The organism is Neobacillus sp. MER 74, assembly GCF_023714155.1.
This window is the reverse complement of record NZ_JAMAUV010000011.1, coordinates 115,344-170,143: the sequence shown is the minus strand read 5'-3', so window position 1 is coordinate 170,143 and position 54,800 is coordinate 115,344. Positions and strand designations below refer to the sequence as shown.

The following is a 54,800-nucleotide window of genomic DNA, read 5'->3' as shown; positions in this document are numbered from 1 at the left end:
TCGCCCTTGTTAAAGGAACCTCAAACCATTGGTGTGTTTGTCAAGAGCGATTGCGGGTACCTCCACTACAAAAAAGAGAGAAGAAAAAAACTTCAGGTCACTTTTTCATAGAAGTTTTGACACTACCTGGATTATTATTTAACGATTGCCCCGGTTAGCACAATAAGGAAATATAAAATTTCAATTTAAAGGAACTTGAGATGATGTAATAAGTGAGTTTTTCTATCCCACTCGATTATGCATTGTTCTACACCTAAAACTGCTGTTTCTGGTTTCGAGATTTGATTATGAATCCATTCCTTAATTGAAGGCAATACCTCATTATGAAATTCCATATTCGCATTTTGGGGATAGAAGTCTTGGGATATTGGATAAAAATTAAAACTTATTTTCTTATCTCTATTACAGGAAACTGAAGCTACAACAGTACCGTTGAGTTGCGGCGTGCGTGGACAACGACTATCAAATTCAAACTTTCTATTTAGACCAAAAAAAACATCAATATCTTCTTCTCTGGAAAAGTAAAACTTAATTTGCCTTCTATTTGTGGCGTAAGTTTCTAATTTGTTGAGATTCCGAAAAAAACCAATCTTCAATTCCACACCCCCATAAATTGTCACAACAATAAATATTCCACCTCATTTTATTTATTCCCAACTTAAGATTCCTATTGAAGTAATGCCTCCTTATATATAGTATCAACTTAAAAAATGTTGAAGGAATGCACCCTTTATCGTTGTTTACATGTATTCATAGTTACGGGATTTAAGGACTTGAATTAAACCCTCTTTGGGTAACATTAGATCCTGTGATTAAGCAGTCTCTTCATCAGGCAACTAGTCAATCTTTCATCCCTACCGCGCTTTCGCTTACTAACCTTGAAGTTTAGTCTGGAAGGAGTGCACTTCCACACTAAACTTCAAGGTCGTATCTTTCCCCTGCTGGACATATCTATTTCCATATCTTTGAATACGATGAATACTATAAAAAATACCTCTATATAATGTGTTAGCAAAGATAGAAATTCAGTCATTTTAGTATCATTACTTACGTTGATTACGGTAGAAATTCATACTATATATAACAGCCACTTTACTTGAAGAAGAAAGGGGCATTACCGTTGTTTAAGTAATGCACCCGGTAGTACAACAAGCAAAGCAAAACAAATCCATATATTCTCCAAAATAAAACATCTTACCGAAGTTGGTTTCTTGGGGTATTTTTATTTTAATCCTTCCTTTTCCAATAACTCTTTAAGAATTTCCATTTCAGAAATACTTAAAGCCCGTTTGAAAATAACAACCCAATCATCATTGGTATCAAATTCTGGATACTTCTTAGGGTTCTCATTTTTATCACGAACAAATTTAGTCATTTTACTTAGAGCTCTCTCTATTTTCTCATCCAAAATATACTGACGATTTTCTTTTTCAATTCTTTTAAATTCCTTGTCAAAATCATCATTATCATCGTCCATCATCATTTGAAATAGTTCAGGTGATAATCCAAGGGTAGCTGCTATCCCTTCGCCCTCTGCACCCAAAACAAACCCTTCTAGTGTCATTGCGTTCTTTCTTTTCATAGTTCTAATTCTCCTGTTCATTAAGAAGCTTTACCTGTTATTTTATCACTCTCTTGTTGAACTAACGTTAGCTCAAGAAGAAAAAAGGTGATCTTTATCTTGAAGAATATCACCCGTTTGTTGAATACAAGAAAAACATATTAGAGGAACAGTTCCATTTCACTATCCTTCATAGTAAAGCCCATTTTTTTGTATAGCTGTTTCCCATCCTTAGAAGCGTGCAACCAAATCCTTTTAACGCCACTTTTCTTACCTTCATCTATGCAATATTCAAGCGATCTTCTCGCCAACCCATTACCACGAAACTCAGGGACAGTATACATATTAAGGATATAGGCTTCAATTCCTTGAAGATTTTCTAAATATGGCGGTCTTTTAAATAGTACCATTCCACTAATGCTTACTGTTTCCCCATTAACTTTTGCCATATAGGATATAAACTCATTGTCTGGAAGTGCCTTTTGCAAATACTCTCTTGTTGAAGTTTCTAAAAGGTTTACCTTATGAGGATTTTTAACCTCGCCCAATTCTTTAAAGAGTTCCAACCGTAAACTAACTATTTTATCGATATCTTCAATTGAAGCCTTAATAAAATTAAACTTATTACTCATTAATCAACACACAACCTTTGTTTACAATTTTTATTTCAAAAATATATTCCTCGTGACAAGTCGAATTTCCTTGTTTCACTAACTTGAGCTTATATACAGTATCAGCAATAAATCCTTGGAATGGTGCACCTATTATCTTTGTTTCTATGTATCTATAGATAAGCGTTTAAGGACTTGACTTGGAGCCTCCGTGGGTACGATTTGTCTTGAAAGGCTGAAGCAGTTGTTTCATCAGGCAGCCAAGCCTAACATACCCACCCCTCCAAATAAAGTCCTATGTTTGTTAACGTTGAAAACTATAAATACTTACTGAAGATAGTAAGTAATCAAAGTTAGAAAATGGCTATTTTTGTTTCGTTATTTACGATGAATACGGTCAAAAATCATACTGTATATAACTGCTACCGTTACTTCAAAAAGAAAAAAGCGACCCCTCGTTATTAAAGAATCGCTACCCGTTGTTGATAAAAACCATCTAATTTAGGTTGAGTTATTGAAATTATAGTATAGTTCTTGAACTGGTAATCTCTCATTTTTTGTTTACAAAGTAATCCTCGGCTAATATTTTTATTACTTCGTAACCCCAAGTAGAAAATGTTTTATATTTACCCCATTCTTCTTTGGTAATAGGTCGTAATTCTTCATAATAGTACACCCGCCAAATGCTTCTTGAGAACGAAAATAATCAGCTTCAATTCCGTCTAATTCCAATGGACGATAACCTAATATCATCCCATTTATTCCTGTTTCGTGAATTGTTTTAATACTGACCGAACCTTGTGCTACGGTTTTACATCCAATCAAATCTTCCAACAGGAGGATTTTCCCCAACCCATTCCATTAACCCTGCCAAAAACGATGACCTACTCCCAATCTCTCCTTTAGGCATCAATTCTATCACTCTTCCACAGGCGTACTTCCCAGACGATAAAGGTATCGCCCAGAACTGTCCAGGGAGGAAAAAGCGATCCTTCGTTATTGAAGAATCGCAACCCCTTGCTTAAGAAGCTTATTTTTTCATTACCACCAAGTATATACCCAATCCAGCAACTGCAATTAGTAAAAATAAAGCAAATGTCGGCATTCCAAATTCCATACCCCAACTCAATTGCCCATTTTTAGAGACTACATAAGCAGCAGAAGCTTTTATAGAATCGGAAAGTTGAAATATTGAATACACAATTATTCCCGTCATAATTGCCTGTGCTATTAGAAAATACCCTAATAAATTTCTCATATTCTTTTCCTCCTGTTGAATAGTAACTATTTCAACACATAGAGGAATTATTCCTTCTTACACTAAACTGCCCCTTTAGCCATCCATGAAGCGCAAAAATCGGCTCTTCACCACAACAAAGAATGAAAATGGTCTAGAACCGTCAATACTTATTCTATTTTTACTTTGAATTCATTGTAACATAAGATAGATTTTAATAGGTTACTAGACATAGAAAAATGAACAGGGTTTTATGACGTGAATGGTAATAAAAAATGTCCTTTTCCTCATGCAAAAATGCGTGTTCCGAAAAGGACGAGTTTTGTAACATATATCTAGCCTGTAAAATATTAACATGTAATCATTTTGATTAAAGGGCGCTTTTTAATTTTGTTCCGCAAACGGGCCAGTTTAGTGCAATAAGAACTGGGCCGTTGTTGCATAAGACACAAAATATGCAGTATAGAAGCGAGATTAACAGAGTTATTTATGAATGATGACCCTGGTACCAATTGGAACTCTAGATGATAATTCTAAAACATCATGATTAAACATTCTAATACAACCGTGAGAAACGCTTTTACCTATTGATGATGGATTGTTTGTACCATGTATTCCATAATGAGGTCTTGATAATCCCATCCATAAAACCCCAAAAACATGTCTGGGAGGATTTGGCTGCTTATTTATTATGGTGTAAGTACCAAACGGTGTAGCAGTTAATATTTTGCCAGTAGCTATCGGATAGGATTTTATCAGTCTGTTTCCGTCATACAATCTTAATCGGTGTTTTGATGTTGACACGTCAATCCATCTCGCCACGAAGATCAACTCCATTTTTTTAAATAATGTATGTAGTAACTCAAGACTTTGTTAATTAACAGGAATTGATTGAACAGTATTGTATGAGTTTTTGAACAAAACAAATAAGTATCCTGAATGACAAGACTTCTAGGCTGCAGAACAATTTATTTTAGATCTTTCATTTTTAGTTTTGCGCCACTGTTTTTCTAAATGGAAAGCGCCGTAAAACCGTGGAACGTAATAAAAGCCTGAATGAAGGAAGTATCATACAGGCTAATTATTACTTAATAAATTCACTTTTTGATCTAAGAATTAGGTTGTCAAAAATAAATAACAACTATGGCATGAGAATCTTCCTTACCAAGAATGGAGGCCGTTTCGCTTTTTAAAATCAGTTCAAGCTACGAATTTGGCTGGGTCTTAAATTTTTGAGAGCCCCATCACAAATCGATTTTCAAGTATGAAATTTGAGTTATTTAAAAATCAATTGAGCAATTTCCGTTCCACTTTCAACTTCATCTGACTTTAACGGAATCATTTCAGAGATTTTTTCTTCAAAATTCGGGAAAACAAGGACTGAAATAATTTCTTTTCCCTTCTCCTCAATATAGGAAAGATCAAAAGTACCAATGTGGTCATTAACACTAACTATATCTCCAGCATTAATTTTGATATTAAATCCTTCACCTTTTAATTCAACTGTTTCAAGTCCTAAATGTAATAGCATTTCAAGGCCATCTTCCGTTACCATTCCAATTGCATGTTTAGTAGGAAACACTTGTGTAACCTTCCCATTTACAGGAGAAAAAACTTCGCCGTTAGTTGGAATAAAGGCTAGCCCTTCGCCCATCATTTTCTGGGAAAAAACGGGATCTGGAACACTTCCTAATGGAATAACCTCGCCCTTTAAAGGGCTATGGATGAATATATTTTTTTCTTTTTTACTCTTCTTAAAAAACATCATTTCACACCTCAATGTCTATCTTTTACTATTTATATAATCTAAATATCCAAATGCCAATGCTTCTACCACAATAAAAAAGGAAGAGGCAGATCGTACCCACCAATTTTTCGGAATAGGATTCATCGTACTGGAAGCATATAAATTAAAATCAGCATGTCCTGACAACCAATTACTTTTAAAATTGGTAAGGGAAATCATTTTTGCACCCTTAACTGCAGGAATATCAAGTAACCCTTGTAAGTTTGGATTTTCACCGGATAGCGAAAACAAAATAATTAAATCTTTAGAAGTTAACTTTTCAATTATAAGCCTATATTCATTTGCGTGGGCCATTGCAGGAATAATTTGAACGGGTTTGCCAATAAGTAGGAATAATCGTTGCAGTTCTGCAGCTTGATTTTTCTGGGCTATTCCTGTTGAAATGACATAAATATTTTCACTAGTATCAATTGCTTTATAAATAGGTTCAAAGTCCACACTATTTAAATAGTCTAACGTTTTATTGACATCATAAAGAACTTGTTCAAACAATTCATTTGGTTTAAGTTCCTCATTTGGGCTGGCATTTTCCCATTTTACAAAGTTTTTAAATTCACTATATCCACTAAAACCTAATTTTTGAGCAAATCTTAATACAGATGATTTGGATGCTAAACTATTTTTAGCTAACTGATTAATACCCATGTTCCCAATTTTATCTTTATTAGCAAGAACGTACTTAGCAATAGTAAAATCAGTATCACTCAAATACTCATAATTTTTATTAATTAACTCTTCAAGATTCACAAGGAGATCCTCCTAACTTAATTAAAACAGGCAACAGGGTATGAAAACACCTCATACCCGCTACTAGTTTAGCAAACCCTTTTTCCTTAAGAAAGTTCCGGCCAAAAATCCTTGTTTGCCTCGATAAGGTCATCTAAAATTGCTTTTGCAACACTCGCACTTGGTACTGTCTTTGACAATGTTAGCGCCTGCCAAAGTTTTTGATATGATTTTTCTAAATAAGCTTGAACGACTAACTTTTCTACTGATACTTGTTGTTCAATCAATCCCTTTTGGAATTGAGGAATCGTCCCAATAGATAGTGGTTCCACACCTGCTTTACTTACTAAACATGGAATCTCAACCATTGCAGTTGGTTCAACGTTTGCAATCGCCCCATTATTAGGAACAATTAATAGCATTCTTTCATATGTGTTGTATGCAAGCGCTCCTGCCAATCGAACGATGAATTCCGCGTGTTCCCCGGCTTCAATACTTGTTCCTTCAGCGGTGCCAGCTTCGGCAATTCGTATACATTCGGCAAAAACATTCTTTTCACGATGATCCATCACTTCGTTTGCCCGTGTATGTTCTGGGTTTGAATGTTGTACTACATAGTCAGGGAATAAATAATATTTTAAATACGTATTTGGTAGTGTATCCGGGTCAACAGCGTATACGTCCTTAGCTTTAGTAAATGTATCCATCCAGCTGGATTCCGCTAGCAGTGGATTATTAATCCCATCATTTTTAGCCCCATAACCCCATTGTTTTACATGTTCTTTCAATCTTGGCATTAAGTCATTGCCTTCTTTATCATAAAGCTCAGTCCACCAACCAAAATGGTTTAGTCCATAATACCGTTCAATAATATCATTCTCAGATTCCAACCCTAAAATGTCAGCCATTGATTTTTTAATGGCAACTGGCATATCACAAATATTAATGATTTTCGAGTTAGGACGTAAGATACGTGTTGCCTCTGCAACAATCGAAGCTGGGTTAGAGTAGTTTAACATCCAGGCATTCGGTGAATACTTTTCCATATAATCAATTAATTCAATTACTCCTGGAATTGAACGCATACCATAGGCCATGCCGCCAGGTCCACATGTTTCTTGACCAACGGCCCCATATTTTAATGGAATTTTTTCATCTAGTTCACGCATTTTTAGACCACCGACACGAATATGTGCCATTACGAAATCAACATCTGTAAAAGCTTCCTCGGGATCTGTTGTTGCTATGAATTCAATTTTAGGAGCACGTTCCTTAATGATAATTTCACATGCTTTCGCAACGATATCTTGACGTTCTTTATTATTATCGTAAAATTTTAATTTCCGTAATGGAAATTTATCTTGATTTTCAATTAACATCATTACAATTCCAGCTGTATAAGTACTTCCCCCACCAGCAATTACTACAGAATTTTTTTTCATTTTTAGTCCCTCTTTCCTTATTGTTGTTATGTCTTAGTGTATAAATATTTCTTTAAGGTTAGTATACTGCGATTTTTCCTTCATCGTAATAGTTTGGAAAGATGATGGGAAAGGTTTCACTCATTGGGAGATTTCTTTAACCTTCTTACATCCTATTTTACTATCGAACACTTTTAATCTTTTCTTCTATTTTATCTCGAACTTGACCAACTGAGAGTCCAACTATTACTTGGATCGCTTGTTTATTCCGAACTAAGCCATGTGCTCCATGTTTTCTAAAAACTTGTTCACTTTCTAGTTTTTCAGGATCTTTTACTGTAACACGTAATCTCGTGCCTTTTGGGAACCAGCTGCCTCCAAATAAAGGATTTTTAACTCAATATAACGTGGGGATTTTTGATCGTGAATTGACTCTAACGCCCCCTTTAATATTTCCATCGCTTTTTCGTTTTGACCATCCGCAATCAAAGCCTCTGCCAGAGAGGAAATGGTAATATAGTAAGAAGCTGAGTTTTTCTCTTTGTGATGAAGCGCTTGAAAGTAATAGTCTAGTGATTCTTCGATTTTCCCTTGTCGATAATGCAAAAAACCAAGATTATGTAAAGAAAGCTCTTTTGTTTCTTTATCCGGCAGGATGTCCGTATCATTTAAAATTTGCTCCAGTATTTCTTTGCCTTTTTCAAATTCACCGATATGGATGAAATTCACGGCTAGAATCATTTTGACATAAACAATCCGCAAAAAGTTGTTGGTATTTTGAAAAACACGCAGGGCCTTGTAAGCATAATGAATTGATAAAGAATAGTGGCATAAATGTCCGTGCAAGGCCGCTCGAAAATAATAGTATTCTGTAATCTTGGTTTCATATTGCTCTGCCTGCTCTTCGACACGGGAAAGATAGAGGAAAGCTTGTGGAAATTGTTCCACTTTTCCATAATAAATGCCCTGAAGTAGATTCCAGACATACTCTTCAAAGGGAGAAAATTTTGACACATAGCGATGAATGCCTGCCGATGACTTTTCAAAGGCTGCAAAATCATTCAATAGGAGAAAGTAACGCAGCCTATACAACTCATATAAATAAATCATGTCTGTACATTGGATATATTCTTTTTCTTGCAGTAATTCTTTATATAGAATGGTTGCTTTCTCTTGGTGGTGCCTTTCCATCGTCTCGTAAAATAAATCCAGCTTCTGCCTCAATTTCTGGCTTTTTTTGCTCTCATCTTCTAGTGAAATCTGCAACCGGTCACATAACATTTGCAGGGTTTTCGGATTGGCGTCTTTGGCATTGTTTTCAATTTTACTTAAGTGCGTCACCGAGCAAATGCCTTGGCAAAGCTGTTCCTGCGTCTTATTCTGCTTCCTGCGATGATAATAAATCACTTTTCCAATTGACATAAAACGAACCCACTCTCCTATCATCGAAGTCTTGCTCTCTATTATTATATTTATCCTTGGGCTAATTGAAATAGGCTAAGGGATGCGAAAATACCATTGGAGTCGTTGGGTTATGGTTTATGCAAAAAAAGAGAAAGGAATTTACAAATTTACTAGTTTTTTATTTTTTTACTATGAGACGATGCGAGGTGGTGATGGGCTGGTATTCGGGGGCTTCCGAAAAAAAGGGGACCGTTCTCTTCAGAACCGTCCCCTTGGCATCTAGCTTCTCCGTTTCTCATGCATATATTTCATCCATTTCTTCAATTTATAACTGCAAACGATATACCCTGTAAGCGAGACCGCCGCGACTCCTGCGGACAGCTGCCAGATGAGGTCGTATGAGGTATAGAGTCCGGCGGCTATGCCTGTCATCCCGAAGAGGGTTAACTGGAATAATTGCTTTTTCGTGTTTTCATAGATGGTGAATTGGAATTGCCTGCGCTGTTCGACTTCCTTTAACTGCTCCAATTTTTGCGGGGCATTCAGGAATTCGGTTACGGAGTGAAAGATTTTGAAGATTGGCTGTGATTGGAGCCATTGCCAGACGAACAGCCATTTATTATTGCCTTGTTTGTTTAACCAATCCATAAACACGGGTTTCCCTAACTCTAAGATTTCTGCCTCTGGCGCTAAGTTGCGGATAATTCCTTCAATCGTAACAACCGACCTGCCTAAAAAGACAAATCTGGTGGGAATTTGAATGGGGAGCGCTTGAATCATATCATTAATTTCCATCTTAAAAGCAAGAAGATCCATTTCTTTTAATTGAGCTGGCTGGAAGGTGATGAATTCCGCCAATATCCGTTCAATCGTTCTGGATTCAGCTTCTGGAAGCAGCACGCCTAAATGAAATAAGCAATCCACAGCTTTCGGATAATTTTTAGCGAGAAAGCTTTCAATTAATCCTTGAAAGTAACCAGCATCCTTTTTGGAAAGTTCTCCAACCATTCCAAAGTCTAGTAAAATGATTTTCCCTTCCTTTGAGACAAGAACATTTCCGGGATGGGGGTCGGCATGGAAGGGGCCGGGCTCCATCCATTGTGGCAGGAATACTTTCATCAGCCGTTGCGCCAGTTCCTGACGACTTACGGGTAATTGGTCGATGGCCTCGTTATTGGTCAGCCGTAATCCTTCGACCCACTCCATGACCAGCACATTTGTGGTACTCAATTCGGCATACACTGACGGAATATGGACTATATCCATCTCCTTGAATCGCTCTTTAAAGCTCAGGATGGTGTTCAGTTCCAGGGAATAATCCAGTTCTCGTTTAATCACTTGCGTTACTTCTTTAAAAAGAACTTTAAAATTCATAAAACCCTTTGGAAGAGGGACTAGGTGGTTCACAAACCACATGACAATACTTAATATACGAAAGTCAGTGTCAACAATGGAATCAATATACGGGCGTTTCACTTTAATGGCGACTTCCGTTCCATCGTGGAGCATGCCCTTATACACTTCTCCAATTGATGCCGAAGCAATCGCTGTTTCTTCTATTGATTGAAAATGTTGCTGATACAAGTGTCCCCATTCTTTTTCTAATATTTCCTGAATCTCGCTCCAATCCGAAGGGGGGACTTTATCTGTCATGTCTTCGATTTGACTGATAAAGGCAGGTGGCAGCAAATCGGCACGCGTGCTGAGGATTTGTCCCAGTTTGATGAGCAAGCCTTCTAAATCAAATAGAGTCTGGCGAAACCGTTCTCCGATGGTCCCCCAGAGTTTTTCCCACTCCGCTTTCGGTTTACGGCGAATCTTATACCAATAAATTTGCAGGAAGATGCTAAAGGTCAGAGAAAGGACCTTCGACATCCGCACTAGTTTATTTTTCGTCTTCATCCGAATCCCCACAATCCCTTTAAAGTTTCACCGTTTATAACGATATTGATAGATGGTAAGTTTCAGTACTAGTGTGGTCACTCATAATAGTGTGATGTAAATTTCTTCTATTTTATTTTAACATTTTGTCATCACCGTAGAATATTCTTGTGACTAAAATTTGGAGGAGAATTTATGAATAATAGATTCTAATTGTTAACCAATAAGAGTTAATTGTGCCCGTCCAAGTTAAAAAAGGTGGTAGACGGTAACGAATAGCTGATAATTGTGCCTGTTCAAGTCATAAAAGGTAGTAGACGGTAACGAATAGCCGATAATTATGCCCGCCCAAGTCATAAAAGGTGGTAAACGGTAACGAATAGGGCCGCGCCGGACCGCACCGCACCGCACCTCACTAAATAAATGATATCTGCCAATCTAAATCATTTGCAAAAGTTGCCGCTCCAATGAATAACTACAGAAAACGCTTGCAAAAAAATGGAGAGCGCTTTATAATGAGCTCATAACTACCATATTAGTATATTAATATGTCTGTAATACCTGAAAAGGAGGTACATCTTATAATTCTCATTTGATATACTATGTGCAGTATAGAAAAGAGAAGAGGATAACGAATGGTAAACAACACCGTAAATGCAAAAGAATTTGCGTATGAAGAAATAAAAGCAGAAATATTAAGATTAAAATTAATTCCTGGTACAAAAATCTCTGAAAAGACGATGTCGGACCGATTGAATGTCAGTCGGACGCCGATCAGAGAAGCCTTTTTAAAATTAGCCCAGGAAGAATTGTTAACCATCATCCCGCAAAGCGGTACCTTCGTCTCGCTAATTAATTTGGAGCTTGCCGAAGAGGCACGATTTGTTCGCGAGGTCATTGAGACAAATATTGTCGGATTATGCTGTGAACACGTTTCGGAAGAATCTGCTTTTAATTTAGAAGTCAACTTGAAAATGCAAGAGCATCTTGTAAGTAATCATATAGAGAAACAACAAATCGAAAAATTCACCAATTTGGATGAGAATTTCCATAAGGAGCTATTTATCGCTTGTGGAAAAGAACGCACCTGGCGAATGATTCAAAACATGGCCGGTCATCTCAATCGGTTTAGAATGTTACGAATCATTGATACAAAAAATTTGGACTGGGATTTATTACTGGCGCATCACAAAGAAATTTATCAAGCCATTTCAGAAAAAAATAAAGAAAAAGCAGAAGCGCTTATGAAGGAACATTTGCGACTGATGTTATCGGAGAAAGACATTTTACTTCAAGCATTTCCAGAATATTTTTATACACAAGAATAGAGAGCATATTTATTTTTTGAGAAGCGGGAAAGCGCTCACAAGGGAGAGAACAACATGCAAATGACATTTCGTTGGTACGGAGAGGGCAATGACTCCATTACGTTAAAACAAATCCGCCAGATTCCAGGAATCAAAGGGGTCGTTTGGGCGCTGCATGATGTGCCCGTCGGAGAGGTTTGGCCGGTTGAAAGAATTGAAGAAGTAGTAAAGCAAGCAAAAGAGTACGAATTAAATACCGAAGTGGTTGAGAGTGTTAATATTCATGAAGATATTAAACTTGGTTTGCCTACAAGAGACCACTATATTCAGACGTATAAACAAACCCTGAAAAATTTAAGCCAATTCGGCGTGAAGGTCGTATGCTATAACTTTATGCCAGTCTTTGATTGGTTCCGGACCGACTTATTTAAAGAGATGGAAGATGGAAGCACCGCCTTATTCTTCGATGCCCAAAAAGTTCTCGCATTAACACCAGAACAAGTCGTAAAGAATATGGAAGAAAACCAAAAAGACTTCACCCTTCCAGGTTGGGAGCCTGAAAGATTAACAGATTTACAGCGTCTCTTTGATTTATATAAGGATATTACTGAAGTGGATTTATTAGAAAACTTAACTTACTTCTTGAAGGAAGTATGTCCGGTGGCAGAAGAATGTGGAATTAAGATGGCCATTCATCCGGATGATCCGCCATTCTCTATCTTTGGTTTACCGCGGATTGTCAAAAACAAAGAGGATATTGGGCGGCTGTTACGTGCAGTGGATAGTCCAGCCAATGGGTTAACTTTCTGCTCTGGTTCATTAGGCGGAAATCTTGCGAATGATTTGGTGGATATTGTCAACTCCTTCGCCGATCGGATCGCTTTTGCCCATATTCGCAATGTAAAACATTTTGAGGATGGCAGTTTTATTGAATCCGCTCACCGCGTTGAAGATGGTTCCTTACCGATTACAGGCATCATAAATGCCCTCCATGAAAATGGATTTGATGGGTATATTCGCCCCGACCATGGCAGACATATTTGGGATGAAGTATGCAGACCAGGATATGGCTTATATGATCGTGCGTTAGGCGCCATGTATTTACAAGGTGCTTGGGATACAAATGTATTATTGAAAAATGGGGCAGCTCCTAAGAAAACAATGCAAACGGTTTAAGCTTCGTAGTCTATCAAGAAGTAAGGAAGGAAATATGACCGAAATTTTTCCTTTTCTTATATTGCTAATGAAAGCGTTTTACCTGGTTCTGTTTTATAAATCTCATAATTATAGGGAGGCGTTATCATGCCTAGAAAGAATAAGGAAATTTCGCTAAAAACCAGTATTGGCTTTGGTTTAACCGATATGATGGGTGGAGGAGCCTTTACCATTATTGGGGCTTGGCTGCTATTCTTCTTCACCACGTTTGCTGGCTTGTCACCGGTTCAAGCGGCATCCATTATCGCGATCGCCCGGATCGTGGATGCCGTCGTCAGTTTGTTCATGGGAAGCTTTTCGGATAACTTTTTTAAATTTAAATTGGGTAGAAAATATGGAAGGCGCAGATTTTTCTTACTGTTGGGCTCCCCGTTAATGCTTGTATACGTATTACTTTGGGTAACAGGCATGAACTATTTTTATTACCTTCTGACGTTTTTAGCTTTTGAAATCATCGCAGCTATGATCTTAATCCCCTGGGAAACACTGCCTTCAGAAATGACAACAGATTTTAATAAGAGAACAAAATTATCAACAGCAAGAATGTTTATATCAGGTACAGGTACATTTTTGGCCACCTTCATCCCAGGACAACTATTTGGAGTATTAGGACAAGATAATCCGATGGCATTCTTGGTTAACGGTGCCCTATTTGCTGTCATCTTTGCTGTTTGTATCTATATTTCTTTCCGCTCCACATGGGAAAGAGAGGTTTTTCCAGAAGAGATGGCGCAATTTGCGACACAAAAGAAAGAGAAGAAGAGCTTTGCTGAAAATGTAAAAGTTGTTTCCAAAACGATTGTTGATTTTGCTTCTACGTTTAAAGTAAAAAGTTTCCGCAAACATTTACTGATCTATATTTGCTCGATGACCGCTAAAGATGCCTTTAACGCTGTGTTTGTTTTCTACTGTGTTTATGCATTGCATAGTACGTCAGAAGTTGCGGCCAATTTACTTTCCTTTAGTATTATCGGACTTCCTGGCGCGATTATTTATGGATTTTTAATGATCAAGATTGGTCCAGCTAATTTAGCAAAAATTTCTTATTCAACAATGATCCTTTGTGTATTTGGATATGGGGCAGTCTATTACTTCCATCCAAGCAACTTAATTATTACGTTAGGAATTATTTCCTTTGTCTATCAAATTGGAAGAAGTATGTTAGAGTTTGTACCTTGGAACGTATTCCCATTTATTCCTGATGTAGACGAAATGATTACGAAACAACGCCGCGAAGGGATCTTTGCTTCTGTTATGACCTTCTTTAGAAAGTCTTCTGTCGCACTTGCGACTTTCTTAGTTGGGGCCATCTTGGAGGCTGGAGGTTTTGTTCAAAAAGCAACAACCCAACCAGAAGGTGCGGTTCATACGATCTTAGGTATCATGCTAATTGGGGTGGTTGGACTACTTCTTGTTGCATTAATTACAGCTTTCACATTTAAATTAAATAAAGAAACACATGGTATTCTTGTAGATGAAATCAACCGCTTGAAAAACAACGGCAGCAAAGACAAGGTTACTCCAAAAACAAAAGAAGTGGTCGAAGCACTTACAGGTTATAAATATGAAAAGCTATGGGGCGGCCGCACACCAGCTGACTATCCTCGTACAAGCGAATTAAGAAGAGGGGCGAATCAAATGAAAGCATTTATGGACAAAGATTTCTTGCTTCAATCAGAAACAGCAAAAGTGCTCTATCATGACTTTGCTGCTAAAATGCCAATCTATGATTATCATTGTCACTTAGATCCAAGCGAAATCTATGAAAATAAAAGATATAAAAATATCACCGAATTATGGCTGGGCGGCGACCATTATAAATGGCGGGCGATGAGAGCCAATGGAGTGGAAGAATATTACATTACGGGTGAAGCGGAGGATTACGAAAAATTTTTCAAATGGGCTGAAACCGTTGAAAAATTGATGGGAAACCCGCTCTATCATTGGGCTCATTTGGAGTTGAAACAATATTTTAATGTCGATACCGTCTTAAAAGGGTCGACGGCCAAAGAAATTTGGGAAACCTGTAATGAGAAGATCCAGAGCCCAAATTTCTCAGCAAGAAGTTTAATCGAGCAATCAAATGTGGCGTTAATCGGGACAACCGACGATCCAATTGATGATTTGCGGAATCATAAATTACTACAAGCGGATAGGGATTTCTCAACCACGGTTTTGCCGGCATTTCGACCGGACGTTGTCATGGCGATTCAACAGACGCAGCCATGGGCGGATTATGTGGGCAAGCTAGGAAAATTGACTGGGATTGAGATTACTGATTTCACCCAGCTAATCAATGCGTTAGAAAGTCGAATGGATTATTTTGCGGAAATGGGCTGTAAATTATCCGATCACAGTATCGAGACCGTTGTCTATGAAACAGCAACGGAACAAGAACTCGATGCCATTGTGCAAAAGGCTTTGAATAACGAGCCGATCTCATTGAAGGAAAATAATCAATTTCTAACGCAGTTACTTGTAAGTCTTGGTATGGCTTATCACAAGCGCGGCTGGGTCATGCAATACCATATTGGAGCATTGAGAAGTGCCAACACTCGTCTGTTCCGTGCGATAGGGCCGAATGTCGGTGTCGACTCTTTCCGGGATGAGCCCATTGCTGTTCCTCTCTCGCGATTGTTGGATGAGCTTGATCAAGATCAGCAGCTTCCAAAAACGATTCTCTATGGCTTGAATCCGAAAGATAATGAAGTGCTGGCCGCGATGGCTGGTAATTTCCAAGAAGGCGGAATCCCATCTAAAGTACAGTTTGGTTCAGCCTGGTGGTTTAACGATCATATGGATGGCATGGTTGCTCAAATGAAAATCCTTGGGAATCTTGGTTTACTATCCCGATTTATCGGCATGTTGACCGATTCGCGCAGCTTTTTATCATACAGCCGCCATGAATACTTTAGAAGAATCCTTTGTAATATCGTCGGTAATTGGGTTGAAAATGGAGAATACCCCAATGATTTAGAATGGTTAGGGCAATTTGTCCAGGATATCTCCTATAACAACGCACTGGAATATTTTAATTTTCAACTTAAGTCTGTAAAAGTGCCGTTGGCGTAATGAAGTTTGAAGGAGGAACCGCATTGCTATTACTAGAAAAAGACCAGCTAAAAACCAATAAGGATCAATTTGAAAAGATCGGGATTAAGACTCCCTCCTTTAATTTTGAAGAAGTTTGGGAAGAAACGAAAAAGGAACCGATCTGGTTACATTTCGGCGGCGGAAATCTTTTTAGAGCGTTCCATTCTGTGTTACAGCAGCATTTGATTGAGCAGAATGAAACCAATAAAGGGATCATTGTAGCTTCCACCTCCGATGATGCCTTGATTCAAAAAATCTATCAACCTTATGATAATTTAAGCCTCGATGTTGTCATGAAAGCGGATGGCTCATTAGATATGGAAGTAATCGCAAGTGTGGCTGAAAGTATTGCAACCTATAACGGCCCATCTTCTTGGGAGCGTTTAAAAGAAGTGGCAAGTCATCCATCCCTGCAATTCATTTCCCTTTCGATCACCGAAAAAGGGTATGACTTAAAGGATATGAATGGGGAGATTCGAGCGTCGGTACGTGAAGAAATCGAGCAGGGACAGGATCAGCCGAGTCAACATACGATGATTTTGCTGGCATCGCTTTTACATGAGAGATACAATTGTGGAAAAGCTCCGTTAGCACTCGTAAGTACAGATAATTTCTCCCATAATGGAGATAAGCTGAAAGAGGCTATTATGACGGTTGCTTCGATATGGAAGGAAAATGGTGTGGTTGAGCAGGGATTTATCGATTATTTGAATGATGAATCGAACATCACCTTCCCTTGGAGTATGATCGATAAGATTACCCCGCTTCCTTCTGTAACCGTACAAGAAAAGTTAAAAGACATCGGATTTGGCAGTGCCGAACTCATTCCAAAAAGAAAAAATGGGTCGCTCGTGGCTCCATTTGTGAATACCGAGGAATCTGAATACCTCGTAATTGAGGACCGTTTTCCAAACGGAAGACCGGCGTTAGAAAAAGCAGGCGTCTACTTTACCGACCAGGTAGTGGTCGACCTTGTCGAACGAATGAAAGTGTGTACCTGTTTAAATCCCCTTCATACCGCCTTAGCAATCTTTGGCTGCTTACTTGAGTATACCTCGATTGCGGATGAAATGAAGGATGCTGATTTAAAAGCATTAGTAGAAAAAATCGGCTATGATGAAGGGATGAAAGTTGTCACTGACCCTGGAATTATTGATCCAATGGAATTTATAAAAGAAGTCATTGAAGTCCGTTTTCCAAATCCTAATATTCCCGACACACCACAACGAATTGCGTCCGATACATCACAGAAGCTGGGAATTCGCTTTGGGGAAACGATTAAATTATATCTAGAAAGAGAAGACCTCGATGTCAATGATTTATCATTTATCCCATTAACGATTGCTGCTTGGTGCCGTTATCTGTTGGGCATAAATGATGCGGGGAAAGAAATGAACATTAGTCCGGATCCGCTTTTAGAAGATTTACAGTTACACCTTCAAAAGGTGGAATTTGGTAACGCTGATTCAGTCGGTAGTCATTTACGGCCCATTCTCTCCAACCAAAGAATCTTTGGTATAGATTTGTATGAAGTTGGCTTGGGGGAAAAAGTGGAAGAATTCTTCAAGCAGCTAATCAAAGGACCGGGCGCAGTTAGAACGACATTGCATCATCAAATCCATGTATAACTGAAACAAGTGACTCAGAGACTTGGACAACAAGTTTTTGAGTCACTTTTTTTTAAAATCCAATTCAGTTCAACTTGGTGTTCATGATAGTAGTATAATAATCAATGAGGTGCTAATCGTATGAAAGAAATAACTATAGGATCACTGCTAGAGACCATCGGTGAATTATTTTCAGATGAAATATCCATTGCGGTTTCGAATACAAAAGAATATATCTACTATCGGCCAAGTAAACGAATTGATTTAAAAATAAGCCCTGGAGACCCTGTAAAGGAAGGGACGATTGCCTATAATGCATTGGTGACGGGTCAAAAGGTCTCTGAGTTTATTAACCGGGATGTTTTTGGTATTCCTTATCATGGAATGGCGGTCCCATTTTTACATAATGGACAGCTTGAGGGGTGTGTAACAGCGATTTATCCTGCTTTAACAGATGGGAAATCAGTCGTTACCGTGAAAACATTGGATGGCTGGATTCCCATTCCTTTTTCAAAGGTCGTTTATTTAGAATCCAAAGATAAGAAGACGAGTGTTTATTCAGAAGTGGTGTCAGGCACTCATAAATACTCCCTGCAAGAATTTGAATATCTGCTTCCGAAGGATTCCTTTATTAGATGCCATCGCTCATTTATTGTGAATGTTAATCATATTAAAGAGATTCATCCTGATACTCATTCGACCTTTTTACTCTCTATGGATAATGGTGAGCGGGTACCCGTTAGCCAGTCCTACTCTAGTTATTTTCGAAAACTTCTAGGTTTCTAGATATTTCTGCCTTAGAGCCTAAATTTGCTGTTTTATCAGAATATTTCGTATCATACTCCATAATTTCTCATCTTGATGATGTAAATAGGTAAAATGAGGATAATACTTATTTACGAAGCGAGGGATTTGTTTATGGAGAAACATGTGGAGCGAATAAGAGATTCTCGTCTAAGAGATCGAGTGGTTACTGCTGAAGAGGCAGCTGCCTGGATTGAAAACGGAATGACGTTGGGGTTGAGTGGGTTTACACGTGCAGGTGATGTGAAAGCGGTACCAGTGGCGTTGGTCAACCGAGTAAAGGATGATGAATGGTTTAAAGTCAATGTCTATACAGGAGCCTCCTTAGGGTCCGATGTTGATAAATTATTTGCTGAAGCGGGGATATTAGGAAAAAGATTGCCTTTCCAAGCCGATGCCACTATGAGAAGAGGAATCAATCAGGGTGACTTTTTATTTGTTGATCAGCATTTGTCCCACACAGCAGAGTTGATTCGGTCCGATGTACTGAATATAGATGTCGCTATTTTGGAAGCGGTTGCAATAACAGAGGAGGGAATGGTGATTCCAACCACTTCGATTGGAAATTCCTTATCGTTCGCCTTAAATGCCAAATCTATTATTATTGAGATCAATATGGCTCAATCTCCACAGCTAGAAGGATTGCACGATTTATATGAACCTGGAAAACAAGGATCAAGGCTTCCTATACCGCTCGTTAAACCTGATGATCGAATTGGAATGATTGGCATTCCGATTGATGTTGAAAAAGTAAAGGGGATTGTGTTTACAGACCAGCTTGATTCGCCATCGACAATTGTTCCACCAGATGAAGATACAGAGATCATGGCACAGCATTTAATAGATTTTCTTCGAAAAGAGGTAAAGACAGGCCGATTAACGGAACGTCTAGCGCCAATACAATCGGGTATTGGTTCGGTGGCTAATGCTGTCCTGCATGGAATGTTAGATTCAGAGTTTGAAGATTTGGTAGTCTATTCGGAGGTGTTACAGGATGCGGTGTTTGATCTCATGGATGCTGGAAAAGTACGCTTTGCTTCTTGTTGCTCCATCACGCTTTCTGAAGCAAAACACCAGCAGGTATTTTCCAATTTTGAACAGTATCGTAATAAATTAATGATGCGCCCGCAGGAAATTTCGAATCATCCCGAAATCATTCGCCGCCTGGGATTAATCTCCATAAATACGGCTTTAGAATTGGATATCTACGGAAATATCAATTCCACTCATGTTTCGGGTGCAAGAATGATGAACGGTATAGGTGGTTCTGGAGATTTTGCAAGAAATGCCCGTCTAGCTATCTTTGTCACTAAATCCATTGCAAAAGCCGGTAATATTTCAAGCATTGTGCCTTTTGTCTCTCATGTAGACCATACTGAACACGATGTTGATGTGATCGTCACTGAACAAGGATATGCTGACCTAAGAGGATTGGCACCAAGGGAAAGGGTGGAGAAGATTATTGAGAATTGTGCGCATCCAATGTATCGCGATCAGCTACGAGCCTATTACCAGGAAGCACTAACAAGAGGCGGGCAAACTCCTCATGTTTTAGAAAAAGCTTTTTCTTGGCATACGAATTATGCCAAAAATGGAACGATGCTTGAAGCGGTATTAGAAACGTTATAGATTTACATTTGCTACGATTATGGTAACTCTGAAAAAAGCTGAATGGAGAAAATCTCCATTCAGCATTTATTTACTTAATTTCTAGTTCTGACTTTAATTCCTTTTGAACCCGTTGGATTTCTTCTTCTGAAACCAATCCATAATAAATGTTATCGATTCTTGTTCCTTCTTCTTCTATCTCCATTTGCTCAATGGATGATCCAACATGTTTATAACCTTTTTGAATAGCTACCATTTGATCAAACGTCAGGTTTGTTTTTACATTTTTGCCAAGGACGGCAAATATACCGGAAAACTTAGTTAAGCTGGATAAACTTGCTCCTTCTTTAATTACCCCTTCAATAATTTGACGCTGTCTGATTTGCCGGCCAAAGTCGCCTCGAGGGTCTTGTTTTCTCATTCTTGTATAGCTTAACGCTTTTTTACCGTTTAGCGTCAATTCTCCTTCAGGAAAATGGTATCCATCTTGGGTGAAATCTAAGTCATTATTGACCGTTATACCGCCAACGGCATCGACCATCCCCGTGAAGCCTTTCATATTAACCTCTATATAATAGTCAATTGGTATATCCAGAAAGTTTTCGACGGTATCCAGCGCCATGGGGATCCCTCCAAAGGCGTAGGCGTGGTTAATTTTATCCTCCGTCCCTTTTCCAATAATTTCAGTTCGAGTATCGCGTGGAATGCTTAGCATTTTTACGGAATTATTGTTGGGATTAACGGTTAATACAATCATGGTGTCAGAGCGGCCTGAGTCTCCTTCTCGCTCGTCCACACCAAGCATTAAAACCGAAAAAGGATCTTTTTCCTTAAGCGAAACGGGTTCCTCACGTTTTTCAGATTTTTCACGTTCCATCGGCTGATGCATCGCAGCAACAGCATTTTTGAAAGATTTATAGACAGTGGATCCATAGATTCCGCCGCCAATTAACAGTAGTAGAAGGATTGTGCCGGTCACCTTTACCCATTTTCTAAGTTTTCGTTTCCTTTTTTTCAATCGCATTCATAAACCTCCAAACTATCACAATCAGTTGTTCATATCATACGATAAAAGTGTTCGAAAGTCGTCGGTTTTCCGTTGCTATTGTCAAAATGTGTCGGAACTCCTAGGAATTAGGGGTGGGAAAATGGGGATAATAATGAATTAAGTCGCAGTATTCTGGTTGATTATGACTATCCCCAAAGTATCAGCCGTGAAACCTTCCCCCATCTCATACGTATGTATTCATAAATAAACGAACGAGGGTGACCGCATTACATGGAAACACGAGAAGATTTGTTAAACGAACTAAAGGTCATTGAGAAGTGGGAAAATGATCAGAGTGATCTGTGGATTTGGGATCGACTAGGCAGACTTCCATTTAAGATTCTTGATAAAATAACTCCTCAATTCATCCATAACAAAGTTGGTAATTTGCTAGAAGAAATCGGCTCCTATATTCAGAATGGTGGCAGCTATTTAATGAAAGAACATAATCTCTTTGAAAAAATTGAAAAAGAAACGGGCCGGCCCATCACGCAGGTATCGGATATTGAGGATATCCCGTTAGTTACTATGGATAAGTTGAGTCAGGAGCTGACCGGGCAACGGAAGAAGTTTGCGGCCATCCAAGGAGCAAGCACAGGAATTGGCGGGATTTTTACTCTTGCACTCGATGTTCCGGCGTTAATGGGTATCTCCTTAAAAACACTGCAGGAAATCGCCATCCTCCATGGGTATGATCCCAATGAGAAAAGCGAACGTATTTTTATGATCAAATGTCTGCAGTTTTCATCGGCAGATATTGTTGGTAAACGAGCGATTCTGAATGAGCTTTCCAGCTATTATCAGCAAGGGAGCGGGTCCAGTGAAATGATGTCGCAGCTGCAAGGCTGGCGTGAAGTGGTATATACATACAGGGACCAGTTTGGATGGAAAAAGTTGTTTCAGATGGTGCCTATCGCTGGGATGATTTTTGGGGCATTTACCAATCGCTCGATGATTAACGACCTTGCGGAGACGGGAATTATGCTTTACCGGAAAAGAAGGATTCTTGAGAGGTTGGAACAAAAATAGGTATAAAAAAGGGGACAGCATATTTTTGCTGTCCCTTTTGGCGAGAGTCATGGGATCCCGTCAAAACTTTAATTCAAACCTATTAAATGCTAACGAGAATTTCTGCTTTTTCCTCAAAATATTTATGCATAAGTGTATTAAGTTTGATAGAAAGATTGATGTATTCCGAGCTGCTTGGTCCATCTTGCTTACATATTTCGCTCAGTGTTGTTTTAAGTTGAACGATTTCCTTTAAAAGTTCCATATTTTCCTTTTGAGTTCGTTCCATTGTTTTCATCATACACCTCGTAAAATTATTTTTTACTGCCTTTGGTTTGGAAGGCATGATGACTTGATTCCATCTTTTTCGTCTTCTAATGATAATACAATTCCAAGCCCATTTTGATAGTAACATAGTGGATTTTTCATGTGAACACCGAATTTAATAGTAAAAATATTAGCAAAAAAGTAAATGATATTGGTATATCAATGCATTTAAATAGAGATTTCTAACTGCTTGGTAATAAACGTCTCTCATATTTCGACAAATTATTTCATAATAACATCAAAAATAAAAATAAAATTATTCGTAAATTTCAGATAATAATTCCCTCCAAAAAAATAGATCCGGCCGAGTGCCAGATCCAAACAGAATATATTAAAGGGGGTTTTTGAAAAAGAGAAAGGTAAGTGCTTGTCCTCTTCATGTACTTATCTTACCCTCAAATAATGAACAAACTATGAATAATTCGTTTAGATTTTATTAATTATTTAGAACTTGCAACCAATGTCTGAAAAATAGATACAATGTAATATTGAAATTAAATTTCAATAATATTAATAAAAATATAAAATACAATGATATTACAGAGGAGGATTACATAGTGAAGTATCGACTACTAGCAACAGACTTAGATGGCACGTTATTAAATGATCAAAAAGAGATTGATGTGGAAACAATCGAGGCGATTCATGAGTATCGCAAGCGAGGTGGCAAGGTTGTCATTTGCAGCGGACGCTCCCCGCTATCCACGCAATGGATTGCCCGGACAATTGGGCTTAGCGGTGAGCCAATTATTGCTTATAATGGAGCGATTCTGCTGGATGCGGATGGCGAAATCCGCGAGCAATCCGTTTTTCCATATGAGTCACTAATGACCTTTTGGGAAATATGTGAGACGGAGGGCATCTATGCGCATTTTTATGAGGGGGATATACTCCTCGTCCCTGAGGTGACTAAATGGAATGAGAAATGGATTGAAAATAACATCCCCACCCTGGAAGCATCTGGGGGAGAACCTCAACATTGCCAGAGGGTTCGGGAGAAATGTCAGGTGAAGGTCGTCGATGACTTTTACCAGTACCTGAAGGAGCAGGAGCGGAGCATTACAAAAATTGCTGTATTTGATGATGAGAATAAGCTCCCGGAGTTTACCCGGCGGCTTAAGGAACAGGCAGTGGAAATGGAAATTAGCAGCAGTTTTAATTTTATCAATTTAGAAATTACCCCCAGTGGTGTAACAAAGGCATCTGCCCTGGTTAAACTTACTGAGCAGTTGGGAATCCCGCTCTCACAAACGGCAGCGATTGGTGATAATTTTAACGATGCTCTGATGATCTCAGCTGCCGGCCTCGGAATTGCGATGGGAAATGCACCTGAAAAGGTGAGACAATTAGCGGATCGGGTGACTGGAAATAATAACGAGGCAGGGGTCGCAAAGGCGATTCGTCGTTACTTGTTTGAATAAGACCCTAGATCATCTCAGAGTGAAATAGTGTTTTGAAATACCATTTCACTATTTTAATAAATTACTTGAAATAAAATTTCAAACGGAATATAATAAACGTACGGTAACCGTTTTCACCTCAGAAAAGACTTACAGGAGGACAACGATCATGACAGAAAATCTTGAATTATTAACGACTGAATCTCGCAACGAGCAGTCCATGCAGATAGATACAGCAAGTCCAAGTGACATCTTACGAATTATGAATGAGCAGGATCAACTAATCGCACTAGCAGTCAAGGATGTTTTACCGGATATTGAAGCAGCCGTCCAATTTGTGGTTGAGTCCTTTAAGAACGGCGGACGCCTGATTTATTGTGGTGCAGGCACGAGCGGGAGATTAGGGGTTCTCGATGCAGTAGAATGCCCGCCCACTTTTAGCACAGACCCTGAAATGGTCCAAGGACTTATCGCAGGAGGAGACCGCGCCTTTTTGAAAGCAGTTGAAGGAGCGGAGGATCAGCCGGAATTCGGTGTGAACGATTTGAAAGAAATCGGGCTGACGAAAGATGATACGGTCATTGGTATTGCAGCTAGCGGCCGCACACCTTATGTTATCGGGGCGCTTCGATATGCACGAAGCATTGGAGCGAAAACCGTTGCCCTTTCTTGCAATAGAAATGCGGCAATTAGTCAGGAAGCCGACCAAGCAATTGAAGTTATTGTCGGTCCAGAGGTCCTGACTGGTTCGACACGATTGAAGTCAGGTACCGCTCATAAGATGATTCTAAACATGATTTCAACTTCTTCGATGATTCTTTTAGGAAAAGCCTATGAGAATTTAATGGTTGATGTTCATGTAAGTAACCAGAAATTAAAGGAACGGGCGATTGGAATTATTCGTAAAATTACCGGGGTTTCCTATGAACAGGCGTCGGAAACACTTGAAGCCTCCAATCTTCAAGTCAAAACGGCTATCGTTATGATTAAGACGAATACGTCGAAACAAAAAGCTGAACAATTATTAATAGAAGCAAATGGATATGTGAAAAAGGCAATCCAACATGTAGAAGAGTAATTTTAAAAAAGGTGGTCTTTGGTGTGGCAGCAGGCGGATTAAAAATGATTCAAAATATGTTGGAACAGCTTCCGGCTTCTGAGCGGAAAATTGCTGAACTGATTCTTGAAAATCCTCAAGTGATTTTAAACAGTACCGTCCATGACATCGGTTCCAAGGCTAATACAAGTGGTGCAGCTGTGATAAGACTGTGTAAATCTTTGGGCTTAAATGGATTTCAGGATTTAAAAGTAAGAATTGCAGGCGATCTTGTGAAACCGGTGGAGCAAGGGTACCGGGACATTGAGCCTGGTGAATCGTTTTTCTCCATCGCCCAGAAGACAACAAGCAATAGTATCCAAAGCATCCGCGACTCGGAAGAAATGATTAATTTTGATGAATTGGAACGTGCCGTTCACACCTTGTCTGCTGCACAAAATGTTCATTTTTTTGGAATTGGGGCTTCAAGCATTATCGCAAAGGACGCACAGCAAAAGCTCCTTAGGGTTCATAAAAATGCAACCGCTTTTACGGATACACATCTTGTTGCCACGTTAATTGCTAATGCCAATAAGGAGGATCTCGTGTTTGGGATCTCCCACTCAGGCGAAACACCTGAAGTCATTAAAGTTATGGCACTTGCCAAAGAGCGCGGCGTGAAAACGATTAGTTTAACGAAATATGGGCAATCAACGGTCTCTGCTTTGGCTGATATTAACTTGTTTACGGCGTACTCTGGAGAAGCTCCGTTTCGAAGTGCAGCTACTTCTTCACGCCTTGCGCAGTTATATATCATGGATATTTTGTTCTTGTCGATGGCAACCGTCCAATATGAGGATACGATTCATTCCATTGATAAAACAAGAGAAGCGATCCGGTTTATTAAAGATGGGAAATAGTCCTTTTCGGGAGGTGATGTGAACGCTTTTCCATTTGTAGGTTTAAGGAAATAAGTTCACTAAAAAAATAATCAACGGAGAGAAGGGGAACAAGAATGGCTGGAGAGAATAAAATTTTAGCAGAAAAGATTCTTGAACAACTAGGCGGCCCGGCGAATATTAGCAATTACACGCATTGTATGACAAGACTTCGTGTGACACCAAAGGATGACGCACTTGTCAACCAAGCGGCCATTAAGAAAATTGACGGAGTCATGGGCGTAGTAGAGGAGGAAACCCTCCAAATTATCCTTGGACCTGGAAAAGTAAATAGAGTCACAGAAGAGTTTGGTAAATTAATAGAAGACGCTGGCGGGATTGATTTGAAAGAAAAGGCTGCCAGCAAAAAGGCGGAAATCAACAAAAAGAATGCGACACCGTTTAAATTGTTTTTACGAAAAATCTCTAGTATTTTCATCCCGTTAATCCCTGCACTAGTTGCATCCGGATTGATTACAGGAATCACCAAAGCGATTGTCCAAGCGGGCTGGCTGGCAGCAGATTCCCAACTGGCGACTATTTTATCGGTTATTGGCAGCGGTTTATTTGGTTACCTTGGCATTTTAGTTGGTACCAATGCAGCGAAAGAATTCGGTGGTTCACCCGCACTCGGGGCGATTGCTGGTATTTTAATCATTAACCCTGCGGTTGCAGGAATTAAATTGTTTGATACTGCTTTACTTCCGGGACGCGGAGGTTTAATCGGGGTTTTATTTGCCGCCATCTTTATTGCTCTAGTTGAAAAACGAGTTCGTCGTTATGTTCCACAATCGCTTGATCTATTTATCACACCAACGGTTGCTTTATTGGTTACTGGTATTGTTACTTATCTTGTCTTTATGCCGTTGGGTGGTTTTGTGTCAGATGCGATTACAAAAGGATTAACGTCACTGCTTGATGTGGGTGGTGTAGTGGCTGGATTTGTCCTTGGGGCCACCTTCCTGCCGCTCGTTGTCACTGGTTTACATCAAGGATTAACACCGATTCACTTGGAGTTAATTAATACACTTGGAAATGACCCGCTTCTGCCAATCTTGGCGATGGGTGGTGCGGCACAAGTCGGGGCTGCATTTGCGATTTACGCTAAGACGAAGAAAACTCGCTTAAAAAGAGCGATTGGCGGGGGTCTTCCTGCAGGAATTCTTGGTATTGGTGAACCCCTGATTTTCGGTGTGACCTTACCATTAGGCCGTCCATTTTTAACTGCCTGCCTAGGTGCAGGTGTCGGCGGTGCGTTCCAGGCTGTCTTCCATGTGGCAACTATCGCGGTTGGGGTTTCTGGTTTACCGCTGGCATTTTTAGTCGTAACTGGGCAAGTCCTGCTGTATCTGCTTGGTGTATTAATTTCTTATGGAGCTGGGTTCTTGTTCACCTATTTATTCGGCTTCAATGATGATATGGCCGGTGAGTTTGATTGATCGGTATTAGTTTTTATTTAAATGATCCTTTAGCAGAAGAGCGGATTAGATTTGCTGGGAAAATGGGTGTGAGGCGGGCATTTACGTCGCTTCACATCCCAGAAGAGTCTGGGGATTTAGCAGGCCGTGCGTGTGAGTTGCTTGAGGCAGCAAAAGAGGCTGGTATCGAGGTGTATGCAGATGTATCGGCACGAACGCCTGCCCATTTAGGATTGGATAGTTTATTTTCGCTTAAATCCTTAGGGGTTATCGGTTTGCGGTTGGATGACTTTTTTGCGAATGAGACGATTTTGAGTCTGGCGAAGGAATTCAAACTCGCGCTTAATGCGAGCATTTTGTTTGAGGAAGATGTGCGGGCGCTGTTAGAAGGCGGGTTAGAGGCTAGTCAGCTGCTGGCTTGGCATAATTTCTATCCAAGGCGTGAAACGGGATTATCGGATTCGTTTTTTCAGGAGCAAAATGAGCTTTTTAGAAAATATGGGATTCCGGTAAGTGCGTATATTCCAGGTGATGGTGAGAAACGCGGCTCTTTGTATGAAGGGCTGCCAACCTTGGAAGATCATCGCGAAGTTGATCCGTATCGGGCTGCGCTGGAGTTGTTCCGCGCGGGTGTGGAGGATGTCTACATTGGTGATCCTGAGGTAAGTGTGGACCTTCTTCAAAAATTAAACGATTTTGACTGCCATCATCGTGTTTCGATCCGAGTTGAAGGCTTCCAGGAAGGTGAGTTCCGGCTCCGCCCTGATTTTTCCCGTGATGTTCTAAGGCTTATGGATACGAGAAGTTCTGAATCTGTCGCCGCTCGGAATACGGTGGAGCGGCCGCTGGGGACGATTACTCGAGATAATGATCACTATGGACGCTATCGCGGAGAGGTCCAAATCACGCTTCATGACCTCCCAGCCGATGAGCGAGTCAATGTGGTCGGAAGGGTTGTGGAGGAAGACTTGCCGTTGCTTTCCTTACTGCGACCAGGTCAACTTGTCAAGTTAATTCGGGTATGATATAAAAGTCAAAAAACCAAGGGAGCCCCTTGGTTTTTTTGTAGCTGCGGCTAGTAGTAACTAATTTTCCATCAGCCATTTTGTTACAATCTCTGATTTTTCCGCATCTAATAGATTTCCAGGCATTTTTTTCGTGCCTTCGTTGACAATATTCAGAACTTCCGCTTCTGAATATTTACCTTTCATATTTGTTAATCCCGGGCCAACAGCTCCTTGTAATGTATCGCCGTGACAAGCGGCACAACTTTCTTTATAGATTTCTTCCCCATCCATTGCTGTACTGGATTTAGTTGATGAACAGCCCGTTACTAATATAAGTGCCAACACTACAGCCACCCACAGTCGACTCACGATGTTTCCTCCAAACACATAATAATTGTTCTTTATATCTATCTTAATAGAGTTTGGGTGCGAAATTTCACTTCAAATATGAACAAAAATGTAAACTTCGCGCTATAAAGGACATATGGAGTGTTCAATAAACAGCTAATCACATCCTAGGAACGAACGTGGGCAGACAGGGTTATATTTGATACGCTATTACCTTCAACCAATTTGAAATCTATCATATTTTGTATTGGTACATTCTCACCTTGAATTTGTTTAAAAAGTAAATCTACTGTTTTTATGCCAATAAATTCTTCATCTTGTTATTCAATTGATTTCAGTCTTTTCTCTTTTTCAAGTAATCATTTCGATACCTAGCAGGTGAAGAGTTCATCATCGTAGAAAATACGCGTGTAAAGTAATGCACGGATCCAAAGCCGGTAACATCAGCGATTTCTTTAATCGGAATGCTTGTCATTTCAAGCAGGCGAGCCGCTTCTCGTACCCTTTCCTTGCGAATATAATGGGAGAAACTTTCACACAATTCATTAGAAAAGAGCCTCGATAAATGACGACTAGAAATGTGAAGATAGTCGGCGACATCCTCTAGCTTCAAGGGTTCTGATAAATTATCGCGGATAAACAATTTTGCTTGATACAAGTGTGTAGGAGAACTATTCGAAAAGATTTTTTCAGGACTGCGGTTTCGCTGATTTGCTTCGGAAAACAAAGAGTGAAAGGACAGTATGAGTGTGTGTGCCATACTAGTAATTATATTGAAATCGTCGCCGCTCCCGTTTGACGTATAATCTACTAATGCCCTCCAGATTAAGGCCGTTGGAGAATCATCTGCCTCACTGATACAAATCCTATTGGTTCTCGCCAGTTGATTAAACCTGTGACTGGCCTCATCCATTGATTTTTCATGTAAAATCTCAAATGCGACAAATACAAGAAACAGTCCTGTTTCACTTAGAATTTGATGATGAATGTTCGGACGAGATAAAAATAATGTCCCTTTCTTTAACCGAAATTGGTCATCCAAGTCTTTATAAAGTCCTTCTCCACTTAGTACATAACACACTTCATAAAAGGAATGCCTATGTACGGGATTGTTGAAATGCTTTGGGTTCACCCCCCAGTAATTCACCTTAAAGGCAATTTCTTCTCCAAGCGGCCCCAGGGCATATTGATTTAAACTTCCTTCACTGTGTTTACATGATTGAACGATCAAAAACATCCCTCCGATGTCTTCAAAAGACAAAAAAACAGCCTATTTGGATAAAGACAGAAACCCATTATTTTCTTAAAATTATAACAATTATATGATCAACCTTAAAGGAGGAAAAAGAATGATTACTTTAAAGGAAGCTGAATTTTACCAAGAAAATGGATACTTGCTTGTTAAAGGAGTTTTTTCAAAAGAGGAAGTAGAGAGAATGAAAACCGCAGTAGAACGGATTATTCAACGTGCAGCCAATACAAAACATGATCGAAATCATGCATGGCAAGGGGAGTACATCCCAGCGAACGAGTTAAAAAAACTGGTGTTAAAAGGATTTCATGATGTTCATTATCATGATGCAGCCTTTTCTAGAGCGGTAATCCATCCCAATATGGTGTCTATTTTGCAAAAGCTGATCGGACCGAATGTGCAGTTACATCACTCCAAAATGCTGGTTAAGCCACCTGAAAAGGGAGCAGCTTTTCCCATGCATCAGGATCATCCTTATTTTCCTCACGAAAGTCATACTATGTTGGCTGCTAGTGTTCATCTTGATGATGCAGACTTGGAAAACGGATGCCTGAGGGTCATTCCAAAATCTCATCAAGAAGGTCCCGTTTCACATGTAGGCCGTCACTACTTAAATCATAAGGAATATCCGATTTCCATAGGGACCCCGTGCCCTGCCGAAGCAGGTGACGTTCTGTTTTTTAATTATTTAACGATCCACGGGTCGGATAGTAATCGAAGTGACCGGCCGCGGAGAAACGTATTATTCCAATATCGGGACCCGTCGGATAAACCGACTGCCGATGTACACGTAAACTGGGGGCAAGGCTTGATGGTCTGTGGAGAAAACCCGACCTTCCGTGATTATCATGCAGATTTTGCCTCGAAAATAGTGAAATGAAAATATAATACAATTAGTCAGTGAAATAAATGAGCTGGGAGATACATTTTCCAAGCTCATTTTTTATGTGTAAGTAACGTTAACACATTTATGGTAATATCTTTTAAATAGACCGTTAAAAAGAGAGAAGTGCAATTTGGAAAGGCTGAAATCAATAAAGTGAGGTTTATGAATGATTTTTACCTATGCGATTACACAAGATAACCAGTTAATAAAAGATGTTAAGTTGGAGGAATTAAGGTCAGATTGTTTCAAATTTTATTGGGTGGATTTTGAGGAACCAACTGAAGAGGAAACTAAGTTGTTAAGTGAATTTTTCCACTTTCATCCCTTGGCGATTGAAGATTGTCTGCATTTTATCCAGCGCCCCAATATGAATTATTATGATGGAGTCCTATTCTTTGTTTTACATTCATTAAGTAAAACAATAAGGTGCGAGGAGATAGATGTTTTTGTGGGAGAAAACTATGTCGTTTCTTTTCATAAGGAAAAGGAAGAGGCGATAGATGTGGTTAAGCAAAAATTATCCGCAAGTAATGAAATGGAAATGGCTGGCCCGTTATCTATTCTTCATAGCATTATAGATGAATTAGTAGATTGCTATTTTCCGATTTTGCATCAAATTGAGGACAAGCTAAATGAATATGAAGAGAAGGAAGCAAGCAGCAAAAAAATCATCGAAGAGGTTTATGAGATTCGCAGAGATCTGATTCGTTTGCGGAAAACGATCATTCCGATGAGAGATTTGTTATACCGGATGATAAACTCGAAGCGGATTCAGGACACAAAGCAAATTCACCATTATTTTTCCGATATCTATGATCACTTGATGAAGTTAACAGATATGGTTGCTTCTAATCAAGACGTTACTTCTGATATGAGGGAGAATTACATGTCCGTTCAATCCAATCGAATGAACTCCATTATGATGACACTTACCGTGATCACTACCATTTTTATGCCACTTACATTTATTGTGGGCGTGTACGGAATGAATTTTGACCATATGCCAGAGTTACATTGGAAATACGGCTATTTTATTACGCTCGGGGTTATGGCGATCATAGTCACAGTAATGATTTTTTGGTTTTACAAAAAAGGCTGGTTATTTAAAAAGTAATGCAAATAATCTAGAAATATTATCCTTTCAAAATAACAACCCCGCTATCACTAAAAAAAGTGGCAGCGGGGTTGTATTTGTTTATAAATTCACTCCGATGATTATTATTTTTTCTTAGCAGTGGACTCTCTTATGATTAACTTGGTTGGTAAAAGGATTTCCTGAAACGGTTCTTCTTTGTTTTCCATTCTCCAACAAAGTTGTTCGACTGCCTTTTTACCGTAATAATTTAAATCGATATCCATCGTTGTAATCGTAGGGGTTGCAATTTGTGACAATTGCCCATTATCAAAGCTGCATACAGAGGCATCTTCTGGTACTTTTAAACCTCTTTGCTGCAATATGGATGTAACTAGGAAACCTTTGCCGTCATTCACACAAAACCATGCTGAAGGCATGGCTTGAAGGCCATTAAGAAATAAATTGATATCATGCTGATTTTCCTGTGTGTTGGTTAATATGAAATCTTCATTAGGGCTTATCCCGTATCTTTTTAAAGCTAGCAGGTATCCTTCTAATCGTTCTTGATAGCTAGGAGAAATGTCCACATTACCTACAAACGCTATTTCACGATGACCTAATTGAATTAAATGTTCCACAGCAGTGTAGGCTCCGAACCGATTATTGGTCAGGATCGAATCCGCTTCTAGGTGCGGTTCATGATGATCAATTAAAACCGTAGGGATCCCCGTATTTATTATCGTAGAAATATAGTCCGTACTGATATGAGATAGGATTAAAATGCCATCGATTTCGTGATTTATTAATAAGGAAGGCAGAATTAAATTATTTTTGGTTTCGCTATCAATCGATTCAATAAACAAATTCATCCCCCGAGCTCTAAGCTCTTTTTCAACACTTAAGTAAATTTCACCAAAAAAGCTTTTAAGTGAAAATGCATAATCAGAAGCAATTAGAGCGATGTTTTTTAGTGTCTTTTTTTCAACTTGCTTTTGATTCCTACTATTAGAATAGGAATAACCTAATTCATCTGCAGTAGTTTGTACAAGCCTGCGGGTATCTTCACTAACTCCCGGCTTTCCAGATAACGCTTGGGAAACGGAGTTTTTCGAGATATTTAACCGATCCGCTATATCCTGCATAGTCACTTTTTTTTCCATTTCTTTGATCTCCCTTAATCTATATCTTAATAATAATTTGTCATTGTTTGTAATTTTATTGTAACGTTACAAAATGAAAATTACAATAGTTATGTAGATGACAGAAATGTAAGTTATTTATAATAAACTTTATGGTTTTAGTGATTAATTGTTGACTTTATTAAAGTAAGGTGCAATAATTACGTCTGTAAGGTGATAAAATACATGACTAAATAGTTATTTTTTGTTTTGTAATTCTATCAATGCTTGTTGAGAAATGAGGGATTTGGGTTAATACCATAATTTTTGACTTGGATTACAAATAGTATACTTTTTTTTGAATGCATTTGATAGCGCTGTCAGATAAGGCAGTTACGCCATCAGAAACACGTGTGATTAATTGTATAGTGTAATTATAGTTTAGGGCATTACTACTTTTATTAAAAGGTTGGATTAGAATTAGTCATTGGAGGAATATAAGATGAAAATGAAAAAAGTAGCATCAATCTTATTCGCAGCTTCTCTTACAGTTTCTGGTCTTGCAGCCTGTTCTACAGGTAACAACACAGGGCAAGAAACAGGTAAAAAGGATGGAGTAACAACAATTGAATTCTGGGCTGCTCCAAACCCAACACAGCAAGTATATTGGAAGGAAGTCGCAGCAGAGTTTACAAAGGAAAATCCTAAGATCAAAGTTAATGTAAGTCCTATGAAGGAAAGCCCGACATCTGAAGCAAGTATCCAATCTGCGATTGCAGGTAAAAGCGCGCCTACCATGTCTGAAAATATCAACCGTGGGTTTGCCGCTCAATTATCTGAAAGCAAAGCGCTTGTACCATTAGATGAATTAGATGGATGGGATGAAGTAAAGAAAAACCGTAACATGGAAAATACGATGAAGGGCTGGGAGTTTGCGGACGGCCACCAATACGTATTACCCATTTACTCAAATGCGATGTTATTTGGCTGGAGATTGGATGTTTTAAAAGAGCTCGGGTTTAACGAGCCGCCAAAAACTTATAGCGAAATGTTAGATGTAGCGAAGAAATTAAAAGCAAAATATCCTGATAAATATTTATGGGCAAAAGCAGACCTTGCTGATCCAACAGCTTGGAAAAGATGGTTCGACTTCTTCATGTTGTATGATGCAGCATCAAATGGTAACAAGTTTGTTGAGGGAACGAAATTCACAGGTGATCAAAAAGCTGGTGAACAAGTACTGGGCTTAATGGATGATCTTCGTAAAGCTGATGCACTGTTAACAAGACAATCAAAAGATCCGTTTGAAAGTGGTTTAGGAATTTTTGTCGATGTGGGTCCTTGGACTATTCCATACTGGGAAGAAAAATTCCCAGAAATGAAATTCAATGAAACCTATACATTAACACCTCCACCTGTTCCAGATGGAACAGATACTACCAATGTAAAAACGTTTGCTGATACAAAAGGTCTAGTTGTTTACGCTTCTGCAACAAAAGAACAACAAAAAGCAGCGATGGACTTCATTAAGTGGGTGTATTCAAAACCTGAAAATGATTTGAAATGGCTTGAAAAGACAAGCTTACCACCTGCCCGTGATGATTTAACATCAAACGATGCGTTTAAAGCGTTCTTTGACAAAAATCCAGCATTACAACCATATGCAGCCGCCGTTCCAAACGGTATCCCGCCGATGGATAATTCAAAATACAATGATATTCAGACTTTAATTGGTCAACATGCCTTCAATCCAGTGGTAAAAGGTGAGAAAAATCCGAAAACTGCCTGGAAGGACATGCAAGAAGCAATTGAGGGGGCTCTTAAATAATGAGCACAAAGCAAGGAAGGTTGGGCTGGCTATTTGCCAGTCCTTATCTTATATATGCGGTCGTTTTCTTTCTGATTCCACTGGTATGGTCACTGTTTTTATCCTTTACTGATTGGAATTTGATTGCACCAACTTTTAGTTTCGTTGGTATGGAAAATTACATGGAGGCTTTCAAGAGTCCAGGGGTTCAAAGTGCATTTTTTGTAAGTTTTAAATTTATGGCATTGTTTGTGCCGTTAGTTGTGGCATCTTCGATTATCGTTGCTTTAATCGTTCAAGGATTACCTAAATTTAAAGGGCTATTTTTAATTGGGTTTTTCCTGCCTTATTTAGCATCAGGGGTTGTATCGTCATTTATCGTTAAAGGGATCTTATCTTACAACAGTCCAGTGAATGAATTTTTGAGGGGCTCATTTGGATTAGATATAAACTGGCTTGGAACACCTTTTGCGGCACTCTTTGTCGTTGCGATGATTATCGCTTGGAAATTCACTGGCTACTATGCACTAATTTTAACGTCAGGATTTGAGAGTATTGATAAGGAAGTTTATGAAGCAGCTAGTATTGATGGGGTAACAGGCTGGCAGCGTTTCTGGAAGATCACCTTTCCACTTCTGTACCCGGCTTTGTTTACAGTATTAATCCTATCGATTGGTGTTACATTTGGTATTTTCACAGAGGTGTATCAATTAACAGGTGGAGGACCAAATTTTGCAACTAATACATGGCAAATGGAGATTTTTACAAGAGCATTCACGAATCTTCAAGCGGGCTATGCTTCAGCGATTGCCATTATTGCGTCAGTAGTAACGTTTATTTCAATATTTATCATTCGAAAACTCTTAGAAATGTGGGGGAAACGAAATGGGTGGAGCTAAGAAAAACGGATTATTGTTTCGTTACCTAATTGCCGTTGTTCTCTTACTGATTATGATCTTTCCGTATATTTATATGGTGTTAAATTCCTTTGCTGTTTGGGATCAAGTAGATAAGAAGCTCATTCCAACAGAGTACAGCTTGAAATCATATCAATGGCTGCTTGGTGGGGGCGAAGCGGTCATCCCAAGGCCATGGCTTAATGCGTTTTTTAACAGTTTTATCGTTTCTGGTGCATCTACGTTTTTAATGATGGTCACTGGTGTTATGGTTGCGTATGCCTTAGCGAAAATTCCTTTTAAAGGAAGAGACACCGTTAATAATGTGATTTTATTTCAAATGTTTTTCCCGGCGATTATTTTGTTAATCCCTACGTTCCTTGTGATTCAAAGACTCGGCATGTATGACTCTTATTGGGGAATGATTTTACCAAAAGCCCTCAGCTTATGGGCTGTATTTATGTATACCAACTTCTTTAAGGCGATACCAGATACATTTATTGAAGCTGCAAAATTGGATGGGGCGAGTGAATTGCAAATCATGTTTAAAATCGTCCTGCCAATGTCGAAATCGATTTCGACTGTTATCTTCTTATTCTTGTTTATGGAAAGATGGACCGAGTTGTTATGGGATATGTTAGTCGCGAAGAGCGATAATATGCTAACTTTAAACGTCCTTTTATCACAAATGTTTGGTCCTTATGGCGGCTATCCAGGGCCTATGTACGCGGCAGCGGTGTTATTAACCATGCCAATCATTATTATCTTCTTACTATTTGCGAAAAAGTTCCAAGAAGGAATGCAATTTACACTTAAGTAATTAATAGGAGTTTTAGTACTATGGTGAAATGGTGGAAACAATCGACTTTTTATGAAATCTATATGCCCAGCTTTAAAGATGGAAATGGTGATGGAATCGGCGACTTTTCGGGGATTACCTCTAAACTCGACTATCTTAAAGAATTGGGGATTGACGGATTGTGGCTGACTCCGTTTTATCCATCACCAAAGGTCGATAATGGCTATGACATTTCCGACTATTATGGAATTGATCCGGATTATGGCACGATGGCGGATTTTGAAATGTTTATACAAGAAGCGCATCAACGTGGGATCAAGGTCATCGCCGATTTAGTGCTCAATCACACTTCTTCTCATCATCCATGGTTCCAGGAGTCAAAGTCCGCTAAGGATGATTCGAAGCGTGATTGGTATATCTGGAGAGATATGCCGAATAATTGGGAATCATTCTTTGGCGGACCGGCTTGGGAATACGATTCGAGGACGAATCAATATTACTACCATGCCTTTGCGAAGGAACAGGTGGATTTAAACTGGGCCAACCCTGAAGTGAAACAGGCGATGTTTGATGTGATGAAATTTTGGCTTGAAAAAGGAATCGATGGTTTCCGGCTGGATGTCATCAACTTCTTAAAGGTGAAAGATTCGCTTCAGGACAATCCATATGATTGGGAGAAAAAGGAACAAATTCATTTGTACGATAAAGACCAAGAAGGAATTATAGCGACGATTGAGGAAATTGCCGAGTTTGTTCATCAATATCCAGATAAATTCCTTGTTGGTGAGGTAGGTTCCGAGGATTTGGAAGTTCTAAAAAAATATTCGGGCCTACACAAATTAGATGTGGTGTTTAATTTTAATATCGGGAGTATGGCTGAGTTTGATACAGATAGGCTCTTTGGGCAATTAGTGGAAACAGAGAAAATCTATGATTCTACGCAAATTCCAACATTATTCTTTTCTAGTCATGATATGTCCAGGCATATTTCAAGATTTGGCGGCGATAATGATCGTGCCAAACTGGTTGCAACTCTGATGCTGACGGCAAAGGGTGTCCCCTTCATCTATTTTGGCGATGAAATCGGGATGAGCGATTGGATGACAGACGACCTATCGAAAATGAAAGATATTCAAGGAATCATGGGCTATACGCTCGCATTAGAAGCGGGGAAGTCACCTGAAGAAGCCCTAATGGTTGCGAATGAAAAATCGCGCGACAAGTCTCGTACCCCGATGCAATGGAATGAACAGGACAATGTCGGCTTTTCAGAGGGGCTGCCGTGGATTACGGTTCCAGACGATGCCTATAAAGTTACGGTTGAAGAACAGGTAAATAATCCAGAATCGATGCTTTCTTTTTATAAAAAATTGCTGAAGCTGCGAAAGGACCACTCATCTCTGCAGTTCGGGGATTATGAAGTTTTGCGAAATGAAGAGGGAATGATCTATTTTGTCAGAATGGATTCAGTTGAAAAAATATTAGTCGTTTTGAATTTCACTGATCAACCAAGAACGCTTGAAGTGGAGGGAGCAGCCTCCATGAAGTTGTTACTTTCAACACATCGAACAAGGTTGGATCGTGAAAGTGCCGTAACAATTTTAGCGAAGGAAGCAATGATCCTAAAGGGGGAAATAGGAAATGACCTTGTTAAGGAAAGGTAATGCTCAAACATGTGAACAGCTGTTAGGGGAATATAAATCGAAAACACAACCAACCAATCCGGAAAAAATTGTATTCTCCGGCATTGGGGAAAATGATGTCTATAATATTAGCGCACCGTTTGAGGATGAGGGAGAGTTAGTCATTGCCGGACGAGTGGAATCACGTGACAGTGAACACTCCAATGTATACTTCTTTATCGAAAGAAATGGCGAGTGGGTACCAAGAGAAAATGCGCCAGTCCTGGAATTGCAAGATCCTTTCTTTACTCGAATCTCAGGAGAGCTAGTAGTGGGGGGCGTTCAAATTTTCCCTCATCCAACGAATGAAGGGCAACTTGGCTGGAGAACCGTTTTTTATAAAGGTCAATCGATTGCAAGCCTGCAAGAATTTACAAAAGGTCCTGACGGAATGAAAGATCTGCGTTTAGTCGAACTAAAGGATGGAAGCATTGGAGTATTAACCAGACCTCAGGGGGAAAAAGGCGGAAGAGGAAAAATTGGCTGGACTAGTATTTCTTCCTTAGAAGAATTGACTGTTGATGTGGTCAACGAAGCGCCGTTACTACAAGGGCAGTTCATTGATGAAGAATGGGGCGGAGCCAACGAGCCGCATCTTTTATCAAATGGTCTTGTTGGAGTATTAGGACATGTTGCCTCCTTTGATGAAGAAGGAAACCGCCACTATTACCCAATGGTATTTGCTCTTGATCCGGAAACAAGTGAGTTTTCAGATATGGAGTTAATCGCAACTAGAAGTCAGTTCCTCCCTGGTCCAACGAAGCGTCCAGACTTAGAAGATGTCGTCTTTAGTGGCGGGCTCGTTCGAAAACCCGATGGAACGGCTGATATTTATGCAGGAATTAGTGATGCAGAAGCTCAAAAAATTACCATTGTCGATCCGTTTTTACAATACGAGCGGTAAATCTGATACAACAAAGGAGTCATTAAAATGAATGTATATAGATATGAAGAGAACCCTCTAGTTACTCCAGCAGATGTGAAACCGCATCGAGCTGATTTTGAAGTGATCGGTGCTTTTAATGCAGGTGTTACAACGTATAAGGATGAAATTATCATGCTTCTTCGTGTCGCTGAACGACCAATTAGTGGTGACCCGAATATCATTAAATCGCCCATTTATAATCCCAAAACAAACGAACTTGAGATTTTAGAATTCCGTTTAGACGATCCTGCGTATGACTTCTCTGATCCACGTGTGATTCGAAAAAGCGGGGATGTACATTCATGGGACTATTTAACATCTATCGCCTACTTGCGGATTGCAAGAAGCAAAGATGGCGGTCATCATTTCACCATTGATGAGAATCCTTTCGTTTACCCTTCGAATGAGTTAGAAACATTTGGGATAGAGGACCCAAGGATTACTAAGATTGAAGATACGTATTACATCTATTTTAGTGCGGTTTCGCCTGTTGGTGTGGGAGAATCGATGGTTTCCACAAAGGACTTCGTAACTACTGAACATCATGGGATGATTTTTGCACCGGAAAATAAAGATGTCTTAATTTTCCCTGAAAAAATTAATGGGAAATATTACGCACTCCACCGCCCTGTTCCGAAAAGTGTAGGGGAGCCAGAAATGTGGATTGCTGAATCAACTAATCTCCTGCATTGGGGGAATCACAAGCATTTACTAGGTTTACGTGAGGGTATGTGGGATAGCGCTCGTATGGGCGGAGGGGCTGTTCCGTTTAAGACAGAAAAAGGCTGGCTGGAGCTTTATCATGGTGCAACTGAGGATCACCGCTATTGTATGGGAGCCGTTCTCCTAGATTTAGAAAATCCCACAAAGGTCATTGCACGCTCCAACCAACCGATTCTTGAGCCTGAAGCAGACTATGAAGTAGAAGGGTTCTTTGGGAATGTAGTCTTTTCATGCGGTGCGGTTGTTGAAGGCGATGTAGTTAAAATGTTTTACGGTGTTGCTGATACATCCATGGCATGTGCGGAATTAAGCTTAAAAGAAATCTTGGATTCATTGACTTATTTATAATTTGAAAAATTAAGTGCCAAAATCCTGAGACTGATTTTGGCCTTTTTATTATGTTTTACGCTACTAGAGGCTTCACTAATAAAACGGTAATACTGTAAGCATTTTTCAATGGCAGGTGACAAACGATGAAAATAAATGATAACTGGAAAATAAAACATTTTGATGTAGGGGCCGCACGTGATCTTGAGGTCGCTGCACCTGAATACATTGATTACTTCTGGATGACAGCATCCGTACCTGGCGATGTTCATTCAACCTTGATTGACCGAAAGTTAATTGAAGATCCTTTTTACGGACACAATGATTTGAAATGTCAATGGGTAGAGGAAAAGGTTTGGTGGTATCGCAATACGTTTGAGTTCAATGGTGATGTTAGTAAAGACCACCGCTATGAGCTGATTTTTGAAGGGTTGGATACATTTGCTACCGTTTATTTAAATGGTGTGGAACTGGGTTCAACGGAGAATATGTATATTAGTCACAGCTTTGAGGTCGCACGGGAGTTAAAGCAAGGAAAAAATGTTTTGGCGGTAAAATTTGATCCAGTTCATGTTCATGTGAAAGACAAGGTTCAATATTATTGGTCTGGATTTAGCAAGAAAAGAATCTGGACAAGAAAGGCTCAAAGTCATTATGGCTGGGATTGGGGGCCGCGCTTAGTTGCTGCAGGGATATGGAAGGAAGTTCATTTAGAGAAGAGAACTTTCGCGAAAATCGACTCGGTATTTGCGAAAACGAAATCCATTTCTCATGACAAAGCCATTATCGAGGTTGAAGTGGATATAGCTTCATTTAGAAAAGATAAAGATTATGTGGTCGATGTTACCCTTTCCGATGGGGCAGAAAGTTACTCAGCTAAAGGAAAAGTAGACCGCAAACAAGCAACCGTTGTGTTGGAAGTGGAAAATCCAAAGCTATGGTGGACACATGATATTGGCACACCTCATCTTTATCAACTAAAGGTTGAATTGTTTGCGGATGGTGCGAAAGTGGATGATTATCAAGAAGACTTTGGGATTAGAACGATTGAGGTCATGCGTAAGGATGAGGATGGAAACCATCGTTTTACCTTTGTGTTAAATGGTGAAAAGATATTTGCTAAAGGGGCCAATTGGATTCCGATTGATAGCTTTATCGGAGCAGTTCCAGATTCCCGTTACAAGCACTTAATCAAGATGTCCAAAGATGCGAATATGAATATGCTTCGCGTTTGGGGCGGCGGCATCTATGAAAAAGAGGTTTTTTATGACGAGTGTAATCGGCTTGGCATTTTAGTCTGGCAGGATTTCATGTTTTCCTGTGCGCTCTATCCGGATTATAATAAGAACTTTATGGCCAACGTCAAAGAGGAAATCATACATGTGGTCAAACGACTCCGTAATCATCCTTGCCTGGCACTTTGGTGTGGAAACAATGAGAATGATTGGCTGTATGAAGCGTTGTTTTCATCAGGTGAAATCACTCATCCTTTTTACGGTGAAAAAATCTATCATGAATTAATGCCGGAATTACTTGAAGAACTCGACCCAACTCGTCTGTTTTGGCCAAGCTCGCCATTCGGCGGGAATGATCATAATTCAAGAGATCAGGGCGACACGCATAATTGGCAGGTTTGGCACGGGAATATTGAGCCGAGAACGTTTGGTGAGCCGCAAACGGTGAATTACAGCGTCGAAGGGCTGTCATTTAAAAATTTTAAAAATGATACGACACTCTTTGCGAGTGAGTTTGGCATGCATGCTTCTTCTAATCGTTATACATTAGAACGAAATATCCCCAAGGATCAATTTTACTGGGGAAGCGAGGAAATGGCCTATCGAAATAAAGATATCCATCATCCAAAAGGAATCTTGCTGATGGAAGGCTATACAGGGGTTCCAAGGGATTTAGATGAGTACATTGCCTATTCGATGTTAACGCAAGCAGAAGGTTTGAAGTATGGCATCGAACATTACAGGCGCCATAAATCACATACCAGCGGTGCGTTATTTTGGCAGTTAAATGACTGCTGGCCGGGGACAAGCTGGTCAGTTATCGACTATTATTTATTGCCTAAGGCTTCCTATCATTATGCAAGAAAGTTCTTTAGTCCAGTTCTATTAACGCTTGCACATGAACCAGGTAAGGATATGGCTATTTGGGTGGTAAATGACCGGTTAGAAACCTATGAAGATGAAATTGAACTGGCCGTTTATCAATTTACTGGCGAAAAAGTATTTTCAAAGCAATGGACAGTTTCGATCCCAGCCAATGTTTCGCAGCAAGTAGATGTTGTTTTAGAGCAGGAGGCCCTTAGTGGTCTGCAGCCAGAAGAGGCCGTGATCGTCATTCGCTCCAAAAGGAATAAAACCGATGAAAACTTCTACTATTTCCGCGACCAAAAGGATTTGAGATTGGAAGAGTCTGAAGTAACTGTTTCGATTGACCGTGAGAAAAATGAGCTGACCCTATCCGCGAATCTGCTCGCGCGTATGGTCACCATTGAAATGGATATGGAGCAGCTTGTCATCGAGGATAATTTCTTTGATTTACTGCCAAATATGAGCAGAACGGTTAAGGTCGGACAGGCTGAGGGGAAAGACGTTCCATGGGAAACCTTGAGAGTGAAGGCCATTAATAGTGTAAAAACAGGAGTGAAAAAAGCCTTCTAGGCCGACTCTTCTGCAAAAGGAGATCAAAGAATGCTTCAAATTTTTAAGTCTTTTTCTACGGAATTAAAGTTTTATTTACTGATGAATGCTTTATTTTCCTTTGGCGGCGTTTTGTCCGGTGTGTTTCAAAGTGTTTTCTTATGGAAATTGGATAAAACCTATTCACTGCTAGCTTACTATAGTTTGTATTGGTCCATCGCGATCATCTTTTGTTTTGGCCTTTGCGGATGGCTGGCTAGGAAAACGAGCCCAATGATTACGATGCGTTTAGGATTTGTCTTTTATCTGATTACCTATTTAATTATGCTTCTTTTTCATGACACATTAAGTGAACATATCATGTTGTTAGGATTTTCAAATGGATTAGCAATGAGCCTGTATTATGTCGGCATGCATTTGGCTGTATTAGATTTAACAACCAATAATAATCGGGATCAATTTTTATATGTACAAGGTATTCTATTTACCATTGGAGGTGTGATCGGCCCGGTTCTGTCAGGAATCATCATCTCGCAATTGGAAGGCATGCTGGGGTATTATGTCGTTTTCATTGGAACTTGTCTATTCTTTTTTCTATCCTTTTTAACCTCTCTAAAAGTGAAGGGAAAGCCAATTACAGCAAAAAGTTATTTTTGGGATGTTATCAGGAATCCGTCCAAGGAATGGAAAAAGATGTACAAGGTAATGTTTGCTGATGGGATTGTATCTGGCGTGTACGGGACCTTCTTGATTACGATGATTACCTTCAAGGTAGCAGGCGGAGAATTAAGTTTAGGAGTTTATAATATGGCAGCTGAGTTGATTGCCATTGTTACATTCTATTTGCTTGCTAAGTTCTCTAATCCGAAATATCGTCTCGCCATTTATGCGATCGGTTCGGTAAGTATATTTTTGAGTTCTATATTGTTATCCATCCTTCCTGTCCTCCTATCATTGATTATATTTGGAATTGTCTCGCCGTTAGCCCATAATATGGTTACCACCTCGATGAGTGCCATGATTTATGAAGCGATTGAGAAGGACCCCGAGTACAAGGTCAAGCGTTTGGATTATATCATTATTCGAGAAATTCCACTCGGAGTTGGAAGAATCATAGGAGTATTTTTGTTTTTAGCGATGAGAAAATACTTTGATTTTGACCTGCTTTTACCTGTCTCGTTTAGTCTTTTTCCGATTATCTATGTGCTGATGATTCCAACCCTATATTTTATTTGGAGAAAATCAAAAAAGGGATCTATGGGCAGTTATAATGAAATGTAGAAATTTTTATTTGGAGGTATTTCTGTATGTTGGGTGCAATTGAAGCAGGCGGGACAAAGTTTGTGTGTGCTGTTGGCGATGAAAAGGGTAATATTGTAGACCGTATTCAGATTCCAACCACTGTACCCGCGGAAACGATGCCAAAGGTGGTTGAATTTTTCAATCAATATCCTATAAAGGCAATTGGTGTGGGTTCGTTCGGTCCCATTGATGTGAATCCGGAAAGTGCTGCGTACGGTCATATTACTTCTACGCCGAAGCCGGGGTGGAGGGATTATCCGTTTGTTCAATCATTAAAAGAAGCATTTTCCGTGCCGATTGGGTTTAATACAGATGTTAATGCAGCGGCATTGGGAGAGGTTACCTTTGGTGCGGCAAAAGGTTTGGATAGCTGCTTGTATATTACAGTTGGTACTGGAATTGGGGCAGGTGCCATTGTTCAAGGGAAGCTTCTTCAAGGACTTTCGCACCCTGAAATGGGGCATATTCTTGTGAGACGGCATCCAAATGACGAATTTCGAGGGAAGTGCCCTTATCACCATGATTGCTTAGAAGGTCTAGCGGCTGGACCTGCCATTGAGGAGCGCTGGGGAGCAAAAGGAGATCAGCTTGTTGATCGAATGGAAGTGTGGGACCTAGAAGGATACTATATTGCCCAAGCCCTGATGCAATATGTCTTGATTCTTTCGCCGAAAAAAATTATCCTTGGCGGGGGAGTGATGAAGCAAAAGCAAGTGTTTATTTCTGTCTATAAGTATTTGAAGGAATTTATTAATGAGTATGTGTCTTTGCCGGATCTTACTGAATATATTGTCGGTCCTGGTTTAGGTGACAATGCGGGAATTACCGGCTCGCTCATGCTTGCTCATCAAGCATTTCAAGAGGAAAATCAACGATAAACGTAGCCTGGAGGGATTTATTATGCAACCATTATTTTTAAAACCAGTTTTTAAAGAGAGAATTTGGGGCGGCAGCGCCTTACAAACCGAATTTGGGTACGACATTCCGAATGATCAAACAGGGGAGTGCTGGGCGATTTCCGCACATCCTAATGGGCCATCTATTGTGGAAAACGGTCCATATGCGGGTATGGCATTGGACGATTTATACCGTAAACATCCCGAGCTTTTTGGAAACCCGAAGGATGAGGTTTTTCCACTTTTAACGAAAATATTAGATGCCAACATGGATTTATCCGTTCAGGTCCATCCTGAGGATTCATATGCAAAGGTTCATGAAAATGGGGATCTTGGGAAAACCGAATGCTGGTATATCCTCGATTGTAAAGAAGGCGCCGATATGATTTTCGGCCATAATGCGAAAACAAAAGAAGAATTAATCGAGCAAATAAATGATGGGAAATGGAACGAGCTGCTGCGCAGGGTCAAAATCAAACCAGGCGACTTTTTCTATGTTCCAAGCGGAACGATCCATGCTTTATGTGAAGGAACGTTAGTTTTAGAAACGCAGCAAAGCTCTGACACCACGTACCGTGTGTATGATTACGACCGCCGAGATGCAGAAGGAAATTTGCGCGAACTGCATTTAGAAAAAGCAATTGAAGTGACAACAGTGCCTCATCAAAATGCTGGGGTCGCTCCTACAGTTCAGGAAGGTGAAAATGTAACGATTACAACGTTTGTGGAGTCAGACTTTTTTTCTGTTTATAAATGGGAGGTTAGCGGAAAAGCTGCTTTCTCATTTCATGATCAATATTTGCTGCTCAGCGTCATTAATGGAGAGGGAACACTTCTTCATAATGGTCAGCCCTATGGTTTAAAGAAAGGTTCTCATCTGATCATCCCTGTGGGATTTGGCGAATTTGAAGTAGACGGGCATTGTGAATTGATCGTATCGCATACTTGATATATCTACATTGGCTAATAATAAAGCGTAAAGATTCCGTGAAAAGGATCTTTACGCTTTTTGTTTTTTGTCAAAAAAACGCCACAATCCAGTGACATTTGAAGCATTCAAAGTCCGATATTTCCTTTAAGATATACAATATACAGATTATTTCATAAACCATAGAGAGGAGCCCCTATGAGAAATCAATCCCTAAAGTCCGATGTAAGTTTGTTTATTCAACCCTTCAAATCCGTGCTGCTCAATCTCCCCGTGCCTTTGAGCCATCCATTTTATGAATTGAGCAATTGGGATCATATTTTTAACGAAATTGATATTTGTTTATGGTCTATTGATGCTAAGACGATGGAGACCCTTCAAATATCCTCAGCCTGCCAGCGTATTTTGGGTTATTCCGAGGAAGAATTTAACCAGAATCCTTATTTGTGGATGGAGATCATCCATCCGCAAGATAAAACTGCCGTCCTATCGCAGCTGACTTTATTGGAAAAGGGGCAGTCTATTAAACTTGAATATCGGATTCGCACCGTTAATGGGATGGAGAAGTGGGTTTTTGATTATATCGTTCCCATTTTTGAGGAGCCGGCAGTTGGTCCTGTGAGATTTGATCGTGTTGTGATGGATATTAATCAGCGGAAAAGAAACGAAGCAGAATTAACCTATTTAGCCTTTCATGATCCATTAACAGGGCTGCCAAATCGCAGAAAATTTGATGAACAGCTTTGTACCGCCATTATAGAGGCGAAGCAAAATCACCGGTTTGCAGGGATCTTATTCATCGATATTGATCGGTTCAAGGATATCAATGATTCACTGGGGCACAAAATGGGTGATCGATTGATTAAAATCATCGCGAATCGCTTAAAGAGTCATATACGTTCGGAAGATGTCATTTCACGCCAGGGTGGAGATGAATTTGTCATTCTATTAAAAAACCTGCCGAATGGCCAAGTGGTTGATGAAATTGCCGCAAAAATAAGCCAAGTGGTTGCGGAGCCAATTAAGCTGAATGAACATGAGTACAGGATAAGTGTCAGTATCGGGACAAGTATTTATCCCGACCATGGAAAAGATGGCGATGTGCTTATGATGAGAGCCGATCAGGCGATGTATCTGGCTAAGGAGAATAAGACGGGCATTCAGCAATATCAACTGGGCATGGCAACGAGTCTGTCACGAAAAATGCTCCTGGAACAACATCTTCATCAGGCGATTGAAAAAAATGAGTTGTATTTAGAATATCAGCCCATTTTTGATATATATACCAAGAAAGCCATTGGTTTGGAAGCACTCCTTCGTTGGGAACATCCTGTATTGGGAAGCATTTCACCAGGTGAATTTATCCAGATTGCTGAGGAATCCGATCTGATTATTAAACTGAGCAATTGGGTTTTGGCAGCGGTCTGCAGCCAGCGCCGGTTATGGATGGATAGGAATTTACCGCCTTTTTATATCTCCATTAATGTTCCTGCTCGGCAAATTAATCAGGAGAATTTCATTGAAACGATTAAAGATTCATTAGAAAGATATGACTTACCGCCTGAATTAATAAAAATTGAAATAACCGAAAGAACGGCGATGACCAATGTCGAGAGAACGTTGAAAACCATTCAAGAATTGCAAGAATATGGGGTTGATATCATTCTTGATGATTTTGGGATTGGTTATTCCTCCATAAGTTATCTTGTTCAATATCCTTTTAATACGATCAAGATTGATAAATCGTTTATCCAGGGTTTGGATCATAAAAACCAGAAGTCTGTTTGCCGGGCATTGGTGGCCATGGGCAAAAACCTGGGGATGAATGTGGTCGCTGAAGGTGTCGAGAACATGGAGCAATACCATTATCTATGCAGCATTGGCTGCCATAAAATGCAAGGCTACTATTTTAGCAGGCCCGCTTCTGTTGAATTGGTGGAGAAGTTTTTCTAAGAGCGGATAGTCTTCGGGTTTTCCTCTGTATAAATCTGGAACTTTTTTCATAAAGTGATTTAAAGGGGTGTGATCAGAATGAACTATACGAAATCGATAATTAGCGGACTTGTTGCGCTGGTGATTATCGTGGTTGGCTTTTTTTCTGGTACTACCGTGGATTCTGGATACCGAGGGGTTTTGTTACAATTAGGGGCCGTTAAACCGACAATTTTAACCGAAGGATTTCATTTTAAGATTCCATTCATTCAAACTGTACAGCCGATTGAGGTCCGGGTTCAAAAAGAAGAAAGTTCACAGACAGCGGCCTCTAAGGATCTCCAGATGGTCACCGCGATGGTGGCCGTCAACTATTCGGCTGACCCAGAAGCCGTGAATAAGCTTTATCAAGAAATCGGCTTGGATTATCGTACCCGGATCGTTGACCCAGCAATTGCGGAATCACTCAAGGCGATTACTGCCCAGTACACCGCCGAAGAACTAATCTCGAAACGGCCGGAAGTATCGGCGAAGGTGAAGGATATGCTCGCTGGTAAATTAACAAAATACTATATGATTCTAGAAGATATTAATATCAAGGAATTCGCGTTTAGTGATGAATTCAATAAAGCGATTGAATCGAAACAGACCGCCGAACAAAATGCATTACGGGCAAAAAGAGATCTCGAACGAGTGAAAATCGAGGCTGAGCAGAAAGTGGCTCAAGCGGGTGCAGAAGCGGAAGCATTGCGACTGAAAAAACAAGAAGTAACTGAGGCATTGATTCAATTAAAACAAATCGAAGTCCAAGAAAAGGCGTTAGAAAAATGGGATGGGCACCTGCCAAGTGTCACAGGCGGAGCTACGCCATTTATTGATGTGGAGGGACTTTCGAAAAAATAAGCGGCGACTTGGAGTATTGAAATAGAAAAAGGTTGATAGCGGCGGCTCTCAATCTGTGGAGAGCTTTAAGCTCTCTTTTTTTGGGGTTAATTCTTTTTTTATAATTCTAAACTTTACATTAGATTAACGCTGACTTTACTAAACCTACATATCCCCTTAACAATCCTAGTTTACTATTTTAATTGTGAATAAATCTTAGGGGGAATTGGAAGTATGAAATCACGATTTAAAAAGAAAGCCATACCTTTATTAGCAACAACAGTTCTTGCGACCACTGCTTTGACAACGCAAACGCTCTTTCATGATGGCGATAATCAAAACGCTAAAGCACAATTATTGTCCAAAGAAGAAGTGAAAAAGAATGGCGCATCATGGCTTGCGGGTGACCACCATGTACATAGTGAATGGAGTGTGGGCTGGGACAATTCTACCAACCCTCCTACAGCCATACGGGGCGGCGATGCCATTTATCCAATTGTGAAAAATGCGGAAAATGCTAAGAAATATGGACTTGATTGGGTAATGACAACAGATCATGGTGGTCCAAACCACTCCAAGGTCAACTTAGAGCAAGCGTACCCTGAATTATTAAAATCCCGTGAAGCTGTTCCTGATCTTCTTCAATTCTACGGAATGGAATTAGACACACCCGGAGCAGACCACAGCACGCTAATGATCCCAAAAGGTGAAAATGAATCCCAAGTTCTATATGACCTTGAAAGCAAGTTTAATTCTCGTGAGGCTTATCCAACTGACTCAAGCCGAAACACTGAATCCAAAATGATAGAAGCTCTTAACTATATGAAGCAAATGGACGAGCTTCCAATTTCGATCGCACATCATCCATCTCGTTCAGCGACAGGTGTTGGTGTATGGGGACAAGATACTCCGCAAGAGTTCCGTAATTGGAATGATACTGCACCAAATATCTCTATTGGTATGGAGGGTGCTCCTGGTCACCAAGCAGGTGCGATTAATCCAAATGGCTCTCTTGACCCTAAAGGATCTCGTGGTAGTTACTCAAACGCAAACGCGCCAACAATGGGTGGATTTGATCAAATGTCTGCTATCGTTGGTGGTTTATGGGATTCGATGTTAGGCGAAGGAAGACACTGGTGGATTACTGCCACATCAGACTCCCATGTGAACTGGCGTGATGGAGGAAGTGACTTCTGGCCTGGTGAATATTCTAAAACCTATGTAAAAGCAGAGAAAAATTATGAGGATGTAATGGAAAACCTTCGTAAAGGTAATGTATTTGTTACAACGGGTGACCTGATCTCAGAACTGGATGTGAAAGTACAAGCAGGCGGCAAATCACCATTGCATGCAGCGGCAAAAGGTAATACAGCGACAATCGGTGAAACACTTACACTTCCAAGTAAGAAAACGGATGTCACAGTCACCGTTCGGATCAAAGATCCCAACGCTGCGAACTCGCATGGTGATAAGCCAAATGTTCAACGTGTTGACTTAATCATGGGAGAAGTGAATGGAAAAGTGGCAGACCGCTCAGCAGCTTCTAACCCGACAACAAAAGTCGTAAAGCGTTTCACAGAAAGTGACTGGAAAAAAGACGGTGAATACATCATCATTACTCATACGTTAAAAGATGTGGACAAAGATAGCTATATTCGTTTACGTGGTACTAACACTGACCAGTTGGAACCAGCCGCCGATCCTAAAGGGGAAAATCCTTGGAATGATCTTTGGTTCTATTCAAACCCAATTTTCGTCAAATCTAGTAAATAATTTATGAAATGAATAGAGTCGAGACGAGGGGTCTATATGCTCCTCGTCTTTCCATTATCTTGGTTGAGACATGGAAATTTACAAAGGAATGGAAGTGAATATAATGAAAAAGATACTGCTCCCTTTATTGCTCATATTTTTAGCATTAGGTTCTTTACACCCTTATTCAGCTTATGCACATACAAATAACAGTGAAGGTTTTTCCACCATTCAGGTCAAGGATAAAACGCTGGGATATGAATTGAAACTAGATTTGGAAGAGCTGGGACATGCCCTTAATACAGCAACTGAAGAAAAGGCAATTATTAACCAAAAGGTCCTGCAAAATTATATAAATTCGCATATAAAAATTTATGCGGACAGCAGACTAGTTGCGGGCAGCGTGTTAAAAACAAAGATAGAAATAATTAAGGAGCGTCCGTTTGCGGTAATTAATTTGGCTTATCAAATCGGGCATAAGCCTGAAAAGCTAGTGGTTGAATATAATATGTTTATGGATGATTCCGACCCAAGTCATGCAAACTATGCAACTATTAAAATGGACGGGAAACAACAAGAAAAGATTCTTTCGTTTGAATCAAGAGAAGTAGAAATTGGTGAAATCAGCTTCTTGCAAAATGTGAAACAATTTGTAGTTCTTGGTTTAAAACATATTTTCACAGGTTATGACCATATCCTATTTGTAATTAGCTTGCTTTTTGGGGCAAAAACGATTCGTCATATTCTGTCTTTAGTTACAGCCTTTACCATTGCACATAGTATCACTTTGGCTCTGGCCACTTTTGATATTGTTCATCTTCCAAGCAGATTTGTGGAATCGGCTATTGCTCTAAGTATTATTTATGTGGCACTCATTAATATTTTTAACCAGGACTCAAAACACCAGCCGTGGCTAGCTTTTGGCTTCGGATTGATTCACGGATTTGGTTTTGCAGGAATCCTTTCAGAAATGAAATTAGATACGAATCACATGGCTGCGTCCCTCCTATCTTTTAATATGGGTATTGAGATCGGGCAGTTATTGATTGTTTCTTTAACGTTTCCAATCATTTTGTGGATTAGGAAGTTAAAGTTAAAACCGGTAGGCTGGGTGATTCCAGGAACGTCTGCTGCCATCTTAGCGTTCGGACTTGTATGGTTTATTCAAAGAGCTTTTTAAATATGCTAGTAATAACTAGCACCTGTAGTTCTTATTTGTTAATATATTCTTATAAAATTGACTCTGTTAAAATTGCCTGTTAATTTTCGTTCCAGGCACTTCGCTTTCCGCGGGCAGCTAGTGACTCCTACCAGAAAAAATTGGTAGGAGTCTATTTGTTTTAGGAAACTATATAGTTGAGGTGAGTAAATTGAGTTTTTTATTCGTAGGGCTTGCTGGAATTATTGGGGCTTTATTACGTTATATGTTGGGCGTTTACTTTGGTCAGTGGTGGTTTCACGACTTTCCATTAGCTACCTTTGTTACAAATATGTTGGGATGTTTTATTTTGGGATGGCTCACTAATTTTCTGCCAAGATTTAAATCATTGCCCCCACATGTTATAACTGCAGTAGGCACTGGACTTATTGGCTCTTTTACTACATTTTCGACTTTTAGTGTGGAAACGGTCCAATTAATTAGTGCAACTAAGTGGGGAACAGCGATTCTTTATGTGCTTCTTAGTCTTTGGGGCGGTCTCTTATTGACTTGGATGGGTTATCGATTGGGATTAAGTGCAGAAAAAGAAACAGAAGTAGGTAGAGGTGAAAAACATTGATAACGAATATAGCATTGGTGGCAGTCGGAGGTTTTTTTGGAGCGATGTCCCGTTTCGGTCTAAGTATCTTGATAAAGGGAAAGTATCCCTCTACTTTTCCTCTTGCCACTTTAATCATAAATTTGTTTGGTTCATTTTTGTTGGGTTTAATCTTTGGGGCGAATTTAGAGAATACGTGGAGATTACTCATGGGAACTGGTTTCATGGGAGCTTTTACGACATTTTCTACATTTAAATTGGAAAACATACAGCTGCTTACCAAAAGAAACTGGAAGATGATTATTTTATATTTAGGAATGAGCTACACGTTTGGGATCTTACTAGCGTTTATTGGGATGAAGCTGGGCAGTTTATTTTTATAAAACATCATATGAATTCTCTCGCCTAAAAAGAAAGAGCCCTCTCAGGTTATGAAGGCTCACTTCCTCTTTTTATCTAATTAGGTTCAACATGAACATGTACATCATAGACTTGATGGTTTTTTATTAATACATTTTCCACCTTGGTTGCAATATCATGGGCACCGCGAATATCTAAATCGGAATTGACGAGAATCACAATATCCACTACCACGTTATTGCCGTAATTCCGGGCTTTAATGTCTTTAACCCCTTTAACTCCATGACAATCAATAATCGTTTCTTTATAGGTCTCTATTTGTTTTTCATCAAACCCATCGGTTAAATGATGTGAAGCATCCCTAAAAATCTCCCATCCGGTCTTACAGATGAGGAATCCAACAATTATCGCCGTAATCGGGTCGAGCCACGGAAGATTGAACTGGGCACCGACGATTCCTATAAATGTACCAACACTGACCCATGCATCTGATAGGTTATCCTTTGCTGCTGCCATAACTGATTGGCTATTGATCTCGTTAGCTAATTTTTTATTATAGCGATAAACCAAATACATAACCAGAGCACAAAAGAGACCTGTCCAAGCAGAAACTAAATCTGGAGTTTCGTTTCTTCCATAAAATATACTAGAAATCGCTTCGAATGTTACTTGGATTCCCACAGCGATCATAATAAATGAGGCGACCATGGAGGCAACGGTTTCTGCTTTCCAGTGCCCATAAGGATGGTCGTCATCAGGGGGCCGCTGCGATAATTTAAGACCAATCAGCACGGCTGCGGATGCAATAATATCTGTGACATTATTTAATCCGTCTGCCTTCAAGGCTTCAGAGTGAGCTATAAAACCGACTGATAATTTTAATGAGGATAAGATTATATAAGCGACGATGCTTATGATCGCTCCGCGTTCTCCTTTTCTCAAATCCAAGTATCCCTGTTCGTTCATGATTCTATCCCCCGCCATTTCTCTTATTTTATTATGGAATAAAAAGATCTAGTGGGTCTAGAGAAACCTTTTGTCCTCCTTCTAACTAAGTAATGGCAGTGAAAAAAAGTTTCACTGAGGAAACTAGCAATGCCTCTTACCCTTTCACCACAACTTTCATAAAAATTACTATATGGCCCTGTCCAAAAAAGTTATTCTGCATAATTTTATCTTGAGAGATATTTTTAGGGGATGATAATTTGAATGAAATGAGCCATATGCAGCCTACTAATCTATGCAGGCAATTTGCTGATATCCTGGATGCTGCACCCTCCGTTATTAATGGAGTCTGTACAGCGACCAAATCTCGGACAAACCTCCACCCATTTGTGTTAGGACGCAGAGCAGAATCGTTCATGTTTGTGCCACAAGCATTTTCCTTTGAAGATGTTAATAGTGAGGGGCGAGCATTATGCCTTGGAGAAACGGTTATTCTTCAAAACGAAATTAATCCATTTATTTCACGTTTACGAGCCAATGGAATCATTGTAACCGCCCTCCACAATCATTGGCTGTTCGATGATCCTCGCTTGATGTACATCCATTTTGAATCCATTGATGAGCCACTATCTTTTGCTAGAAAAGTAAGAGACGCCCTAGAAGTTTTGACTACTCGTAATCTGGGAGGGGTTCAAAATGTGAGAGTACGCGTTCCTAGACAAGCAGAAGGGTTATGTGAGGAGTTTCACAGAATCCTTGGCGGAATGCATACCTTTGAAAATGGAGTTTGTATGGTCATGAGATCTCGGACCAATATTAAAGCGCGAATTTTGGGGAGACGAACGAGGTCTTTTCTAGCTATTCCTCAGATGTTCACTTTTGAATCGTTAACTCGGGATGGACGGGCCCTTTGCAGTGGTGAAACAGTTATTTTGGAGGACGAGATTAATCCATTCATTGACAGACTCCGTGAACATAATATTATTGTCACCGCTTTTCATAATCACTGGCTATTTGATAATCCAAGATTGATGTATATTCATTTTGAAAAGATAGATAATCCCGTAAGTTTTGCACTAGATGTACAAGATGC

Annotated in this window: 49 protein-coding genes (1 of these 49 only partly in view); 31 read left to right on the top strand and 18 right to left on the bottom strand. The window is 39.7% G+C overall.

Annotation, left to right across the window (positions count from 1 at the left end; translation table 11 throughout):
• Positions 1 to 185 precede the first annotated feature (185 nt).
• The 12 genes from M3610_RS18410 to M3610_RS18355 all read right to left on the bottom strand — a co-directional run bounded on the left by M3610_RS18410 (position 186) and on the right by M3610_RS18355 (position 10,669).
• Positions 186 to 596 carry a hypothetical protein gene (locus M3610_RS18410; RefSeq protein ID WP_251461281.1) on the bottom strand — a complete coding sequence of 137 codons (411 nt, stop codon included), beginning with the start codon at positions 594 to 596 and terminating at the stop codon, positions 186 to 188.
• A 626-nt stretch (positions 597 to 1,222) separates the two neighbouring features.
• Entirely contained in the window at positions 1,223 to 1,582 is a 360-nt protein-coding gene (locus tag M3610_RS18405) for a hypothetical protein (protein WP_251461280.1), read from the bottom strand.
• Between the two features lie 140 nt (positions 1,583 to 1,722).
• On the bottom strand, positions 1,723 to 2,193 hold the full coding sequence (locus M3610_RS18400) for a GNAT family N-acetyltransferase (RefSeq protein WP_251461279.1): 471 nt from the start codon (positions 2,191 to 2,193) through the stop codon (positions 1,723 to 1,725).
• Between the two features lie 570 nt (positions 2,194 to 2,763).
• Entirely contained in the window at positions 2,764 to 3,006 is a 243-nt protein-coding gene (locus tag M3610_RS18395) for a hypothetical protein (protein ID WP_251461278.1), read from the bottom strand.
• A complete protein-coding gene (locus M3610_RS28665) occupies positions 2,984 to 3,172 on the bottom strand; it encodes an Imm26 family immunity protein (protein ID WP_483870112.1) in 189 nt (62 codons plus the stop codon). The genes M3610_RS18395 and M3610_RS28665 overlap by 23 nt, the downstream gene beginning before the upstream one ends.
• A 30-nt stretch (positions 3,173 to 3,202) precedes the next feature.
• The gene (locus M3610_RS18390) at positions 3,203 to 3,430 is read right to left on the bottom strand and encodes a hypothetical protein (RefSeq protein ID WP_251461277.1); all 228 of its coding nucleotides are present in this window, start codon (positions 3,428 to 3,430) and stop codon (positions 3,203 to 3,205) included.
• A gap of 462 nt (positions 3,431 to 3,892) precedes the next feature.
• Positions 3,893 to 4,231, bottom strand: a complete 339-nt coding sequence (locus M3610_RS18385) for a L,D-transpeptidase (RefSeq protein WP_251461276.1) — start codon at positions 4,229 to 4,231, stop codon at positions 3,893 to 3,895.
• Between the two features lie 454 nt (positions 4,232 to 4,685).
• Positions 4,686 to 5,177 (bottom strand): PTS sugar transporter subunit IIA, encoded by a 492-nt coding sequence (locus M3610_RS18380; protein WP_061810986.1) that lies wholly within the window; start codon positions 5,175 to 5,177, stop codon positions 4,686 to 4,688.
• A gap of 15 nt (positions 5,178 to 5,192) precedes the next feature.
• Positions 5,193 to 5,963 (bottom strand): MurR/RpiR family transcriptional regulator, encoded by a 771-nt coding sequence (locus M3610_RS18375; RefSeq protein WP_251461274.1) that lies wholly within the window; start codon positions 5,961 to 5,963, stop codon positions 5,193 to 5,195.
• A gap of 86 nt (positions 5,964 to 6,049) precedes the next feature.
• Positions 6,050 to 7,384, bottom strand: a complete 1,335-nt coding sequence (locus M3610_RS18370; RefSeq protein ID WP_061810984.1) for a 6-phospho-alpha-glucosidase — start codon at positions 7,382 to 7,384, stop codon at positions 6,050 to 6,052.
• Between the two features lie 312 nt (positions 7,385 to 7,696).
• Entirely contained in the window at positions 7,697 to 8,785 is a 1,089-nt protein-coding gene (locus M3610_RS18360; RefSeq protein ID WP_251461272.1) for a helix-turn-helix domain-containing protein, read from the bottom strand.
• Between the two features lie 261 nt (positions 8,786 to 9,046).
• Positions 9,047 to 10,669 (bottom strand): ABC1 kinase family protein, encoded by a 1,623-nt coding sequence (locus M3610_RS18355; protein WP_251461270.1) that lies wholly within the window; start codon positions 10,667 to 10,669, stop codon positions 9,047 to 9,049.
• A gap of 614 nt (positions 10,670 to 11,283) precedes the next feature.
• Between M3610_RS18355 and M3610_RS18350 the strand changes: the two genes are divergently transcribed.
• The 6 genes from M3610_RS18350 (at position 11,284) to scpC (ending at position 20,303) form a co-directional block, all read left to right on the top strand.
• Positions 11,284 to 11,976 carry a GntR family transcriptional regulator gene (locus M3610_RS18350; RefSeq protein ID WP_098573919.1) on the top strand — a complete coding sequence of 231 codons (693 nt, stop codon included), beginning with the start codon at positions 11,284 to 11,286 and terminating at the stop codon, positions 11,974 to 11,976.
• A gap of 54 nt (positions 11,977 to 12,030) precedes the next feature.
• Positions 12,031 to 13,131, top strand: a complete 1,101-nt coding sequence (gene uxuA, locus M3610_RS18345; RefSeq protein ID WP_251461268.1) for a mannonate dehydratase — start codon at positions 12,031 to 12,033, stop codon at positions 13,129 to 13,131.
• A 126-nt stretch (positions 13,132 to 13,257) separates the two neighbouring features.
• Positions 13,258 to 16,242 (top strand): glucuronate isomerase, encoded by a 2,985-nt coding sequence (uxaC, locus tag M3610_RS28350; RefSeq protein WP_311315836.1) that lies wholly within the window; start codon positions 13,258 to 13,260, stop codon positions 16,240 to 16,242.
• A gap of 23 nt (positions 16,243 to 16,265) precedes the next feature.
• Positions 16,266 to 17,891 (top strand): mannitol dehydrogenase family protein, encoded by a 1,626-nt coding sequence (locus M3610_RS18330; RefSeq protein ID WP_251461266.1) that lies wholly within the window; start codon positions 16,266 to 16,268, stop codon positions 17,889 to 17,891.
• A gap of 120 nt (positions 17,892 to 18,011) precedes the next feature.
• Positions 18,012 to 18,656 carry a LytTR family DNA-binding domain-containing protein gene (locus M3610_RS18325; protein WP_251461264.1) on the top strand — a complete coding sequence of 215 codons (645 nt, stop codon included), beginning with the start codon at positions 18,012 to 18,014 and terminating at the stop codon, positions 18,654 to 18,656.
• A 132-nt stretch (positions 18,657 to 18,788) separates the two neighbouring features.
• On the top strand, positions 18,789 to 20,303 hold the full coding sequence (scpC, locus tag M3610_RS18320) for a succinyl-CoA:acetate CoA-transferase ScpC (RefSeq protein ID WP_251461263.1): 1,515 nt from the start codon (positions 18,789 to 18,791) through the stop codon (positions 20,301 to 20,303).
• A gap of 70 nt (positions 20,304 to 20,373) precedes the next feature.
• Here scpC and tagU read toward each other — a convergent pair whose 3' ends face one another.
• Positions 20,374 to 21,306, bottom strand: coding sequence for a polyisoprenyl-teichoic acid--peptidoglycan teichoic acid transferase TagU (gene tagU, locus M3610_RS18315; protein ID WP_098573933.1), 933 nt, complete (start codon positions 21,304 to 21,306; stop codon positions 20,374 to 20,376).
• A 255-nt stretch (positions 21,307 to 21,561) separates the two neighbouring features.
• Here tagU and M3610_RS18310 point away from each other — a divergent pair, with 255 nt between their 5' ends.
• Positions 21,562 to 22,359: an EcsC family protein gene (locus tag M3610_RS18310; protein ID WP_251461262.1), complete on the top strand. Its 798-nt coding sequence runs from the start codon at positions 21,562 to 21,564 to the stop codon at positions 22,357 to 22,359.
• An 82-nt stretch (positions 22,360 to 22,441) separates the two neighbouring features.
• On the opposite strand, the gene M3610_RS18305 is transcribed toward M3610_RS18310, so the two are convergent.
• Positions 22,442 to 22,627, bottom strand: a complete 186-nt coding sequence (locus M3610_RS18305; RefSeq protein WP_251461261.1) for a hypothetical protein — start codon at positions 22,625 to 22,627, stop codon at positions 22,442 to 22,444.
• A 595-nt stretch (positions 22,628 to 23,222) separates the two neighbouring features.
• On the opposite strand from M3610_RS18305, the gene M3610_RS18300 reads away from it, so the two are divergent.
• From M3610_RS18300 to M3610_RS18280, 5 genes are all read left to right on the top strand, one after another.
• Positions 23,223 to 24,086: an HAD family hydrolase gene (locus M3610_RS18300; protein WP_251461260.1), complete on the top strand. Its 864-nt coding sequence runs from the start codon at positions 23,223 to 23,225 to the stop codon at positions 24,084 to 24,086.
• Between the two features lie 148 nt (positions 24,087 to 24,234).
• Complete coding sequence (gene murQ, locus M3610_RS18295; protein WP_251461259.1) at positions 24,235 to 25,143, top strand: N-acetylmuramic acid 6-phosphate etherase; 909 nt, start codon at positions 24,235 to 24,237, stop codon at positions 25,141 to 25,143.
• Positions 25,144 to 25,166: 23 nt separating this feature from the next.
• Complete coding sequence (locus M3610_RS18290) at positions 25,167 to 26,021, top strand: MurR/RpiR family transcriptional regulator (RefSeq protein WP_251461258.1); 855 nt, start codon at positions 25,167 to 25,169, stop codon at positions 26,019 to 26,021.
• 95 nt (positions 26,022 to 26,116) lie between these two features.
• On the top strand, positions 26,117 to 27,478 hold the full coding sequence (locus M3610_RS18285) for a PTS transporter subunit EIIC (RefSeq protein ID WP_251461257.1): 1,362 nt from the start codon (positions 26,117 to 26,119) through the stop codon (positions 27,476 to 27,478).
• A complete protein-coding gene (locus M3610_RS18280; protein WP_251461255.1) occupies positions 27,475 to 28,482 on the top strand; it encodes a MupG family TIM beta-alpha barrel fold protein in 1,008 nt (335 codons plus the stop codon). Before M3610_RS18285 ends, M3610_RS18280 begins: the two co-directional genes overlap by 4 nt.
• Positions 28,483 to 28,542: 60 nt before the next feature.
• Here M3610_RS18280 and M3610_RS18275 read toward each other — a convergent pair whose 3' ends face one another.
• Together M3610_RS18275 and M3610_RS18270 are read right to left on the bottom strand one after the other, a co-directional pair.
• Positions 28,543 to 28,833, bottom strand: a complete 291-nt coding sequence (locus tag M3610_RS18275; protein ID WP_251461253.1) for a c-type cytochrome — start codon at positions 28,831 to 28,833, stop codon at positions 28,543 to 28,545.
• A 313-nt stretch (positions 28,834 to 29,146) separates the two neighbouring features.
• Complete coding sequence (locus tag M3610_RS18270) at positions 29,147 to 30,043, bottom strand: helix-turn-helix transcriptional regulator (protein WP_251461251.1); 897 nt, start codon at positions 30,041 to 30,043, stop codon at positions 29,147 to 29,149.
• Between the two features lie 118 nt (positions 30,044 to 30,161).
• Here M3610_RS18270 and M3610_RS18265 point away from each other — a divergent pair, with 118 nt between their 5' ends.
• Together M3610_RS18265 and corA are read left to right on the top strand one after the other, a co-directional pair.
• Positions 30,162 to 30,944, top strand: coding sequence for a phytanoyl-CoA dioxygenase family protein (locus tag M3610_RS18265; protein ID WP_098573960.1), 783 nt, complete (start codon positions 30,162 to 30,164; stop codon positions 30,942 to 30,944).
• Positions 30,945 to 31,116: 172 nt separating this feature from the next.
• A complete protein-coding gene (gene corA / locus M3610_RS18260; protein ID WP_251461249.1) occupies positions 31,117 to 32,064 on the top strand; it encodes a magnesium/cobalt transporter CorA in 948 nt (315 codons plus the stop codon).
• A gap of 104 nt (positions 32,065 to 32,168) precedes the next feature.
• Here corA and M3610_RS18255 read toward each other — a convergent pair whose 3' ends face one another.
• On the bottom strand, positions 32,169 to 33,185 hold the full coding sequence (locus tag M3610_RS18255) for a LacI family DNA-binding transcriptional regulator (protein ID WP_251461247.1): 1,017 nt from the start codon (positions 33,183 to 33,185) through the stop codon (positions 32,169 to 32,171).
• A 466-nt stretch (positions 33,186 to 33,651) separates the two neighbouring features.
• Between M3610_RS18255 and M3610_RS18250 the strand changes: the two genes are divergently transcribed.
• From M3610_RS18250 to crcB (M3610_RS18175), 16 genes are all read left to right on the top strand, one after another.
• Positions 33,652 to 34,971 (top strand): extracellular solute-binding protein, encoded by a 1,320-nt coding sequence (locus M3610_RS18250; RefSeq protein ID WP_251461286.1) that lies wholly within the window; start codon positions 33,652 to 33,654, stop codon positions 34,969 to 34,971.
• Positions 34,971 to 35,849 carry a carbohydrate ABC transporter permease gene (locus M3610_RS18245; RefSeq protein WP_251461246.1) on the top strand — a complete coding sequence of 293 codons (879 nt, stop codon included), beginning with the start codon at positions 34,971 to 34,973 and terminating at the stop codon, positions 35,847 to 35,849. The genes M3610_RS18250 and M3610_RS18245 overlap by 1 nt, the downstream gene beginning before the upstream one ends.
• Complete coding sequence (locus M3610_RS18240; protein ID WP_098573970.1) at positions 35,836 to 36,666, top strand: carbohydrate ABC transporter permease; 831 nt, start codon at positions 35,836 to 35,838, stop codon at positions 36,664 to 36,666. Before M3610_RS18245 ends, M3610_RS18240 begins: the two co-directional genes overlap by 14 nt.
• A gap of 20 nt (positions 36,667 to 36,686) precedes the next feature.
• Complete coding sequence (locus M3610_RS18235) at positions 36,687 to 38,309, top strand: glycoside hydrolase family 13 protein (protein WP_251461244.1); 1,623 nt, start codon at positions 36,687 to 36,689, stop codon at positions 38,307 to 38,309.
• Positions 38,287 to 39,231, top strand: coding sequence for an MTP-1 family protein (locus tag M3610_RS18230; protein WP_251461242.1), 945 nt, complete (start codon positions 38,287 to 38,289; stop codon positions 39,229 to 39,231). Before M3610_RS18235 ends, M3610_RS18230 begins: the two co-directional genes overlap by 23 nt.
• A gap of 27 nt (positions 39,232 to 39,258) precedes the next feature.
• Positions 39,259 to 40,323 carry a BtaManbiosPhlase gene (locus M3610_RS18225; RefSeq protein WP_251461240.1) on the top strand — a complete coding sequence of 355 codons (1,065 nt, stop codon included), beginning with the start codon at positions 39,259 to 39,261 and terminating at the stop codon, positions 40,321 to 40,323.
• Between the two features lie 125 nt (positions 40,324 to 40,448).
• Positions 40,449 to 42,974 (top strand): beta-mannosidase, encoded by a 2,526-nt coding sequence (locus M3610_RS18220; RefSeq protein ID WP_251461238.1) that lies wholly within the window; start codon positions 40,449 to 40,451, stop codon positions 42,972 to 42,974.
• Between the two features lie 30 nt (positions 42,975 to 43,004).
• The gene (locus M3610_RS18215; protein ID WP_251461236.1) at positions 43,005 to 44,234 is read left to right on the top strand and encodes an MFS transporter; all 1,230 of its coding nucleotides are present in this window, start codon (positions 43,005 to 43,007) and stop codon (positions 44,232 to 44,234) included.
• A 26-nt stretch (positions 44,235 to 44,260) separates the two neighbouring features.
• Entirely contained in the window at positions 44,261 to 45,133 is an 873-nt protein-coding gene (locus M3610_RS18210; RefSeq protein ID WP_251461234.1) for an ROK family protein, read from the top strand.
• 19 nt (positions 45,134 to 45,152) lie between these two features.
• Positions 45,153 to 46,100, top strand: coding sequence for a mannose-6-phosphate isomerase, class I (gene manA / locus M3610_RS18205; protein ID WP_251461285.1), 948 nt, complete (start codon positions 45,153 to 45,155; stop codon positions 46,098 to 46,100).
• Positions 46,101 to 46,277: 177 nt separating this feature from the next.
• Positions 46,278 to 48,032 carry a putative bifunctional diguanylate cyclase/phosphodiesterase gene (locus tag M3610_RS18200; protein WP_251461232.1) on the top strand — a complete coding sequence of 585 codons (1,755 nt, stop codon included), beginning with the start codon at positions 46,278 to 46,280 and terminating at the stop codon, positions 48,030 to 48,032.
• Between the two features lie 78 nt (positions 48,033 to 48,110).
• Positions 48,111 to 48,914 carry a prohibitin family protein gene (locus M3610_RS18195; RefSeq protein WP_098573980.1) on the top strand — a complete coding sequence of 268 codons (804 nt, stop codon included), beginning with the start codon at positions 48,111 to 48,113 and terminating at the stop codon, positions 48,912 to 48,914.
• 213 nt (positions 48,915 to 49,127) lie between these two features.
• On the top strand, positions 49,128 to 50,666 hold the full coding sequence (locus tag M3610_RS18190) for a CehA/McbA family metallohydrolase domain-containing protein (protein ID WP_251461230.1): 1,539 nt from the start codon (positions 49,128 to 49,130) through the stop codon (positions 50,664 to 50,666).
• Positions 50,667 to 50,769: 103 nt separating this feature from the next.
• On the top strand, positions 50,770 to 51,825 hold the full coding sequence (locus M3610_RS18185) for a HupE/UreJ family protein (RefSeq protein ID WP_251461228.1): 1,056 nt from the start codon (positions 50,770 to 50,772) through the stop codon (positions 51,823 to 51,825).
• A gap of 190 nt (positions 51,826 to 52,015) precedes the next feature.
• Positions 52,016 to 52,423 carry a fluoride efflux transporter CrcB gene (crcB, locus tag M3610_RS18180; protein WP_251461226.1) on the top strand — a complete coding sequence of 136 codons (408 nt, stop codon included), beginning with the start codon at positions 52,016 to 52,018 and terminating at the stop codon, positions 52,421 to 52,423.
• Entirely contained in the window at positions 52,420 to 52,785 is a 366-nt protein-coding gene (crcB, locus tag M3610_RS18175) for a fluoride efflux transporter CrcB (RefSeq protein ID WP_251461224.1), read from the top strand. Before crcB (M3610_RS18180) ends, crcB (M3610_RS18175) begins: the two co-directional genes overlap by 4 nt.
• A gap of 73 nt (positions 52,786 to 52,858) precedes the next feature.
• On the opposite strand, the gene M3610_RS18170 is transcribed toward crcB (M3610_RS18175), so the two are convergent.
• Complete coding sequence (locus M3610_RS18170) at positions 52,859 to 53,728, bottom strand: cation diffusion facilitator family transporter (RefSeq protein ID WP_251461222.1); 870 nt, start codon at positions 53,726 to 53,728, stop codon at positions 52,859 to 52,861.
• Positions 53,729 to 53,976: 248 nt separating this feature from the next.
• Here M3610_RS18170 and M3610_RS18165 point away from each other — a divergent pair, with 248 nt between their 5' ends.
• Positions 53,977 to 54,800, top strand: partial view of a DUF1259 domain-containing protein gene (locus M3610_RS18165; RefSeq protein WP_251461284.1) — the 5' portion only. Its footprint extends 40 nt past the window's final position; the window shows 824 of its 864 coding nt (coding positions 1-824); the start codon lies at positions 53,977 to 53,979; its stop codon lies beyond the right edge, outside the window.

What these genes read in the sequence shown, in the direction of transcription:
- M3610_RS18240 (WP_098573970.1), top strand. Translation starts at nt 35,836, where the DNA reads ATGGGTGGAGCTAAGAAAAACGGATTATTGTTTCGTTACCTAATTGCC.
- M3610_RS18200 (WP_251461232.1), top strand. Translation starts at nt 46,278, where the DNA reads ATGAGAAATCAATCCCTAAAGTCCGATGTAAGTTTGTTTATTCAACCC.
- M3610_RS18370 (WP_061810984.1), bottom strand. Translation starts at nt 7,384, where the DNA reads ATGAAAAAAAATTCTGTAGTAATTGCTGGTGGGGGAAGTACTTATACA.
- M3610_RS18350 (WP_098573919.1), top strand. Translation starts at nt 11,284, where the DNA reads ATGGTAAACAACACCGTAAATGCAAAAGAATTTGCGTATGAAGAAATA.
- M3610_RS18210 (WP_251461234.1), top strand. Translation starts at nt 44,261, where the DNA reads ATGTTGGGTGCAATTGAAGCAGGCGGGACAAAGTTTGTGTGTGCTGTT.
- uxaC (WP_311315836.1), top strand. Translation starts at nt 13,258, where the DNA reads ATGCCTAGAAAGAATAAGGAAATTTCGCTAAAAACCAGTATTGGCTTT.
- M3610_RS18250 (WP_251461286.1), top strand. Translation starts at nt 33,652, where the DNA reads ATGAAAAAAGTAGCATCAATCTTATTCGCAGCTTCTCTTACAGTTTCT.
- M3610_RS18235 (WP_251461244.1), top strand. Translation starts at nt 36,687, where the DNA reads ATGGTGAAATGGTGGAAACAATCGACTTTTTATGAAATCTATATGCCC.
- murQ (WP_251461259.1), top strand. Translation starts at nt 24,235, where the DNA reads ATGACAGAAAATCTTGAATTATTAACGACTGAATCTCGCAACGAGCAG.
- M3610_RS18190 (WP_251461230.1), top strand. Translation starts at nt 49,128, where the DNA reads ATGAAATCACGATTTAAAAAGAAAGCCATACCTTTATTAGCAACAACA.
- M3610_RS18255 (WP_251461247.1), bottom strand. Translation starts at nt 33,185, where the DNA reads ATGGAAAAAAAAGTGACTATGCAGGATATAGCGGATCGGTTAAATATC.
- M3610_RS18400 (WP_251461279.1), bottom strand. Translation starts at nt 2,193, where the DNA reads ATGAGTAATAAGTTTAATTTTATTAAGGCTTCAATTGAAGATATCGAT.
- M3610_RS18225 (WP_251461240.1), top strand. Translation starts at nt 39,259, where the DNA reads ATGAATGTATATAGATATGAAGAGAACCCTCTAGTTACTCCAGCAGAT.
- scpC (WP_251461263.1), top strand. Translation starts at nt 18,789, where the DNA reads ATGGAGAAACATGTGGAGCGAATAAGAGATTCTCGTCTAAGAGATCGA.
- M3610_RS18355 (WP_251461270.1), bottom strand. Translation starts at nt 10,669, where the DNA reads ATGAAGACGAAAAATAAACTAGTGCGGATGTCGAAGGTCCTTTCTCTG.
- M3610_RS18230 (WP_251461242.1), top strand. Translation starts at nt 38,287, where the DNA reads ATGACCTTGTTAAGGAAAGGTAATGCTCAAACATGTGAACAGCTGTTA.
- M3610_RS18310 (WP_251461262.1), top strand. Translation starts at nt 21,562, where the DNA reads ATGGAAACACGAGAAGATTTGTTAAACGAACTAAAGGTCATTGAGAAG.
- corA (WP_251461249.1), top strand. Translation starts at nt 31,117, where the DNA reads ATGATTTTTACCTATGCGATTACACAAGATAACCAGTTAATAAAAGAT.
- M3610_RS18220 (WP_251461238.1), top strand. Translation starts at nt 40,449, where the DNA reads ATGAAAATAAATGATAACTGGAAAATAAAACATTTTGATGTAGGGGCC.
- M3610_RS18245 (WP_251461246.1), top strand. Translation starts at nt 34,971, where the DNA reads ATGAGCACAAAGCAAGGAAGGTTGGGCTGGCTATTTGCCAGTCCTTAT.
- M3610_RS18285 (WP_251461257.1), top strand. Translation starts at nt 26,117, where the DNA reads ATGGCTGGAGAGAATAAAATTTTAGCAGAAAAGATTCTTGAACAACTA.
- M3610_RS18215 (WP_251461236.1), top strand. Translation starts at nt 43,005, where the DNA reads ATGCTTCAAATTTTTAAGTCTTTTTCTACGGAATTAAAGTTTTATTTA.
- M3610_RS18185 (WP_251461228.1), top strand. Translation starts at nt 50,770, where the DNA reads ATGAAAAAGATACTGCTCCCTTTATTGCTCATATTTTTAGCATTAGGT.
- M3610_RS18360 (WP_251461272.1), bottom strand. Translation starts at nt 8,785, where the DNA reads ATGTCAATTGGAAAAGTGATTTATTATCATCGCAGGAAGCAGAATAAG.
- M3610_RS18405 (WP_251461280.1), bottom strand. Translation starts at nt 1,582, where the DNA reads ATGAAAAGAAAGAACGCAATGACACTAGAAGGGTTTGTTTTGGGTGCA.
- M3610_RS18170 (WP_251461222.1), bottom strand. Translation starts at nt 53,728, where the DNA reads ATGAACGAACAGGGATACTTGGATTTGAGAAAAGGAGAACGCGGAGCG.
- M3610_RS18325 (WP_251461264.1), top strand. Translation starts at nt 18,012, where the DNA reads ATGAAAGAAATAACTATAGGATCACTGCTAGAGACCATCGGTGAATTA.
- M3610_RS18305 (WP_251461261.1), bottom strand. Translation starts at nt 22,627, where the DNA reads ATGGAACGAACTCAAAAGGAAAATATGGAACTTTTAAAGGAAATCGTT.
- M3610_RS18390 (WP_251461277.1), bottom strand. Translation starts at nt 3,430, where the DNA reads ATGAGAAATTTATTAGGGTATTTTCTAATAGCACAGGCAATTATGACG.
- tagU (WP_098573933.1), bottom strand. Translation starts at nt 21,306, where the DNA reads ATGCGATTGAAAAAAAGGAAACGAAAACTTAGAAAATGGGTAAAGGTG.
- M3610_RS18195 (WP_098573980.1), top strand. Translation starts at nt 48,111, where the DNA reads ATGAACTATACGAAATCGATAATTAGCGGACTTGTTGCGCTGGTGATT.
- M3610_RS18265 (WP_098573960.1), top strand. Translation starts at nt 30,162, where the DNA reads ATGATTACTTTAAAGGAAGCTGAATTTTACCAAGAAAATGGATACTTG.
- uxuA (WP_251461268.1), top strand. Translation starts at nt 12,031, where the DNA reads ATGCAAATGACATTTCGTTGGTACGGAGAGGGCAATGACTCCATTACG.
- M3610_RS18380 (WP_061810986.1), bottom strand. Translation starts at nt 5,177, where the DNA reads ATGATGTTTTTTAAGAAGAGTAAAAAAGAAAAAAATATATTCATCCAT.